We start from the raw sequence: 57,671 nt of genomic DNA on the forward strand, positions 1-57,671 counted from the left end.
CACTATGGAAAAAGAATGAAACATTTATGCCAAAAGGGCCGGAAGCAATAAAAAATACATCTGGAGAAAGAGAGCCGGTGCCTTCTTTCGCTTAGCCCGAAGGGCTAAAGAAGTAGCCCGGCTAAAAGCCAGGCTACACAAGATAGTCATCCGTCGATTGCTCGCCGTATGCCTTCTTTCGCATTACAAATTTAAAAGAAAAATATTATTCAAAACACTTGTTTTTAATGACAGTACCTTGCGGCAGCGGAAAGACCTTGCGGTAGCTGGGGGATTACTTCACCCATCGGCAACATTCAAAAAAATCAAATTTCATGGTGTGTTCCACTATGTGTTCAAAAGGTTTAGGTATCCAACAATATAGTAAACCTATACCGTTCTTGTTAGATTTGCTTTCCAGGTAAAACCATGTATCAATTGGGGGCACATCACTTTCATCGAAAAAACATTGACTTTCAACTATCATGCCTCCATCATGGGTTGTGAAGCCTATTTCAAAACTTAAAATTCTACCTAATTTTGATAAGTCCTCATAGTATGAAAATTGAGTCTCTTCTCTTAGAACTAAAACTTGATCTAACGCTTCCTTATAATGAGAAAATTTATATGGACTTATATTCCAGGTAGCATAATCCAAATCCATTTCATAAAGAAGATGTCCATTTATTATTGGATTAGTTTGACGAAAAACTGTACCGTAAAATCCGTTTTCGTAATCAAAATCCTTCGAAAGTTTATTTGTCCATGAAATAGCCTTATTTAAATTATCATTAAAGTCCTTCTCGTTTGCTGCCATTTTACAAATCTAATTCGATTAATATTAATTGCTCTTATTTTTTAATCCTAATAATGCCTTTTCAACAAGCTGTATTCTGTTGGTTTGGATTTTATAGGCAGATTTTTCAGGCGAATATTCGGATCTTTTTTTAATCGCTTGATCCCTATAGGTTTCCAAAATCTCAATGCTCACTCCTACGGGGATCATTATATAATTGTCTCTATAAATGTCAATTTTACCAGTGATTACTTTTCCATTTTCATTCTTTACGGCAGGAATTGTTTTTGCTTTATTTAAATTGAAAAAATCGTTGAGCACTTCAGCGCTTCCTGGTACCGGCATGTGTATTGCAGGTGGTTCAGGACGCCATGCCGACACTTCAAGACTAGGTGGCTCTATCTTCGTCATTTGGATATCTGGAGTAACGTTAGGCACGCCGTTTCCGTAGCGAGCCATAGTTATACCACCAAGGACTAACCCGAAATTCATATATTTTTCTCCTCCCACGGCATAACCTATTGAAGCCGTAACACTTCCGCTCGTAACTTCTCCAAGGTAATTTCTATGCTGCTGTTCAAGGGCGACGGCTTCTGATTTTGTTACGGGGTATGATAAGCCATATTGATTAGTCATATAGCCCACCATTGGGTCTGCCGCCCTTTTTTGCATCATTGCATTTAATTGTTGAGCATCTGTCAGGGCTAATTTCGGTGTAACTTTGGGCACAGCGGCCCCGCCGCTAAGTCCTCCGTCTCTGGCCCCAACCCTTCTTCCTGATATATCGGTATATGCAGGCTCTAGTCCATCTAAATCAACTGCCTGCATAGGTGTATTGCCAGCAAATTGATAAGGAGTCAAATATGGATACTTTGAGGCAAGAGGATCTACACTTAAAAACCTCCCCACCCTCGGATCATATATCCGCATCCCATAATCCTGCTCACCGCCCGTTCCCTTACCGATGTCATTATCATTCTCCTTCCCATTAAACCCATAACGATAACTACCTGGGGCTGTCGTATATTGCCTCCCCGGCTGCAACATCCCAAACGGATAATAATCCTGCGCCGTTATTACATCTGCGGTGAGATTGCCTGCCGCCCACACCCGCCTGTCACTAATGGTAGCCAACACATTGTCAAGGTGGTTGTTAAGCTCGTAATACTTTTTACCAACCTTATTAAATTCATCATCAGGAGCGGATGTATTGCCTGTCCCTACGTTCAAATTTGGTGTCCACATACCCAGACGGCTACTGCCGTATATATCCTGCTCCTTCCAGGTTGTAGTAGAACCGTCATAGCTGTAAGTAGCCAGCGCATTGCCCTGCTCATCGCGCACGTAATAGGTAGTTGGGCCCGCACCTGTTCTTTTACTTACCCGGTGTCCCGCAGCATCATACGTGAAAACAATATTACCGCTGGCTTTGTAAATGGTGGTCATTTTTCCGTATACGTTCCAGTCGATATTGGTAATACCTACCTGGTTGTCCTTAAGCAGGTTGCCAATTTGGTCGTAAGTGTAGTTGCCGCTGCTTTGGCTTATCAGGTCGCCGGTGTAATTGCTGGTGGCAACGGTATCGTAAATATAGTTTAGCCTGTTGTTGGTTAATTTTCCGGTATTGGCATCGCGGTTGTAATTGTAACGCAGCTCATCTATAGTTTGCGCGGTTGCCGGTGTTGTGGCGAGCGTACCGTTCCTGCGGTAAGTTAAAATATTGCCGTTACCGTCATAAGTGGCAATCTCTTTATAGTTCTCGCTTCTTGATGTGCCATCCCAGCCGGCACCGCTGATGCCAGGATGCTGGATATAGGTTTTCAGGCGGTTCAGCTGGTCGTAATGGTAGCCGTAGCCAACCGGCGCCCCGCCGTTAAACTGCCCGATAGATAGGGTACTGGTACTGATGTTGCCGTTAAACAGGTTTTGGCCGCTGTATTCGTGCGCGGTATGGTTATACGTCATGGCCATAGCGGGCGCGGTGGCGCTTTTAATGGCGGCATAATCCAGGGTATCCAGCGCGCCATGGTAATAGCCTAAAGAATAGGCATAAGCATCCTTAGCTATACCCTGGCGCGGGTTGCCGGCTGCTACAATACCATCGCCCCCTATATCATTGGCCGATGCCGTGCTTTGGCTGTTTACACCTTTTAACCAGCCCTGCAGTGTGTAGGCATAATCAAGCCCCTGTACCTTGCCATACTGATTGCCCAGCTCCATGCGGGCCAGTGGGCCATGCAGGTAATAATAGTAGGTGGCATCCATTCGCTGGTTCTCCCGCAGCAGGTCGCTTCCTTCAAGCGGGGTGCCTATCGCCATGGTGCCTGTCCAGGCTTCGGTAAGGCGGTTTTGGGCGTCGTATTTGTATTTATAGTAAAATTTATCAATCTGCCCGTCCTGGTAGCGCACAAAATTAACTTTGCCGCTTATCAAATCGTACTCATAATCAATCCGTTTGGGAACAGTGTTGAAACCGTTTATCTGCTGCCACAGAGTGCTAACGTTGCCATCCAGGTCATAATTGTAATATGTGGCCTGTTGTACGGCGCCCGCCTGCACATCCCGGTAGGTGCTGGCCACTACCCTTTTGCGCAGGTTATTTTGTGGCAGGTTGGTTTGCAAGCCGCTGATAGCGTTAGTGGGGATAGCATCGTAATAAGTATTGGTGATCTGCTTGTTGGTGCCGCGGTTATTAAAGTCGCTGATGGCATTGTCATCCAGGTAACCGGGGGCGCCCTGGATAGCCGCCGTTGTATCCTTCTGGCCAACTTCTGTTATGCGCCCCAATGCATCATATTTGGTATAGCTGTAATCAATATTGGCCAGCTGTTTATCATTTTGCGATATCACCAGCCTGCTCAGCATATCGTACCAGTACCGGTTGGTACCGCCATCGGGCGAGTTTTGCTGCACCACCTGGTTGGTGGTATTGTATACATAGCTGGTAGGCAGCGTATGGGCAGGGTAACTACCAAATAAAGTGGTTTCATTGGTAGTTCCCGGGCCTGCCGTGGTGAGGCTGCCGGCACCGGGCACGTTAAAACGGTACCAGCCGCCTTCGGGGGTATCTGCCATTACAAAATGCGTATTGGCCGCATTGGCCGCAATAGTTGCTGCCGATAGCTGGTGGTAGTACAGCCGCAGGTGCTTAAGCGTTGTAATAATATCCGGGAAGATTACGCTGCTGGCGGTCGCCTTTACCTCAAAACCTTCGTCGGCCGCGGGGCTGGCGCCGGTGGTTACAGTTACTGCTGTGCCATTGATATACAACTGCGGCTTGGTGGTACCGCTACCCAGCAACGGCCCCTGGATTACCACATGTGTAAACGGGTTAAGCGGCAACCGCGAGCTGATATCGGCCCGGTAATGCCGCGAGTTGGGGTTGAAAGCGATGCTTGATGCCGTGTTTTGCGTTAGCGGATAAATATCAATATTGGCCTTGCCTCCCCAAATACCAAACTGAAACAGCCACTTTCTATCGGGCGTTACCTCAACTATGTGGTAATTGGTGCTGCCATTACTGTTGTACAGCCACATTTCTATAGCCCCCTGCGCCGCAAACAGTGTGGTTGATAATGAATTGAGTGCCTGGGTTTGATCTGCATTGGCTATTGGGCCGGTATAAGTATAACCAGCATCATCATTGCCCCGCGCCTTCTGTACCTGGCTAATCTGCGCAGCGGTGAGCAGGGTAACCCCTTCGGGCGGTACCGTACGGATCAGGTTATCGGCCTGGTCGTAATAATACAATGTAAAATGATAGTATTGCGATGGCGCCGAATTATCTACCGTAGTTTTTGCCGCAGCGCAGGTACTGATATAGTTGCTGCGGAAGGTATTTTTCACCGCTACCATATAGGCGCTGTACTCCTGCTCGCCGTTTGACACGGCCACAGTGATGTGATTTTTTAAATCTGCAAATTTGTCGGGCGTTACCTTGCCAAAGGCGGGCGAATTGGTAAGAATAGATGATGAAGTATGGCTATCCCTGAAATCGGCCCAGGCAGAGTAGCCTAATGAAAAGCCCCAAAGCTGGTTCATATAATTGCCCAAAACCAGGTTGTATTTGTCGCTTGTTTGAATGCCCGGTACTGATGCTTGCAACGTAGTTAACGCCGCATCAAACTGCGTGCCGGTAATAGCCCCGTAAAAGCCCTGTTGTAAAAATACCGGTAGCGTAATATCTTTTTTAAGCAGGAACCCGCATGATTGCGTAGCCATTTCAAGCGTATCAAGGTCGCCAGGCGGAAAGTCAGCCATGGAAACTGCCCCATATTTATGCACCATGTAGTCGTACAATGTTCCTGGATAATTAGCACTTGATTGTTCGTTAAGAAGCGTGCCCAACATCACAACAATAGATGGCTCACTGCGGGAAATAACCTTGGCGGCAACCTGTGGCTTCACATTAAACGGGCCTGGACCATCAAAAAGCCAGGGATTAAGCTGTGGGGTTAATGTGCTGATGCCGAGAGTATTTTTGATAACGCCGGCAAAGTCGGTATTGGGATAATCGGGATTTGTGGTAGCGTCAGTATTAGCCTTAACTGTTGTACTCGCGCCATAAATATGTCCCCTATCGCCATTATCTGCGCAAAACTTTACTAATGCAGTCCGCAAGGCGTCTTTGCTTGCCTGCTTGCCTGCCGTATTAATACCCGTATCCAGCATCATCATCCACCTGTCGGCCTGCGCATCGCAATTACCTTTTATAAGTTTGTTAAGCTGTGCGTCGCTTTGCGAATAGGAAACATTGACATCGGAAGAATATGGGTTGGTTTTTGTTACAAAATCAAAGCGGGACGTCTTGTAAAGGTAGGCTTCCGTGCAGGTTGGTGGCGGCGTCCATCCTTCAGGACATGCGAAAGACGCGCCCGTGATACTTAGGGTTTGACCGGCTTTGTAGGGGATAAAGGCCGTCCCTTTACGTTTCACTGGATCTAAATAAATATAATAAAATACGTGGGTACCATCAGAATATTCTTTATACTGGTAAACATAATTTGTTCTGTTGGGGCAAAACGGCAACTGCGACATTACAAAAAATTCTACATTATTGCCGATAAACGAACTACCGCTATTACCTGTATAAACAGGGGTGCTCAAACCAGATATATCGCTACTGGCAACCGGTGTAAACGGCGTTGCTACACTTACCGGATGCTGCACATAATCTCCGTCAGGAACGGTAACCTGACCAGACGGAACATAGGCCGGTGGCGCGGTACCTGTACAATTTACAGCCTTTATTTGTATCGCACTTAAAGGAACATTTTTAGGAATACAAAACGATTGTTCGGTGGTATTTATCGGAAAGTTTAAACTTGTGGGTACCGATGAAGCATACTCCGGCGATGTAAACAGGTAAACATAAGTAGCCGTGCTTACCGTGCCCCGGTTATATTTAACAGTTACCGATTGTTTGGTACTATCACAATGGGTGGAAGCAAGCCCGGCTGAATCGGTTGTTAACGAAATTGAGAAATCGTCTGTGCCGGCACATGTGGCAGCCGGGGCAGGGGTATAAAGCTGCCCTATAGGGCAAACACCCGGACAGGTAGTTTGGCTGCGTACAATGTCGTAGTATTTTTCCTTCAGCTGAAAGTAAAAGTTTTTATAGGTTTCAAAATCGCGGTACGGGATACGGCAGCTTACTGCCGAACAGTTATCCCAGCAATTATTGGATGCTGTTTGAGTTCCTGTGCAATTTTGGTTGCAGTATAACGTAAAGTCGACAAACTGGGTAAGGCTTTTGGTGCTTTGGGTATAACCTAATACGGCATTGCTGTAATTGTTCAGGTCTGCCTGCATGGCGGAGTAAGAACCTACGCCAGCACCGCTGCCGGTAAAAAACGGATCGATAGCTAACAGCCAGGAAGCATTGTTATAATCATAGGTGGTACTTGTACTGGCGCCCGGCAGATTCTTGACATCGGCGGCCAGTTTAATGGCATAACCTTTTACAATATCATCCCAGCCCTTTGTGCTTTTGGTGGTACAAAAAATGTATTTGCAATATTCGGGGTGATAAGCCAAAAAGCCATCGGCCCAGTCGCGGTTCCAATAGGTAACAATATCTGTTAATTGGGTAACTGCGTCATTGGCCGATGAAACGGATCCATCAGCCTTAGTGAAGGTATGGGCCAGGTAAGCAGCGTCTGTTGCCGGTTTTACAGGGAACACGGTTCGCCAATTCTGGCTCACCACATTGGTGCTGGCTTCCAGGGCTGCACCTGCCTGGTCAAATAAGGCATATTGGCCTCCGGGAGATACATCACGCAGCATGACGCTTTTTACGCCGTCGCAGGGCGCCGGGATACAGGCCTGGCCAAGGCCCCATAACAGGGCATATTTTGCTGAAAGCCAGGTATTGTAATCAGCAGCTTCGGTTGTACTAAGCGAGGCAAGGTTGATGCCCAGGCTGGTAAGCTTGTTATCAAACATCGCCTTAAAATCGGGATAGCTGCCCAATAGTTTGGCAAGCACGGTACAATCCGAAAAAAGACCAAGAAAATCAATTTTGTTAAGGTAAGGCCATACAAAATGCCAGTCCTTAAAAATCACGCCACCCGCCTGTCCCTTGGTAATATACTTTCCCAGGTAATTTTCCATGGCCGTTTTTGACAATACGAGTTCGGCGCTCACATAATACTCGCCTACAATATCAAAATTCAGTGGGATAATCCTGTTAAAACCGCTATTGGCCGTACAGGAAGTGTCGATTTTACCCACAACAAGGGTCGAGGTGTAAACCGGCACCGTTGGGTTACAGGCATTAACCACCTTCAGGTTAAGATCATACAGACAATTGCTGCATACGGTTACCGGGCCCTGCGTAAAGTTATAAATCAGCTGCTCGGCATTAACGGTGAGGGTATCGGGCCCGGTTGCGGTTACGGCATAAGTTGTCGATGCGCTAAGTTTAAGCGAGGCATTGTCGAAAACAAAATCCTTAGGGTCCAGGATCCGGCTGGTGCGGTACCTTATGGGTACTTTAGATACCAGCGAATCCATCCCCGGCGGCGGCGAACCTGCCAACGCCGTGGCAATGGTTTTGCCCGATGCATTCTGATATGTTATACTGATCTGGTTATTAGGATCGATGACCGTATTTTTTGAATAATGCTCGGCATAGCCTACATCGTTGCCAAACAACTGGTCAAGTTCCCACTGATCGGGTTTGCTGTAAAAATATTTGGTGGTATGGCTTGGATAGCCCGTAGTAAGGCCGGGCTGAAAAGCCTTCCCTACCCCACCCTGCAAGCTAATGCGGCCGGTGTTATCGGCCGTGTACTGGGTTACGGCAATAGGATATCCCTGGGCATCGGGTATATATTTGTTTTTCTCGTTAAGATCCAAAGAGTTGATAAAATCGTTATTATTGGAAGAGTAATATTTACTTGTACCAATAGTATTTTTTAAGATGCCCGGTATCACCTCACAGGATAAACTGCCCGAGCCGATAATATCTGTATAGCTATAGGGCTTACTCTGGCTATTCACATTTAAAGCCGGGAAATAATGCAGGTAGGGAACGGTTATGTCTTTCACCGGGGCAGGCAGGATACTGCCCATCGGACGGCCGAAGTTATCATAAACGTTCTCCTGCACTACAGGTACATTATCCGAGTTATTAAGGGTAACCGTCTGTCTGTTACGCAGGGTGCCGTCAAAATAACTGACTACTTCTTTCTTCTTGCCTTCCTCGGCATAAGAGGCCGAATATTGCCAGTTCAATTTATCAGAGTGCCAAAGCTGGTCTATTTTCCAGGCGGCGTTTCCCGAGGCCATATGATAGCTCCAGTCGCCTAACAACCTTACGCCATCAACACTATATTGTACCTGCCTTACCCGGGCTACCAGGTAATCGTCGTTAAAACTCAGCGAAATATTGTACTGGTGCTGGTTTTGGATGGTAATCCTTGTGGCATTATTCTTAAACAATTTATAGGCTTGCAATACCAGCCCGGCGTTGTTGTTATTAACAAGCGCCAGCGCAATGGACTCGTTGGGATCACCGGCGTCAACAGTGGTCCATTCCAGGTCATATTCTTCTGCACCCTGCACAAAGTCCCAGGACAATTGCAACATTGTCGAAGCCGTGTTAGTCGAAGTATTGTTAAATGTACCCACCACCGCAAGAGGGATATCAGCAGTTGGGTTAAACGGGTAAATCTTATCAAAAGTCAGCGTCCCCGACAGTTCAATTATACCGGCGCTTGCAGGGGCACTCTCCCCCAAAACCGGCCCCTGGGCGGTAACCGAAATATCGGCCTTGTAAATATTCTGATCGGTTGGCATGTTGTATGTAGCAACAGCCTGGTATGGAGTGCCGGCAGCGGGGTCATACCTTACAATTAATTGCGGGGTAAGCGTTTTGGTTACCGTATTTGGGTTTAAAGGATCGGTATAGCATTTAATGCTGAGGGTTACATAATAGGAGAACGCCGCTGTAAGCGCCACATCATCATGGATACGTAAAGATACAGCCCCTTTAACTGAGCGGTAGGTTATGCCTGTAAAACCTGCCGTTCCAAACTGCTGATCATTTAAATGAAGTGTGGTGTTGAACGGGCCAAATGCATGATCATGGCTATCTTCAATAGATGCAAATGCTTTTGGAGCCGCAAAAATAAGCAGGGCCAGGTGCAGAATAAAAAATGCTTTAGTGATAGGTTTGATCATAGTTAATCAATGAATGCTGATGACTTGGTATGAGCTGTATTTTTTTTGCAGGGTGATATTGTCCCCGGCCACCTCGATAACATCTTTGACGTTTAAAAAGTGCCCGATATCGGCGCCTGTAAACCATTCAGTAAAATGAATATCGATGATTTGTCCTCTTTTCCTATCTGTTAACGCGTTAGGATCGGTAAGCCTGACATAAATCCTTTTAATCTTCATCTCGGCCGTATCGTAACTTAACGCATACTCGCGGCAGGCAACGTGCCGTTCATTTACAAAACGGATGGTCTTAAACTTCCCGGTAACCGAATGGCTAAGCTGGTAGTGTTCATTTACCATATCCATTTTTAGTTCGGCGATACCGCCAAAACCCAAAACCGCCACTGACTTTTGCGCCCCAACCAGTACTTTCTTACGGTCGCGGTCAATGTACAGGTAATAGCCACCGGCGTTCAATGTTTCTGTATTCCCGTAACGGTAGTAACAATCATTACCCCTACAGCTAAACAGGAACGGCACCAGCGAAACGCTGCGGGTGCTGTCTCCTTTGTCTGTTATATTTAATGTGCCGCTGTAGGTACTTGGCAAGTGCTGCAGGTCCATCAAGGCCGATACTTTGCGGAATGTATCCAGCAAGGCATGGTCATAATTAACTGCTATGGCGGGTTTAATAGCAGCAATTTTTAACGGCTGCTTTGTTGTTTGCTGCTTTACCCGCCATGCTGCGGCAAACCCCGCAACCAGCATTAGCGCTGTACCCGTCAGAATTATCTTATAGGATATTTTCAACTTTTTCATTGTACAAATGGGATTCCTTTTTTCTGTGATGAACGGCTTTCTTTGATAGTCATGATACCGCGTTCTGTTTCCTTTTTCACCCTGGTCAATAAGCCTTCGCTATCATATTCATACAATGTGGCGAAGGCGTTTTCATCCAGTTCTGCCATCAGGCGTAGCGTTGTCGCATCATAACTGTAGGTTTTCATATGCGAATCCATCGGGTGGATGCGCAAATCGTCAAGATAAATGGTGCTGGTTGTTAACGGATAAAATGTAATGTTAACCGGGTTTGGGTTAATAAAACCTTTAAGGCTGAATTTCCCTTCCAGCAATTTCCAGTCTTCCACCACCGCTTTACATACCATTGCTGCCTGCAGGGTGCCATTCAAGTAAAGGCTCAGGTTGGCAGTTTTCTTCGTTGGTTCAGAATCTTTCACCCAAACATCAACCAGGTAATCTTTACCGTTTGTTGGCTCAAAACCGTTGGGATATAAACCTATCCTGGTTGATTTTACAAAATGCCGGGTTAAATCCATGTCAAGATAGTCCTGTGTTTTTTGTTCAACACTAAAAGTATTCGTCTTAATGCCGATGGAGTCAGCGGTAACGGCAATACCCGAATTACCCGTGTGCGAAAAATTATTTTGAACGATAGTATTAATATAACGGAGATTAGAAGAAAGCGCGAACTCATTGGGTTTTTGGTCGGCGTAAATGATAGTGCCCGGCAAAAACTGCGTGTCTTCAAAGCTATTGGCATAAATATCCCTGTTTTTAGCATTGCTGGCCACTGCACCGGGAAACTCTCCGTTGAAATCAAATTTCGCTGCGCTGAAGCGTTTGAGTGCATCTTTATTTTCTGACTCCTGTCCGTATTTGTCGTATAAAGTAACCGTATTGGCCACAATCCACGAGGCTATTGAATTGGTAATAACCCAGTCATTTTGTCCAGAAGGTGTCCAATAGGAATAAATATTATTAATAAAACCTGCCGATTTCACATTAACAACGGAAGAGTTTTGGGTAAGAATACTGGCATAATTTCTTTGTTGCTGAAACACGAGGCTCTGATAAGGCCGCCAATTTCCCACAAAACCAAAAAGGTATGGGTTTATCGCGGTTGGCGCTATGGTACACGGCGAATACACCGTGTGCTGCAAATCATTATACTGGTAATTATAAAAGTATTGGGTATAAGGGGCCGTAGCAATCGCCTGCTTGGTATACACAACAACCGACGGGTTTTGAATCAGGTTTTTGGTACTGAATACGACGTTCAGGCCCTGCCCGTTATTCATGCCTGCGATATACAGCTCAGATGCCGTGTTCTTATAAATCTCGATAGCTGCCCCATTTGGCCGGTTGTCATGGTTGGCGTCGCTATAGGTCAATTCGATACGCATATTATGCCAGCCTTGCAGCAGGTGCTCCTTTTTCATATTCCAGTTACGCTGAGTTGCTGTGCTGTACGAGCCCTGGACATACCAGCTGTTAAAATCGCAATTGCTATCCAAACTGAAATATAATTTTGGTTCCGAGTCATACCCAATGTAATAATCTCCTTCAGTATCGATATAGTAGGGCGCGAATATGCCCATTATGTTATTATCGTTCGGGGTGTACAGGGGCTGACTCGTGCTTCCGCCGATCATATTCATCGACTCCCGGTGGCCATAGAACAGGCTAATAGGACCAGTTGTATAGGCCTGCTGATCGATATAAACGTTTTGGTTCCCGTTGGGGGAGTTCTGCGTCCCAAAATACACGTTTAGATCATAAGGCGTATTATTGGGCACAGGATGGATATCAGGCGGCATTGTCGACCAGTTTTCATCGTATGTTTTGGCAGAGGCATTAATCACCTTATAGGAGGTAAGATCCGGAGTATTACTATCTATGGCAAGGCGGAAGCCCCCACCTGAAGATATAATGGGGTTTTGCAACATGACCATGTTGCTCACATCAGCCTCTAACATATTACGAAAACCGGAACGGACTACTTTTACATTGATATTAGCGTTAGCTAAGAATTCCCCATATTGGTCCATGAGAACGTTCACATAATAGTGTGCTACCAATACCGGCGGCGGCAAAAAATCCGCAATATCCTGCTGAACCACCCAATAGGGCTTTCCAGTGGCAAGATCGAGCACTTCGTCACCTTTTTGCAGGTAGGACGACATATTAGAAGCTAGTACGCCAAAGGCTGCGGTAGTTACACCGGAGATCATCATACCTGCATTTTGACAAGCAGGCCCCATGCCCTTGTAGGCCCAATAAGCCGGAATACTAAGCGAATAGATATCCTGGTTAAATTCGTTTTGTGTCCGTGTTACCACAGGCTGCCCGGTTGCACCGTCAAAGGCCAGGTTTTCCGTACGGATATGTGAGCCGTTCACCACTTTGACAACGCTGTCGATAATTCCAAAAGTTTGGGTAACCTTTACAGCGCAGGCCGAGCGGAACAGTTTATACTCCGAATTATTATTAACCGGAAAATGTGGGATAGGCAATGGGATATTAAACGCAGGAACCACATCAACACCAACATTATAAGTTTGGCCGTCGTTGGTCGATTCCTGTTCCCTGAAATCGGTAAAAAATTCGATATCCCTGCCAATCACTTTATTCTGTTCTACAGATCCGTCTTTTTTGACTATTGTAACTTCATTTTTTAGCTTCATCGGCACGGTTTTGGTTGACGTCCCATAATAATAGCTCGTTTCGGATGCAATCTCCACCCCGGCCTGATTGTAATTATGCGTGGCTTTAGGTTTCCCATGCATATCGTTCAATTCTATGGCATATCCCTGCGAGAGCGTCAGCTCGTCGATCGCGCTGGACTCAATCACGCTACTTTTGGAAGGTGGTTTATACTGAAACTTCTGCATCGGTGACACCGAGACGAAAACGGGATAATCTTTCGCAGTATAAAACTCACTTACCTGGTAACCAGTCGGCCCCGGGATGGCTAACGGATACGGGTTGCCGGATGGATCAAGATCTGTCACTGTTACCTTGCTGTAAACTACCTGCGGTGCCGGGAAAAATGACTCTCCGAAAGGCTCGTCGAGGTTAAATACATTATCAATCCCGGCTCTTATTTGCTGTGTATAAAAAACCGGCTGCTTTAATGGATTTTCGTCGTTACCAACCGAAGGCTCATAGCTTGCTACACCGCTGCTTTTCGTAACGGTACCCTCCTGCATTGTGTAGGTATATCCCTGCCCATAGGAACGTGTCTGGGCATCAGTGGACCCTCCCATCGCATTCCAGGCATCGGTAATCATTATTTTATTGACCCTTGAACCGCCACCCAGTTTAAAACCATCGGGCTTCACAATCCTTGCAAAGTTCATGTTCGGCCTGATGATGTTGCTGTAATATTTTCGGCTGGCTTTCTGATAAAAGTTTTCTTTCAATTCGCTGAGGTTCGCAAAAGTAGACACCATAGCCATCACCGCGCTTTCGGCATTTTGGAGAAGGCCGCCGCCAACCCGCCTGTCAAAACCGGAATATGCATATCTTGGATACTCCTCTTTTATACGTTGCCAGGCCGAAAAGATGATGGGGTTGGCTTTAACCCCGCTTTCGTCATGTTTCTCCAGCTTTATAGTAGCTACCCCATCGGTAGAGATCGTGACCGACTGAATTTTGCTGTAACTGGGCACAAAATCGTATTGTTGGTTAATATCGGTACTTTGAGCGCTGTTATTATTGGCTATTTTGACCGAGAATTTGGTGTAGATGTAGGGCGAACCATTCAGGTATTTATTTTTGAAGTATTCTGTGGCATCGCCGGCCCCCCCCGTTTCATTCGCGAGGTTCATGGTAAAGCCATCGGCATCTACGAGGCCTGGCTTGGCATTGGGTCCTGTGCCATTGACAAGGCCGGCAACCGGCGCCATGATCATGGCCTGTTTATCCTGCACGTAGGCATAGTCATCGGACTCATAAGTTACATTAATAGTACCCCCGGTTGGCAAAGCGATGCTGGAGAGTTGGAAAAGGCCTGCCGCTGAATTGGCACTTACGAGCACTTTGGCGGGATCCCTGAAATAGTTTTGGATGGTATAAGGAAATTCTTCGTTTGTTGTGCCAATGGGTGCAAGATCGCCGGCTTCACGGTGCATGCCCCACCGGTCGGCGCTGCCCGAAATATAATTAACCGGCAATGGTGTACCCGTTGTGATATTCGCATAAGTGCTGTTGTAGGTAAACTTATAGGGGAAATATTTTCCTTTGGTTACACCGCCGTATTCAAAATGAACCGATTTAAGCGTAAGCTTTCCTTGTGTTGCCGGCGCATCTGAATTGGGCAATTGCGGACAGGTAGAGTAATCATAATCAAATACTACGACCTTAATCGGCTTTGACATATCCGCCCTGGAGTATAACCTGATTTCTTTCAACCTTTTTTGGCGCACTGTTTTATTCTGTCCCCCGGCAAAACCATTGACCCCGAGGCCATCAAACCGGTCTTCAGTAATAAAGTACGCTATCTTTGTCTTCGATTCTACGGAATTGGCGTACCACAATTCTTTATCTCCATACACTATACTCGCCTTATCGTCGTCCTTATCTGCCAGCAGGCAACGGTTTATAGTGGCATTGGTGTAAGGAGTCCTCCATTGGTAATGATCGGTAGCTTTTGAATAATTAAATTTAAGCGCCGTTCCCAGGTCATCGGCCGTGATCCCGTCCTGGGTCATATCCACATAATCCGGTGAAAGAATGGCCGTCAGCAAAAAGCTTGACGCGTAGGCCGGGTGCGAATCCAGGTGGTAATAATTATCTATACCCTTATTTTTTCCCAGCGAAGCTTTTGTCGTAGTCAGCGGATCCATTGAAACCTGGTCTAAATTACCACCGGCACGGGTGTATCCCGAACCAATAGCAAAACTGTAGTCCTGCTCAAAATTATTGTAGACGGGGAGGCCGTATACCATCCTTTTCCCCTGGCCATCGGTAACCGTCATTTCTGACAAATGATGGGCTAGCCTCAAACCTGAATTTCTTTGTATTGTGCCTCCTGCCGGGTCAACAACCGGTTTGTGGTTTGCTGGCGGCTGAAAAGGTACCGCGGCGTTATAGATATTGGGCAAGTATGAAATAATTTTCTTGTCCAATCCCTTTTGGCTTGCTTCCAAAGCTGTAAGGTATGATATCGACGTATGCTGCAGCTGTCGCTTTTGTTTTTCGATCGGGGCCCCCAAAGTAGTGGTTTGGGCGGAAAATTTATTAAGCGCATTGGTGCTGCCAATTTCCACCGCAAGCGGGTCCGCGCCGTTCTGTTTATAGGCGGGGGTTGGGTCTTCCAGCGTTTTTTCACCTACCACACGAAATCCGACATGTTGATACTCCGGGTGTGTAGCAGAGACAGCCTGGAAATCCCCTTTGGCGATATATTGGTTATTAGCGGTCCATTTGCGGGTCGTGTTGGTTGTCTTCTGGTGATATTCGGTTACACCTCCATGAAAATACAGGCCATAACCATAATCAAATCCCAGGGTGGTATTGGTATTTTTATCCGAAACTTCGTTGTCAAAATAAGCGCCGGTACCCTCACGGTAAAGCCTGAACTCGCCGCTCCCGGCCTGGCTGGTAAATGTAAAAAGATCGGGCGTACTCACCGGCAAAGCCAGGTTAGGCAATTCCGGGATAATGGGATTCTCCTTTTCCCTGATAAAATCCATAACAGCATCGGGGCGAGCCTTACCCTGATCGGCATATAGAAACCCATAGGCTCCGTTGGTGTTTGATGGACTGGCGACTTCCCGTATAGCCAAAGAACCGGTTCCCCCGATTCCGCTAAAAAAAACATAAGCCGAGGCGCCAACATCCAAACTAAATGATCCGTAAGTGGACTTATAGGGGAAAGAGATTTTTGGCAAAATAGGCTCCGTGTTATACGAAATGGATGACCCTGCCACATTCGAAGAAAATGAGCTAGTAAAATCGTCTATTTGGTTAATCTGTTTTAATGTCATACCGAAAGACGCGCCAAGTGATTTGGATTTCAAACCGGAACGGGAATTATAACCGAGGCTGGCTGAAAGTCCGGCATTTGTAGTGATATTATGATCAGAGCTGGTTTTAACCCCGAGGTTAGCATAAGGTGTCACGTCGACGCCGGTTGCCGTACTGGACAGAATACCAGCACCCAGGCCCGCAGTAAGTGGCCCGTCATTACCTATTGAAACAGAAATACCCGCGTTTACGCCAAGTTCAGCACCAATACCCGTATAATTATCACTGAACATGCCAACAGATAACGTACCGTCCAGGCCAACATAAGAGCCGCCTATCTCGCTTTTAACCCGCCCTTTGGCACTTACCGTAACCTTCGGTTTGGTATAGTGTTCTGTAATAACTGGGTCGCCTTTCATATCATCAGGAAGTCCTCTGACCTGCCTGTTGATGCTTCCCATGTTCAGATTCCATCCAAAACCAACCCAACTGGCCTCATCTTCCATACCCATACCCGACTGATAATTAAGGTTGATCGGGTAGCCATCAATATCCAGTAACGGGATATTATATTTCATATCACCTGTTTTCAAATCAACCATATCCGAAACGCCCGCAGGGCTGAAGCCCTGCACTTCAGGCTGTACCGGACCGGAAGTAAGGGCTTGCACCACCGGCGGGCAAACAACCTGCGCCGTCCAGATCAGGAGTAGAAACAAAGCGATTTTTTTACGTTTGGAGAACCTGTACTTCATGCGTGAACTATATTTATAGCTGAATATTAAATGTATAATGTTGCCTGGTGATATATTTATCATAATACACCAGCCGTACCGAGTCACTTGCCGCCGCCATTTCCGGGTCAAATTGCAGCAGGTATTCGAAGTTGTCTTTAACGCCGTTGGCTATGGGCTGTACCATAGCTACATATGTTTTAACGCCATCCTTCTCTGTATAAAAGCAACTATCCATATGGTACCAGAAATTTTCGGTACGAAGCTGGTGCGCGGCGGCAAAACTTCTTGATGGCAAAAGCCTGAATTTGAAACCGGAGCCGTCATTCTGATTAGCCCCTTTAAGGCGTGTAAGCTGGATGCGGACATCCCCGTTACTTATCTCTTTGAAATCCCTGTCCTTGCATGCGTATAATTGCAGCGATAAAAGGCCCGCCAGTAAACTTAGCTGTCTATTCCTGTTCATATAAAAATCTTAGGTTCTTAACCGCTCCGTCGGGTAACCAAACGGACAGTACATAATATTTACCTGCTTTAAAACGATTATTAGCAGAAAGGTCGATAGTTATAGTATTATCGCCGTTCAACAGCTTTATAGCCGGCAGCCCCTTAATAACTTTTGACGGGTCGTCAAGCGGATTTATTTTGTATTTCAATTGTTGCTGCTGGTAGGGGTTAACCAATGCAAAACGAATTTTTCCCTTGGCTATATAATAATTACCTTTTGAAAGGTCGTCAATGCTACGGTAGCCCCCGATGACAGAATCGGCCTTTACCGTGTCACGGCAGTCAACCACGAACTCCCATATATCCGACCGGTTAAGAATGGTTTGGTCCTTGTATGCAGTTACCTGCCAGGCATATCTTTTTTTGTTAACCAACTCCTGGGCAATAGAAGGATAAGGTAAAATAGGTGATAAGATGTTACTCTGATTAATTAGCGGCAAATTATAATTCATAGCCTCCGTTGCGCTTTGCCCTTTTTGTATTTCGGTAAGCACCAACTGGTAATATGATCCCGGAACACCAGGAATAAGCGGCTCCCAGGTAAGCAGCGGCCGTTTGTCACATATCTTATCTTTGTTATAAGGATCGATCAGATTAAGTTCTGCAAATGGCGCCAACGTATAGGAGAAACATTGTTCTTCGGGAGGATTGTCGCTATGAACGTAATTCAAGGCAAAACAATAGTCATAATCGCCTTCGGGAAACGAGCGGCTTGCTGCCGTAAGCTGGCCGAGCCGGTTTGAGGCAAAATTGACTGAAGCAGCCCTTGTTGCCGATACGGGTATGGGATTGCTGCCGGGTAACACGCTAAATTCCGCTGTGCGCACCTGGCAGATTATCCCTCCTTTACGTTCCGTTACTGTTATGGTTAGATAACCGTTTTGGGTAGCACCGGAATTGATAATACGGCAGTTGAATAAGCCGTCAGGCTTTCTGCCATATACTTCCGGCACAAATAAAAAGCTTACCTGCCCAAATGCGGATGCCGAAAAAAGAAACAGAAGCAGGGTTAAACGTAATCTCATGTTAATGACTTATTCTGTAAAAAATACTTAATTGGGCCCTGTAATTAGCATATAGGTCCGGGTATAGGGGGCGAATGATGTTTTTCCGGATATCCACAAAAGTTTCTATGTTAAAGCGACTACCAGCCATCAGGCTGATACTCTCGCGTATACCTGCCTGCCTCGCGATGCCCGCGTTATCAAGGTAGGTTATACCGGACGAGATATTTAATTTATTCAACAGCAAAAACTGGTATGCGATATCCGAATTCAGCAAATTACCAATCAGTTTATAACCGGTTAATTCTCGGTTTACAAAAACATTAGCTGTAAGCACATTCTGGTGTATGATCAGACTTTGAGTATAATTAAAAATGAGCAGGTTTGCCCCATTTCGTGATGCCTGGTTACCGTTGGTAGTAGCGCCCGAAGCTGCCGGAATATTGATGGCAGACCCGGATTGAGGGGCGAAGCTATTAGTGATCGCCTGATCGCCAATGGTAAAGTGGCTTACTGACCGGTACTTTCCTATCTTGTATGATGCGTTGCCGTCAAATTGAATTTTTTGAAACGAGTATACCGAAGAATTTACCCCATCTATTTGTTTACCTGTGCCATTAGTAATGTATTTAAGGCTCAGGTTTACTTTTTTATTCAGCTGATACCGGCTTTCCAGCTGAAACTGGTAATTTTTCCACCTGTCGCTGGATGTATAACTGATAGGCATATTGGTGATGTCCGAACGCATATTTACAATCAGTTTGTTATTGTCAAATGATTTACGAATGTTGCCGCCGAATTTCATTTTCGCGCCGCCGAAACCATTGGTGGCCGGATTTTGATATCCCATACCGGAATATTTAAAATAAACATTATCTGAAGCGCCGATACTTTCAAAGTCCTGGTGGTGGTCGACACCAAAGGATAGCGACTGAAACAGGTCATTGCTGAGGTTATAATTAAGCCCTCCCTTTTGGTCAAGCACTGCTTCAGCACCCACCTGGTACTTGTTACTATATACGGTACTTGATTTGGAAACATCAAAGCCGAAATCGCCCAGCTTACCTAATGCCAGTTTTTTTGAAAGGGTTATTGCTACGTTATTGGATGATATGGCCGGTGTAGCGTAAAGACTATTACCGCCATTGCGGCTTTGCGCGCTGATAACAGACAAACTCAAATTACCAGCCCCAGCGCGTTTCAGCTCTGCTCCGATATAAGTTATATTGCGCGGCTGATTATATACGGAATTTTGAAACTGATTGTCTTTTGACGAAGACAAATCGTTTACAGATCCGTAACCAAAAGTGATAGGAATTCCGCCGCTTTTTATAGTGACGTTGCCTCCTTTCATAAACAAGTCCTTATCCTGCACGGCGCCCGAGGGCTGATTGCTGAATGCGCCGACCTTTAAAGCGCCGAGGCGCGAAAATACCTGTTGAAATGCTCCCTTTGGCTGCTGAGACAAAAAAACATTCGCAGATTCCGGGGAAAACCCAACACCGCCGGTCTCCATATATTTTTGCATAAGGAGCATTTTCTTTACTTCCATTCCTTTGCTGGTCAGTCCTTCCTTTATTCCGGTTATTGTTTCTGCAACGTTGTCTATATCGTCATTCAATTGAATCTTTTCTGCTTCGGTCATCGCCCTCCTTTTAATATCGACGGGGGCTCCGACTATTTTACTGCCGGGTGCTATAGCCTCTAATTTCCTATCAAGATCATTTTGGGCATCTTTTAAAGCACCGGACCATCCGCTATTATTCTCCTGCCTTACAGAAACCATCACACGCCGGGCAAGCTGCCGGGCGGTTTCAGCACTTATCGAATCCTTCCTGACAGCAGACAGGCTGCTGTCGCTTAAAGCAATAATTTTTTCTGTAATCTGGTCCTCGTTCATCAAACGGAGTTTTGACAAATTCGAAGCATCGCCGAAATAGCCGGATAACTTTGCATTATCAGCGAATAGCTGCAGCTCAGTTTTTTTGGAGCTCAGTTTTTGTAATATACTGTCTTCCAGGCTGTCAGCAGACAACATCCTTATGGAACCGGGCGATAACTTCTGGGGCGTCGTTATCAGAGGTACCTCTCGCGTAAGTTCCTCCCAAAGTTTCGCCTTAATCTGCGCTTTATCCAGCAACAAAAGCGCATTAAGCTTTTCGGCATCGTTTAAATAATTGGATAATAACGAGTTTTCAGCCTCTACTGCCAAATCACCTTTGTGCGCATTTATTTCATACGAAATCTCCTTGCGGGTATAACCAGTCAGGTTCCGCCCGTCAAGGGCTGCCCTTCGCAGATCTACATATTGCTGAAGCTCACTTTGAAAAAGCGCATTGAATTGGTTCGGTTGATAGTCAAACTTAAACAGGTCATTATAGGGATTGGAGGTACCGTAGGCGGAAGCCCTGTCTGTGGAATAGTTAACATTGATGGGAATGCCGTAAAGGTTTATATTACCCTGAACACTCAGTATATTCAAAAAGCTCCGGCTATTGTTTATCGCCGGATAAACAGGGACGGGGTTATATCTCAGTCCCTCGCCAAGAATGAGGTTAAAATCAACAGGTGATTTTTTTAACCCGCTTAGTTTTTTCCCCAGTTTGCTTCTGGCCTGATTCACGGCTCTGGTAACTGGTTGCTTAAGTTGCTTCACATCGGAGACCGGTTTTAAACTTAAGCCGTCGGAGGCTTTCACATTTAAAACACCAGACTTCATATTTTTCAGGGTGTCGGCAGTCTGCGCAAACGATTCGCAGGCAAAAAAGCAACAATATGTAAAAAATACTAGTGAAAGTAAAAGTTTAGTCATACACCATCAATTTCGACATAGCATTACAAACTCTCGTCGACAGGTGTTACCATTCGGGGAAGTAGTATATGATATGATAAGGTTAGTAAGCAAGCCCGATCAACATTGACCAGGCCAATCATAAGAACAAGCTATTCACATTCAATATTTGCAGGTGAATAGCTTGTTCTCTGATTTTCCAACTAAAATACAGCTTCTCAATTAGATATTCAAACATTATCAACTATTTTTTAGAACATTGCCATATTTATAATTTTAATCCTTATTTCAGCTTCAAATTCAGTTAAAACATGGATTATTATCATATTACAACAGGCTTCTTGGAATTTTCCGACGGGTTACCAACCCTCCGGCAAAAACGGAGGATTTGTGCTTTATAAAAAACGGAGCGATCTTGAATCAAGTAGAATAATTTCAGGAGCTTCATAATTAATTTTCAAATAAATCAATCCTAAAATACTTTCGGGTGTTTTTAAGTAAATGGTGATATTTGCCATTGCAAAAGTAACATAGCCATGACCCGTTTATCTGTCAATATCAATAAAATAGCTACCCTGCGTAATTCGAGGGGAGGAAACAATCCCGATTTGGTACAGGTTGCCAAAGATTGCGAACGTTTTGGCGCGCAGGGCATTACTGTACATCCACGGCCCGATGGAAGGCACATCCGCTACCAGGACGTTTTTGACCTTAAAAAAATAGTTACTACCGAGTTTAATATAGAAGGCAACTGCCAGGAACAAAAATTTATTGACCTGGTGCTGGCCAACAAACCGGAGCAGGTTACGCTGGTGCCCGATGTATTAGGACAAATAACATCTAACCATGGTTGGGATACTATCACCAACTATCATTACTTAACAGATATGATAGCCGTTTTTAAAGAGGCGGGCATCCGGGTTTCTATTTTTGTTGACCCGGTTGCCAAAATGGTTGAAGGTGCCGCCAAAACCGGAACCGACCGGATTGAGCTTTATACAGAAGGTTATGCTACCCATTATCACCAGGGTAAAGAACTGGCCACAGCACCATATATAGAAGCCGCAAAGGTAGCACATGAGGCTGGCCTGGGCATTAACGCCGGGCACGATCTTGACCTGCATAATTTGAAATACTTTGCCGAAAATATACCTGCTTTGGATGAAGTGAGCATAGGCCACGCCCTTATTTGCGATGCGTTATATTATGGATTGGAGAATACCATCCAGATGTATTTAAGGCAACTGGTCTAAGATCTGTGGTGTGTGATCTGTGGTCTGAGAATTGAAATGTGCAACGTATTTTCCCTTCAGACCTCCTACCTCTGGCTCCTGACCTCAGACTTACCTCAAAATAGTTAAGCTGCCCGATAACAGGTTACAGTTTTTATTCAGGTTGATGATATAGTAGTAGGTGCCCACAGGCAAAGCTTTACCATTATAGGTACCGTTAAAAGGTGTTGAATATCCTTTTGATTCAAACAGCTTTTGGCCGTTGCGGTTAAATACCTGTACTACCGCTGCAGGGTAGCTTTCGACATTGCTGATCTTCCAGTAATCGTTATGGCCATCGCCGTTTGGGGTAAAGGTGTTGGCGATGCTGAGCGGAGACAAGCCTACCGACACTTTTACTTCTGTTTTTGGGCTTTCGCAAGTGCCGCTTACGCTACTTACAAAAAAGCTTCTGTTTGATGGTACCGATACCGCGAAGCGCCCGCTGGGCTGCTCGTCTAAAGGCAAATCGCTATCAGCCTTATCAAATAATCGGTAGGTTAAATTTGTTGCGGGGGCTGTCACCGCTAACAGGGCATAGCCTGGGGTACAAATCTGGATATCGGAAGCCGAAGGGGCATTAATATCTACAGGCATATCTTCTATACGAAAAACCTGCGCCAGATCTCCGCATCTGCCATCTTTCACATTTAATTGGTAATCGCCCATCGCAAGGTTTTGTATACTGTTTGTACGGCCAATTTCTTCGCCTGCGGCATTTGTCCAACTATAGGTGTAGGGCGGCAACCCTCCCGTTATTATAACGTTTTTTATCTCTCCTACTTTTAACCCACATTTATCGTCCGTTTTTTGTCCATAATCGGCTATTTTAAATTGCGGCAATTCCGTTACCTGGTACGTGTTGTAATAACTTTCGCAGCCGTTTTGGTCGGTTAAGTAAAGCTTATAACTGCCCGCAGGCAAGCTTAAGGCGTTGGCGTTTGTGCCAACGTTTTGCTTTTTATCATTTTCCCATCTATACGATTTTACAAGGGCATCGGCTGTCAACGATAATGATCCGTTGGTATTGGCATAACAAGCCTGTGTGTGTTTTACCGTGTAAGTTGACGGATAAACAGTGCCTGGCTGTTCCAAGACATGGTAAACCTGCGATTGTTTCTGGCAATAATCATTTGAAACCGTGAGCTGGTAAGTTCCGGCAGGTACATTTTTTAAATCGAGGTTACTACCCATCAAATTACCCTGGGCATCGCGCCATTCATATTTAGTTCCGCCGGTTGCCGTAACGCCGGTTGCCGCGCCGTTTGCTTTGCCGCAACTTGCAGGTGATGTGGAATTAAGCGATTCTGTAATGCTTATGCCGTTAACTTCTGCTATTTCGATTTCCTTACTAAAAATTACGCCGCACTGGGTATCGTCAGTTACCTGTAGGGTGTATTTGCCTGCCGGTTGGGTAGCCAAGTCTTGTGTATAGGCAACTTCCTGCTGTTGGGCGTTCTTCCAGGTAAAGTGGCGGGTGCCGCTGCCGCCGGTAACAATAATGTTTTTTATGGAGCCTGTTGATTCGCCGCAGGTTGTATTGGTAATAGCGGGTGTTGAATCATCAATATTTGGCCCGGCGGCGTTTTTAAGAATGACCGGGCCATAAATTACCGGGCAGGTATTTTTATAAGATACCTCAAGTGTATAACTCCCTGATTTAACACCAGTCAAATCCAGGTTATTACTTACGGTTTCGCCCAAAGCATTTGTCCATTTATAGATGTAAGCATCACTTTGCTCCTGCAACACGTCATCGTTCTCAAGATATAAGCCTATAAAGGATCCCGATGCCTGACCGCATGATGGTGGAATTAACTGTTTTTGGCTGTCATTTATTTTTGGAGTTGCATCAAGTATAGTAAACGGATATTTATTTGAACAATAAGTGCCATTTATTGCGTTCATTGTATATGTTCCCGGCGCCAAACCGGTACTCTTTGCCTTATCGTCTATTAATATGCCCTTATCATTAGTTATTTGATATGCCCCGGCATTGGTCCATGCGAAATCGACGGCGCCGTTTTTTAAACCACATGTGCTATGTGTTATCTTCACATCATAAACCATAGCCAAAATGGTATAAATAGATGTAAAACCATTTAATGTAGCGGATGCCACTATACCTGATTTGATTGCGCCATTGTAAACCCATTTGCCATTGGCATCCGCATATACCGTGGCAAAATAAGTTTGGGGTTGGCAATCGTGGCAGTCGTCGTCCCAATATAATTCTACCTTAGATAGAGGAGTGGCTGTTCCGGATACACCCAAAGTTGTAATTTTATCAATATTTATCTTGGGTAATTTATCAAATACTTCACCGCCGGTTGTCCATACCCAATCATAGTAATCCCTTAGTTTTACGCAATATATTCCGGTATGATCTAAAATGGTAGATTTAAGGCCGCCTAAAGCTAATTGGCATCCGTAAATCATGTTTCCTTGTCCCGGTTTGTCACCGCCTATTAAAATTTTTCCTTGGGTGTTTATATTTATTCTTTTCTCACCGCCATCAACAGGTCCAACCCCCATTAATTCTTCGTTGCCCTGTAAAGTCACATCTCCGCCAACCTCATACATTAACAATTGCAAGGGAAACTGAATTTTGTTGTTTATAAAATTGTAAGTGTATGGGTAGCTGTGATAATCATTGTTAGGATTATTTACAAACAAAAATGTATATATGGTGCCTTCAGGATATAAATTTGTGATGGGCTGCCCGTTTACATCGTAATTAAAGTAGTTGTTTTTTATATTGATAGTGCTGGCAAACGCCGTTTCCACCCCATTGCCTTTATGCATAATGTATGAGGTGCCATACCCAAAATAGTTTCTCAGCGATACATCATCGCCGCCAAATTCAATATTTCCTTTGCAGGCCGTTATGTCAAATGCTGATGTGCTTATTGTTTTTGCGCGATATGATTTTCCGTCTGGCTCAAAACCTATAAAGTTTGAAAATACTTTAAGGTTTTCTATTCCGGCCGGAGATGTCTGTCCTGTTTTTGACGAAACCCATGCCGTTAACATTACGTAGGCGTCGTTGGTAAATATATTGCCTTTACCCGGCGCACCTAACTGAATATTTTTACTTGTTTCGACATAAAAAGCGGAGGTAATGCTTGTTTCTTCATTCCCTAAGTAATACCATGTGAAGTAATTAGCAAAATCTCGGATATAAAAACCATATAATTCAAATCCATCCACATCGGTAAGGGTGAGTGCATTAAATTCGTTTTTTACCTTGTCGGGCTGAAGAATAATTTTCGCATTACTTACTCCAAATGCAGCTCCGGGCTGAGTAGTTCCGTCTATAACCATATTTGACGATACGTTCGGCAGTTTACTGGAGATAGTAATTGTGCGGCCGGCATCGCCCGTACCCGGCAAATTAAAATTAACATAATCCTTCTCCGCACTCCCATTGGCTGCAGCTTTAGTCAACGCCTCGCGCAAAGTTCCCGGGCCGCTATCGGCGTTGCTGGTAACTACAAATACCGCCGCTGTTGCCTGCCGGCAAAATAAGGTGAGCAATATGATAAACAGGTACCTGCAACGCATTGTTATTAATCTTTAGGATTTACCGCTTTCATACATCCAACAGTTGTCCTACCTGATAATGGTTAAACTACCCGAGAGCAGGCTACAAGGCGTATTTAAATTGATAATATAATAATACACGCCTGGCGGCAACAACTGATTGTTGAATTTCCCGGCGAAAACGGTTGCATACTCTTTAGATTCGAATACCTTTTGACCATAGCGGTTAAACACCTGTACCAGCGAGCCCGGAAATTTCTCAAGGCCTTGTATGTTCCAGTAATCATTTATGCCATCGCCATTGGGGCTAAATGAGTTTGGTTTTTTAACATCTACATGCACCACCTCAATATGGGTTTGGACGCGGTTGCTTTCGCAGCTGCCAATGCTATAGTTGATGTAAAAATCACTGGTTTCGGTAATAGACAATGTGAATTTACCTGTCGTGTTGGTAAAAAGTGGCGTTGCAGATGTCGAATCTGCATACAATTTATAGGTACCCGCAACCGGGTTTTGTACGCTGATGGTAACTGTTTCCGGATCGCAGATCCGTTGGTTATTAACAACAGGCGGATCGGGCGTAAACGTATTATTGATAACCGCACGCTCAAGCGTGAGCGGGATGGCGCACGCGGTATTATCGGTAACAACTAGCGAGTAGTTTCCTTCGCCTATATTTTTAAGGTCTTTTTCGGTACCAACAACGGCATTATTTGCATTGGTCCAACTGTATTTGTATGGGGGCACACCTCCTGTAACCTCAACACCGGTAATAGTCCCAAATAGCTGATCGCATTCATCGGGATTTGAAACCGGGTTATTCTGCGGCGAAAATTGCAATAGTGGCGTTACCTTTACTTCTAAATTGTTTACAAACACGCTTGGGCAACCATATTTATCGGTCACATTAAGCGTATAAAAGCCCGCGGTTAATCCGCTTATACTGGCCGAACTGCCAATCAAAGTGCCGTCCTGCTTTAACCATTGATAGGATGCGGGAATTATTTTTCCTTCAATCTCCAGGTTAATCGCCCCGTTATCTAATCCGCAAGTGGTGGGGGTGCTTATCAGGCTTTTAATGGTAAACACCTCGGGTGCCAACCTGTTAACAGTAAAATATCCATCGTTACTGCATTTGGTAACTGTATTAACCGCATTGAGGCGATAAGTACCGTCGGCCAGGTCAAAAATATCTAAATTGCTTTGGTTGGTAGCAATCGGGGCGCCTTGTGGGTTGTACCACTGAAACAAATTGGCATTTTGAACATATACCCCTGTTATTGCCCCGTTATTGGCGCCACATTTGGCCGGGGTGATGGATCCTCCATTGATATTTACAGAATTGGTTTCCTCGATAAAAATGGGCGGCGTCGAATACGGGCTGCATTCGCTTTGGTCATACAACGTGAGTGTATAGTAGCCTCCTTTAACTTTGGCCAGGTTTTTTGTAGTAGCTACCACTGTTCCGGTGGCATTTGTCCATTTATAAGTTAATGTGCCAATACCTACTGTAGTGGTTATATTACTGATACCGCCGTCGGCTATTCCGCAACGGGCAGGGGCAACTTGCATGGTCGACAGGTCATAATCGGGGCCAGGTTTGGCTTTAATAGTAATTGCCGGCGATGAGGTAACCGCGCAACCGGCCTCGTCGTAAATGGTAACTGTATAGGTGCCCTCCGGTAAGTTGGCCGCCTTATCTGTCGATTTTACCTGCCCGGTCTTATCTTTCCAGGCAAATGTTACGTTGCCCGTACCGCCGGTAAAATTCACATCAAACGGGAACGATTTTTGGCGGCACTGGGGTGTGGACGCTATTACGTTCTGTATTTTTATCCTCAGGTCTTTTATCTCAAACAGCTGCGTTATTTTTTGACATCCGCCCGGGTATTGAACGGTTAACTGGTAGGTGCCCGGCAACAAATTTTTGACATTTTGCGTGTTGCCAATTGATGTTAAAGACCCATTGGTTTCTTTTTTATCCCAATGAAATAAAAGCCCGGTACGGGGTTGCTGTATAGTTACGCTGCCCTGGTATGCGCAGGTGTAGTTTTTAACTACCAAATCATTATCCTGTATCACCAATGAAGAAAAAGGCGACGTGTTAATATTGGCATCCGTAGCTGTGGCAATAACAGCCTTGCTAAAAGTACCCGAATAACTCCATGCACCACTTCCGTTTGATTTTACAGTGGCTATATACGTTTTACCCTGGCATATATTGCCGCAATCATCCGACAAAAACAGTTCGATATTACAATTTGGCGTGGCAGTGCCTGATACCGCTGTGCCACTAAAATTAAGCACCTGTACAAATGGCACCTGGTAACTATTGCTTAAAACGCTGATACCATAATCGCTGTTACAAAAAATGCTGTTATGCGTAATTAGCGTATGTGTACTGTTTAAAGCTTCTATGCCATAAAAATTATATCCTATATAGTTGGCGTCTGCTGCGGTACCGCCGCCTATGGTGCCAGACGAACCTGTACCGGCATGAATGCCCTCGCCATTGCCAAGGTCTTTAGTTCCGGTAATATCTGTTCCTATTTTATTTGCTGTTATTTTAAACGTGGAGTTTTCGATATAAATACCGCAATAACGCTGGCCCGATATTAAATTGGAGGTGATGTTTACCGTTGTATTTGATGAATTAACGTTAATGCCATAAGCTTTAATGAAAGCGCTTTGCTGCAAAAGCGGGATGTTTTTAAAATCGGCCTTGCCGGCATAATTGGTTCCTATTTTGTTGTTTTGTATGATGACGGTGTTGGGTAAGCCGTAATAATAAGCCCGCGTTATGTTAATGCCGGTGACATTGGCCGCTATTAAATTGCCCATGCCGGCATCTGTGCCGCCTATTAAACCATCTTTATCTAAATTCAGGTTGATACCGGTGTAATTACTGGCAGCGGTAAAACCGTCGTCAAGCAAACCGATTATGTTACTTTGAATTTGGATATCCGACGCGCCTGCTGCATAGTAATAGGAGGTGTTATAAATTCCGTTAATATTGCCGCAAAAAACATTTCCTTTACCAGGTGCGCCTATAATAATCCCACTTACATCGCCCTGCATCATTAAGCCCGATCCCTGGTTAAGATCGGCAGTTGCCAGGCTGTTAATTTTAGCGAAATTGCGGATGTACAGCCCATATATGGCTATTTTTTTTGCGGACGCGCCGCCAGCATTTACTTCGCCGTTAATATTCAAGGCATTGAAATAAGCGGGCGAGGTTTCGGGCTCTATAATAACCCTTGCATTTGAAACGCCAAATACAATTCCTGGCTGGGTAGTACCATCTATAGTTAAATTTGAAGTAATAAACGGCAATTGGCTTTTTAACCTGATAGTACGATCAGATACCAGGTTACCCGGCAAATTAAACTGAATAATGTCGGCAGTTGCTGTACCATTTGCTGCGGCTACTGCAAGTGCTTCCCGTAGGGTGCCGGGCCCCGTATCGGCATTGCTGGTTACTATGATAGTGGCAGCAAAACAACAATTGCTTAATAAAAACAGAGCAGATACTAATAGTAAAAATTTCTTAGCAAACATGATAAAGTATAGTCTGTTAAAGATATAAAATTTCTCTGTAAATGCTTTGTCAATATCATATTACGCAATTGTTACTCATATTGTAAAACCGTACCTTTGCAGTAAATTTAAGGGGACGACTATTTCATGAAGCTTAACGCAGATTACCAGGAACAATTCCAGTCAAGGCATATTGCTCCAAATGAGGCCGACACGGCAAAAATGTTAAAAACCATCGGTGTTAGCTCACTCGATGAACTGATAGCGCAAACCATTCCAGACCAGATCAGGCTAAAAAAACCGCTTGATTTGCCACCTGCGAAAAGCGAGTTTGACTACCTCACTACACTCAAACAAACATCATTAAAAAACAAGGTATTTAAGTCGTTCATCGGCAAGGGTTATTATGATGTAATTGTGCCTGGTGTTATTCAGCGCAACATCCTCGAAAACCCCGGATGGTATACCCAATACACACCATACCAGGCCGAGATTGCGCAGGGCCGCTTACAGGCTTTGTTAAATTTCCAAACCATGGTTATTGACCTTACCGGGATGGAAATTGCCAATGCATCGTTACTGGATGAAGGTACTGCAGCTGCCGAGGCTATGTTTATGCAATACAGCCTGCGTAAAAACAATGCCGCCAATGTGTTCTTCGTATCCGAAGAGCTGTTCCCGCAAACTATAGATATTTTAAAAACCCGCTCGGAGCCTTACGGCATCGAGCTGCAAATAGGCGACCACCGCACGGTTGAATTAACCGACAATATGTTTGGCGCCATTGTACAATACCCTGCCGGTAATGGCGCGGTATACAACTACAAAGATTTTGCTGCCGCCGGTCACGAAAAAGGTATTAAGCTAACCGTTGTTGCCGATATCATGAGCTTGGTGCTGTTAACCCCTCCGGGCGAATGGGGCGCCGATATTGTTGTTGGTACCACACAGCGCTTTGGTGTGCCCATGGGTTTTGGCGGGCCGCATGCCGCATTTTTTGCTACTAAAGAAGAGTATAAACGCTCCATCCCCGGCCGCATCATTGGCGTAACTATTGATAGTGCCGGCAATTATGCATTGCGTATGGCTTTGCAAACCCGCGAGCAGCACATCCGCAGGGATAAAGCCACTTCAAACATTTGTACTGCGCAGGCATTATTAGCCATAATGGCTGGTATGTATGCCGTATATCATGGCCCTAAGGGAGTTAAATTAATTGCCGAAAGAATTCATGGCTTAACGATCCTGTTGGCGAATGCCCTTGGCGAATTAGGTTACAAACAACTGAACGAAAGTTACTTTGATACCCTGAAGTTTGATGTGGCCCATTTAGCCGGCCCTATCCATTCTGAAGCGCTGAACAACGAAATGAACCTGAACTATGAAGGTTCGGTTATTACCATTTCTGTTGATGAAACCACATCGGCCGAAGATATTAAAACCATTGTAAGGTTTTTTGCCAAAGTATTGGGCAAAACCATTAACGATGTTGATTTTGAGGGACTGAAAGCGGATTTGGAAACAGTAATCCCAACCGAATTACAGCGTACATCTGCTTACCTAACCCATGGCTTGTTTAACTCGCACCATTCAGAACATGAAATGCTGCGTTATATTAAATCGTTGGAGGCAAAAGACCTTTCGCTTTGTCATTCCATGATCGCTTTGGGTTCATGTACCATGAAGCTGAACGCCACTACCGAAATGATCCCGGTTACCTGGAACCATTTCAGCAAAATTCACCCCTTTGCACCAACCGACCAGGTTGGCGGTTACATGCAGCTGTTTGACGAGATTAACAACTGGCTGAGTGAGATTACCGGCTTTGCGGCAATGAGCCTGCAGCCAAACGCGGGCGCACAAGGCGAGTACGCAGGCCTGATGGTTATCCGCGCCTACCATCACGACAGGGGCGATATGCATCGTAACATCGCGTTAATTCCATCATCGGCACACGGCACCAACCCGGCATCTGCAGCTATGGCAGGTATGAAGATAGTGGTTGTTAAATGTGATGATAATGGTAACATCGACGTTGCCGATATGCGTGCCAAAGCCGAGCAATATAAAAATGAGCTATCGTGCTTAATGGTTACCTACCCATCTACACACGGTGTATTTGAGGAATCGATCATCGAGATTTGCCAAATCATTCATGAAAATGGCGGCCAGGTTTATATGGATGGCGCCAACATGAACGCCCAGGTAGGCTTAACCAGCCCGGCCAATATTGGAGCCGATGTTTGCCACTTAAACTTGCATAAAACCTTCTGTATCCCTCACGGCGGCGGCGGCCCTGGTATGGGCCCTATTGGTGTGGCTAAGCATTTGGTACCTTACTTACCAGGCCATGCAGTGGTTGATATTGAACGGGGTAAATCTATCCACGCGGTATCTGCAGCACCATGGGGTTCGGCATCTATCCTGATCATCTCACATGCTTACATAGCCATGATGGGCAGCGAAGGATTAACCAATGCCACCCGTTACGCTATCCTGAATGCCAACTACATCAAAACCCGTTTAGAAAATCATTTCCCGGTATTATACACCGGCACTAATGGCCGTTGCGCACACGAAATGATATTGGATTGCCGTTCGTTTAAACCGTTCGGCATCGAGGTTACAGATATTGCCAAACGTTTGATGGACTATGGTTTCCACGCGCCAACTGTATCATTCCCGGTTGCCGGCACGGTAATGGTTGAGCCAACCGAATCGGAGCCTAAACATGAGCTTGACCGTTTTTGCGATGCCATGATCGCCATCCGTCATGAAATTGCCGACGTGGCCAGCGGTATTTTAGATAAAACTGATAATCCGTTAAAAAATGCGCCGCATACCGTAGCCGTAATTACCGGCAATGAGTGGGAGCATCCATACACCCGCCAAAAAGCGGCATTCCCGCTGCCTTACGTGGCGGCATTCAAATTCTGGCCATCGGTTGGCAGGGTTAATGATACTTATGGTGATAGGACGCTCATATGCTCATGCCCGCCGTTAACCGATTACGAGTTTGAAGAAAGCGAAGTAACCACCCCGGAATACGGAACCTGAGACCGGAAGTAAAAACCGGATACTATAAAAGAAAAAGACCGTCATCAAAAGTGGCGGTCTTTTCATTTACTTTAGATTTGTTGAATACGTTACTTCCAAATCGATTTTAAACCTGTAATGGAAAGCGTGTTTAGTTTCAGCTTATTATCCGCACTTATAGCCAGACCCGTGTAATCTTCGTTGGGGAAATAAACAGCCGTCATAGTAGTTAAGCCACCATCGGCAAAAAGCTCAACAGACGCCTTATCAACCACAAGCGTAAGATCTGAACTCTTTGAACTTGTTAGCCTTGGCGCTGTAAACCGGCCCGGAAAATCTTTCTGAAAATCTACTTTGCCTGATTTTGTCCTGTCGATAAAATACTGATCCTTACTATCGTCATAGCCAATGAGCACTTCTTCTCCTTTTTTGTTTGATAGTTTAATGGTGTAGCCCTTCAACTGAGCGAGGGTTAGCTTTAAAACGTATTGGCTTTTTAATTTACTCGCTTTGTCTGTCAGCTTAAGTGTTTTATTAACTGCTACGTTTTTTGATATCGATGTATTGGCACTGATGTTAACTAACTCAGGAACCGGGGCTGATGCGATGACGATACCTTGTTTACTTTGTTTTAAACGCAAATCGCGCGGAATGGTCATGGCATTGCGCCATTTTTGGGTAGGTACCTGGTTGGCATACTCCCAATTGCTCATCCAGCCCAGGAAAATTTTGCGGCTGCCGGTATTGCTCCAGGTAATGCCTGCGTACTCATCGGGGCCATAATCCAGCCAGCGGGTTTGGGTATCCATTGGTGTAAACTGATGCCCGTCAAAACCTCCCACAAAATATTGTGTTGCCGAGCCACCATTGGGGCCGCCGGGATTAAGGTTTACCACAAGGATCCAGTATGTTTTGCCGTTCAGCTTTAAAGGGAACAGGTCGGGGCACTCCCATACCCCGCCGTGCGCTCCCTCTCTTAAACCAAACTCACTCTCCTTTTTCCAGGTTTTTAAATCAGGTGCCGAGTAAAAGGTAATATGATCTTTAGTAGCCAGGGTCATCACCCATTTTTTTTGTTTGGCATACCACATTACTTTAGGATCTCTAAAATCCTTAATCCCCGGATTTTTAAGTACCGGGTTGCCGGCATATTTTGTCCAGGTGCTCCCTTCATCCAGGCTGTAGGCAATGCTTTGGTTCTGAAAAACTTCCGTGCCTGCTTTTTCTCCCTTCGGATCATGGTGAGTAAAGATGGCTACCATCGGAATTTTTCCTTTTTTGCCAAAACCCGATGTATTGTTAGAGTCAATTACAGCACTGCCCGAGAAGATATACCCCAAACTATCCGGATATAAAGCTATCGGCAGTTCTTTCCAATGCACCAGGTCCTTACTTACCGCGTGCCCCCAATGCATTGGCCCCCAGGTGGTGCCATCCGGGTAATATTGAAAAAACAAATGATAAGTATGGTTAAAGTAAACCATCCCGTTAGGGTCATTTACCCAATGCTCCTCCGGCGAAAAATGTACCTGCGGGCGGTGCGGTTCCTGGCGGCTTTTTCCCGCTTTATCCTGCGCTTTACTAACCATGGTAATCATCATAAAGGTCATCAGTAATGCGATGCCGGTTTTCGTTTTCATAATTGAAGTCCTTTTAATTTAGGCAGATGAACTTAAGAGTCTACTTACAAAGGTGCCCCGGCATAATTATAAAACCGGGGCTCCAATATGTTTTAACAAGTTTAATACCCCGGGTTTTGTTTGTACAAACCGTTGGTAAATGTAATTTCTGATTGTGGTATAGGCAGGTACTCGTCCCGGCCTGCTGTAAATTTAGCGGTAGCTAAAAATGTTCTCCTGCCCTTTTCAACATTGATATAATCATTCAAGGTTTTTTCGGCAATGCCCCATCGCACTAAATCAAAGAAACGCGCGCCTTCTGTGGCAAACTCCAGGCGCCTTTCCCATTGCAGCGCCTTGCGGGCATATTCCTGTGTCCAGTTGGCAATGCTATAGGGTTTAACGTTATAATTAGACGGAAAGGTACCATCTATTTTTTTAAGCCTGCCGGTGCTTGCCGCAGCACGGTTGCGTACCTGGTTAATGAGAGGCAAAGCGCTTGCCTGCTGCCCCAGTTCAATATAGGCTTCGGCCTGCATTAATAAAACATCATCATACCTGATGATATCATAATTTTTTGCCGACCCCATAAACGGACCAAGCTTGAAGTATGATGCACTTGTAGCCAATTGCTGGTTGCGCATGGTATGGAAATTTCCATAAACACCAGGATCGCGCACCCAACTGTTGCTGAATGGCTTTGTATTGTCATATTTATACGGGTGGCCGTCGATGCCAACGGTATGGTCCAACCTTGGGTCAACAGTTACTTTTGTTAAATCGGCAATGCTGCTGTTAAATGAATCAAAGTTGGGCAAGCCATTTACATCGGTAGTATGGGCGTTTACCAGATTCTGGCTTGCAGCATGGAAACCGCAGCAGCCATATTGTGCTGCGCCATGCGGATAATTTAAACCATCCTCAAAATTCATACGGCCGGCCGTAGTTCCGTCATTAATAGTAAATTGTATCGCGAATACAGACTCGGGGCCGTTTTCAGTTTCCGGTAAAAAATCATCGGCAATATCGCTGCTTAGCGCATATTTACCCGATGCGATAACAGCCTGTGTAAGATCAACCACCTGTTGCAACCTTGTTTTATTGATATTGGTTACATGATGCTTATCATCCTGCTCATAGGCCTGGTATAACCGCAGTTTTGCTAAATAAGCCTGGGCGTTTAATTTATTGGCCCTTGCCAGCTGGGTTTGGGTAGTTGGCAAATTATCAATGGCGTACTGAAAATCGGCGGCGATCTTATTCCATGCGTCCTCATTTGATAACGTGTTTGAAACTTTCAGGATATCATCTGAAGTAGCGTTTTCGTCAAAAATGGGAATGTTTTTATAAAGCAGTTTCATGGTAAAATAGCTATGGGCGCGTAAGAACTTTAATTCGGCCAAACGTATTTTCTTGTTAGGATAATCGGCCTCCGAAAGTGAACTAACTGCTCTTAGCGCCACATTTGCCCTCGAAATAGATTTGAACAAATTTTTCCAGGTGCGTGAAACAAAGGCGTCCATTGATGGGGTTACCAGGTTGTAATGCTCCAAAGCATCAACTTCGCCAACATCGCCGGTACCGCCGCCGCCTTTATAGGCATCATCCGAACGAACACTGCCATAAGCCCAGTCGCTGTATATGGGGCCTATCATATCGCCGTTGCCAATAGCGGCATAAGCTGCGGTTACCAAACCTTCAACAGCGATTGGTGTTTTTAAATCTGATGCAGACAATACGCCTTTGGGTGAATAGTCTAACGCTTTTTTACAGGAGCTGAAAATGATCAGTCCGGATAAAACAGCTGTGAATAATATTTTTGCTTTCATACTGAATAGTTTTTATCGTTAAAATGATGCGTTGATACCAAAACTGAAAACTTTAGGAATTGGAACCGGGTCCAGGTCAATCCTTTCAGGATCAGGGCTTAAATAGCTTTTGCTTTTCAACGTAAATACGTTTTCGGCCATCGCGAACACCCTCAGCCTGGTAAATACCGCTTTAGGCACAATGGTGTATCCAATTTGAATATTGCGTATTTTGAAGTAAGAGGTGTTCACAATAAAATAGTCGGAAGTACGGCCTTCATTATTGTTATCTTTTAATGTTAATGCCGGCACGCTTGTGTTAGTACGTTGTGGAGTCCAGCTATTAAATACACCCGGACCTACGTTTTCGCGGCTATGCATAAGGTTATTAAACAGGGTGTACACATCAAACCCTTTGCGGCCTGCCACTCCCGATCCAAATAAAGACAGATCGAATTTTTTATAGGTAAGGTCAATTCTTGCACCGTACTCTAATGCGGGCAATGTAGTCCCTATCCAAGTTTGGTCGTCGGCATTAATTTTTCCGTCATTATTGGTATCCACATAACGGATTCTGCCCGGCCCTGCGCCTATTTGTGTTGGCGCGGCATCTACTTCGGCCTGTGATTGGAAAAGGCCATTGGTTTTGTAACCAAAAATATCAAACTGAGAATGGCCCAATATGGTATTTTGCAAATTTCCTGGATAAGCGGGTCTTACTTTTTCCGGTAAATTGGTAATCTTGTCCCTGAAATGTGAAAAATTTAATGTTACATTGTAATTAAAATCGCCCGATTGCTGGCCGTGATAAGTTACTAAAAACTCCCAGCCCCTGTTAGATTTTGAAGCGCCGTTAATTGTTTTAGATTGCCCTTCGCCCAAGGCACCCGCAACTGGTGGTGTAATTAGGATGCCGGTGGTACGACGGGTAAAATAGTCAAATGATCCCGAGATCTTATCGTTCAGGATGGCAAAGTCGAGGCCGGCGTTTATCTCGTCGGTAGTTTCCCATTTAAGGTTGGCATTTGCAGCCTGGGTTTGTACAAAACCCGAAGGTAATGAACCTGTATTAGCACCCGAGAGCGAATACGCGGTTCCGATATTCATGTATTGTTCCCAAAATCCTGATGTTATCTCATTTTGAGTTTTACCATACCTGGTATCGTAAAGGGCAAAACGCGATTCGCCAATTTCCTGGTTACCCACCCGGCCTACGCCTACCCTTAGTTTTAATTCCGAAAAAATAGTATTGTTTTTCATGAAGCCTTCCTGGTCAATTTTCCAGCCGAGGGAAGCAGCGGGGAAAATACCATACTGGTTATTTAAACCAAACCTTGAAGAGCCATCGCGGCGCATAGTTACAGATGCTAAGTATTTACCTGCATAATTATAATCAAATCTTGCAAATTGCGAAAACAAACTATAACCTGTTGATTTACCACCTACAGTGGTATTGCCTGTACCGGCATCTAATGTAAAATAGTCTTCGGTTTGTATAGCGTAACCTTTTTTAAGGGTAGTTTGAAAGTCGGTAAAGGTTTTAATATACTCGGTACCAACCAAAAATTTAAAGTGATTGTTGGTGGTTAAATCGTAGTTATACCTTAGTGTGTTCGAAAAAGTAGTACTCAGGTAATGGTTCTGATCAAAAAACAAGCTATTGGTTGTGTTGCTCAGCGCGCCTTCCTGGAAAGTTGGCGTTATTATCTTATTCAGGTAGTTGGAATTATCGGCACCAAAATTCGATTTGAAATACAGGTTTTTAATGGGCTGAATTTCTAAAAAAACATTCCCAAATGTATTTACCCGGTTGGCATTATTCCATTTGGCCAAATCCTGCATGTGCAGCGGGTTGTTCCTGTCAGAGTATCCTCCGCCCGATTCGCCGGCGTAAGTAACACCGTCTTTTTGGTATACTGGTATAGTAGGCGCCAAGGTTACCGCCAAAAACGTGGTAGACGCGCCACCTAGATCCCTGGTAGTAAGCGTTTCGTTGGAGTTGGTTATTTTTAAATTTACGCCAAATGTAGCTTTGTTATCAAAGGCACGTACCACACCGTTAATGCTACCAGTAGTACGGTTGTATTTGGTAAACCTAACAAGGCCGGTATTTTTGATGTTACCAAAGTTAATTTCGAGCGATGCATTCTTGTTACCAACCGATGCTGTGAAATCATTATTATATACCATGGCTGTTTTATACAGCACACTTTGCCAATCGGTATCACCGGCGGGGGTATTAGGATCGCCACCTACAAATTGCTTGGGTACCACACTGTTTAAAACCGGGTTGTTATAATCACCATTCCAGTTAAAGGTATATATGTCGCGATAGGCATCTGGATCCGCGAGATCGTTTACTGATGCCTGCCATAACGCTTTGCCCCTGTCTACCGAATTCAGCATTTTAAAACGCAATGATTTTTCGGACTGAACAGATGTACTGTTATTAAACTGAAACTGAACTTTGCCCTGTGTATTGCCGCCGTTTTTGGTAGTAACAATGATAACGCCATTTGAAGCCCTTGCTCCGTAAATCGACTCGGACGAAGCATCTTTCAGCACCTGTACCGATGCGATGTTTGAGGGTGATAAATTTTGAAAAACCTCGGGCCTGGTGGTGGGTATCCCATCAATAACATATAAAGGATTGTTGTTGCCCAAAGTGTTTGCACCCCTGATCAGGATCCTGCTGGTTGAGCCATTGGCCGATCCATCTTTTTCGATGTACAAACCGGCAACCCTGCCTTGCAAAGCCTGCATGGTATTGCCCGAACTGTTGTTTTTTACCGGTGCCAAATCAACAACCGCTACCGCGCCCGTCAGGTCTTTCTTCCTTTCGGATGTGTAACCTGTAACTACTACTTCATTCAAGGTGGTTGATGCATCTTTAAATATCACATCAAGCACTTTGGTATCGGCAGCTACTGTTATTAATATCGGCTTGGTGCCTACATATGAAAACCTTATAGATTGCCCGGTTGCTGCCGAGATGCTGAACTTTCCGCTGGCATCTGATAATGCTGATTTTTGGGTTTCAACAACCACTATGGTAACGCCATCCATTGGTTTTGATGCGTTATCCAGCACAGTCCCGGTAATGACGCGGGATTGCGCGTACCCCTTGCTTATGAGCAATATAAGAAGGGAACAAATAAGTAATAATTTTCTCATTGATTTTTATTTAAGTTTATTAGGTTGGTTATTTAAAACAGTTGGTTTTTAAAGTCTTGATACTCTGCAATTTTATAATCGGGGCAACCTCCTTTCTTTGTTGCAATAAAGCCACCCATCGCTATTGCATTTTTTAATAAGGTTTCCGGCGGTTCGCCGTTATAATGATTGGCAATAAACGCGGCCAAAAAAGAATCGCCGCTGCCAATAGTGTCTGTAACTTTTACCTCGCGGCCGGCAACATGATATGTCTTATCCTGCTTGTAGTACGATGCCCCAAACTCGCCCTTGGTAACCACAATCTCGGGGATGTTAAAATGATCCTGTATAAATTTGATCTGTTCCGACTCTTTCCAGAATGATCCGCGGAAAAGGCCCTGCACCATTTCCAGTTCGGCCTGGTTAAATTTTACAATATCCGCTTTGCGCAAAAGCTCTTCCAACAAGTCGCGGCTGAAAAAAGGAGGTCGCAGGTTAATGTCAAATACTTTGATAGCATCGCTCTGCAATAATTCAAACAAAGTGTTACGCGATACGCTGTTACGCGACGCCAGGCTGCCATACACCAGGTAGGTTGATGGCTTTAGCTGCCCTATGATATGCCCGCTGTCGTTAATAAAATCCCAGGCCACCGGGAAAACTATCTCATATGATACCTCGTTGCCATTATTCATTTTAGCAATTACCTGGCTGGTGGGATGCTCCGTATCGGTTTGCAGCAAATGTTTTGGTATGCCCCAGCCGTCCATCAAATTTTCCAACTTCCGGCCGTTAGCATCGTTGCCTATTTTACTTACCAAGCCGGTTGGCACGCCCAGTTTATTCAGGTGATAAGCCACATTGAGCAAAGCGCCGCCTGGTTGCGGGCCATCGGGCAATACGTCCCAAAGGATTTCGCCGTAGCAAATGGCCGGGGTTGTTATGTTTGTTTGCGGGTCCATCATCATTTTAATTATTAATGCATTACCATATTAGTTTCTATCTGCTCCAATGAACGGCCTTTGGTTTCGGGCATAAACTTCCAGACGAAAATGAGCTGGCATACCATCATCACGCAGAAAAAGGAGAATGTAACCGCCCCACCTAATGACTCAGCCAGGTAGGGGAAGCAAAAGGCGATGATTGCAGCCATTATCCAATGGGTTGAACTGCCAAGTGTTTGACCTTTGGCACGTACCTGGTTCGGGAAAATTTCGGATATAAAAACCCAGATAACCGCCCCCTGCGAAAAGGCGAAGAATGCGATAAACAACATCATATAAACAGGGATGGCAAACCCGCTCATGTGGCCAGAGTAAAAGGTGAACGCCACCATGAATAATGAAGCTATAAGCCCGAATGAGCCAACCAGCATTAATGTGCGGCGGCCAACCTTATCAATAATATTGATGCCCAACAGGGTGAATATGAAATTGATTAACCCGATGCCAACTGTAGATAGCAGCGAAGAGTGCGCGCCAAGCCCGGCCATTTCAAATATGCGGGGCGCATAGTATATAATGGCGTTAATACCCGATACCTGGTTAAAAAAGGCGAAGAGTACAGCTAATATTACGGGTGTTTTATATTGGCCCGAGAAAAGATTTCCGCTTGAAACAGTATCATGAAGGGTTGAGTTTTTGATGGCAGCCAGTTCCTGTTCGCAATTGAGTGGGTTTATTACACGCAATATTTCCAATGCCCTGCCGGTTTCGCCTTTTTTGAGGATGAGCCAGCGCGGGCTTTCAGGTATAAAATAAATAAGCCCTAAAAACAACGCTGATGGAAAGGCCTGTACCCCCAGCATCCAGCGCCATGAAGCTTCGCCGCCCTGGCTGATAAGGTAATTGGACAGGTACGAAATCAGGATGCCCAATACCACGTTGAACTGGAACAGGCCCACCAAACGCCCTCTTCTATCTGCAGGCGATACTTCGGATATATAAATGGGGGCTGTTACCGACGATATGCCCACACCCAGGCCGCCTAATAATCTGAACACCAAAAACAGGTACCAGTTATCGGCAAGCGCTGTACCTATTGACGATAGCAGGTAAGCTATAGCTACAAAGTATAAAGTATTTTTACGCCCGAAAATATCAGATGGCCTTGCACCGAACAATGAGCCAATTACGGTACCAATAAGCGCGATGGATATAGTAAGCCCATGCTCCATTACAGACAGGTGCCAGAACTGCTGGATAGATTTTTCGGCGCCCGATATCACAGCAGTATCAAACCCGAAAAGGAAGCCACCAAGGGCCACGACCATGGACCAGGCCAGGACGGAATGTTTTCTCATAATAATTATAAAAGGTGTTAATTGGATTTACGATTGCAAAGTAGGGCGATATGCAAAGTGGCAGTTATTGATTTTATTCCAAAACAGTACAAAAATTAAAACCTACATAAGCAATTGATTATCAGTTGAATAAAATTTATTTCCAATCCTGTTTCATCGCGATGTTTAATTTTGATACCATGTATTTTCAGTTTTGATACATTATGATACTGCGGAAAGCCGGTGGGTGGGGCCTGCTATTTGTATTGTAAAAACTTTTATTGATACTTTTGTATATACCCCTCTGCAAAAAGGATTGTATTAACCAATAAAACCGTACTCAAACATTTATTTAATATTTTTTAATGGCCTTGCTTCATCAACTGCGCAACCTGTTATTGCCAACTATATGCATGCTAATGGTATTTACCGGCTGTAAAAAAGCCGCTAAAACATCACAGTATACAATAGGTTTTTCGCAATGTGTGGGCTCTGACCTGTGGCGGCGTAATATGCTGGATGAAATGAAAATGGAGCTTTCATTACATCCTGATGCCCGTTTTATTTATGCTGATGCCGATAACAACAGCAAAAAACAAATTGAACAGGTAAAGCAAATGCTGAATGAAGGCATCGATTTGCTTATTATATCGCCAAACGAGGCGCAACCCTTAACCGGGATAGTGGAACAAACTTATAATAAAGGCATCCCGGTTATTGTAATTGACCGTAAAACATCATCCGACCTTTACACAGCCTACGTGGGAGCTAATAATTACCAGATTGGTAAAATGGCCGGCGAATACATTGGCAGCAATTTAAAGGGTACCGGTAACATTGTAGAGGTAATGGGCCTCCCTGGTTCTTCGCCGGCAATTGAAAGGCACAGGGGCTTTAGCGACGCACTGGCCAAATTTAATAATATACATGTTAAAGCACAGGTATATGGCGATTGGCTGAAGGACCATGCGCAAAAACAACTTTACCAGGTGCAGTCTGATTTAAAAACAGCCGACGCGCTGTTTGCCCATAACGATGTAATGGCAGGCGCCTCCAGAGAGGTACTAAACAACCTACATTTAAACCACCACGTTAAAGTATTAGGGGTTGATGCCATGCCCGGAGCTGGCGGTGGCCTGCAAATGGTGGCTTCAAAAACCATTGATGCGAGTTTGGTATACCCAACCGGCGGTAAAGAAGCCATTACCACTGCGTTCAGGATTTTAAATAAAGAAGCTTTTGCCAAAGAAAACATCCTGCAATCGCTGGTTATCGATTCAACCAATGTGCAGCTTATGAAAATGCAGTGGAACAAAATCAACAGCCAGCAAAAGGATATTGAACGGCAACAATCGTTACTGGAAGAGCAGCGACAGGTTTACAACAGCCAGGAGTTAGTTTTAAATATTATAGTAATAACCCTGGTGCTGGCTATTATTTTTGGAGGGCTTGCTTTTTACTGGCTGATGGAGAACCGAAAGATTAACAAAAGCCTGGAAGTAAAAAACAACGAAATTTTGCTGCAACGTAACCAGCTGATGGAAATGTCGGCCCGGGCCGAAGTTGCTACCGAAGCCAAGCTGAATTTTTTTACCAATATCTCGCACGAGTTCCGTACGCCATTGACCCTCATCCTGTCGCCTGTTGAGGATATGATGAAGAACGAAAAGCTGAATATTATAGCCGGCAAAAATTTAAAGCTGATATATAAAAATATATTCAGGCTATTAAGGTTGGTTAACCAGCTGATAGACTACCGAAAAATTGAGTACGATAAACAACAGATTAACGCGGCGCCCAACAACCTGGTAACTTTTGTAACAGATATACTGGAGAGCTTTCAGCACAATGCCAGGAAAAGGAACATCAGCCTGAACCTGATATCGGCCGAAAAAAACATTAATATTTGGTATGATGCCAATATGCTGGATAAGGTTTTCTTTAACCTGCTATCAAACGCGCTTAAGTTTACTAAAGATAACGGCCGCATCCAGGTAACTTTTACCCCAAATGCCGAAAACGTTGAAATTTCTATCCAGGACAATGGTATTGGCATGGAGCCGGAAGAGACCGAACATGTTTTCGACCAGTTTTACCAGGCCGATAATGGCAATGCCAAGGGCTCGGGCCTGGGGCTTTCCTTATCTAAAGAGATTATTTCATTACACCACGGCAGTATCAAAGTAAGCAGCAAAAAATGGCAGGGAACTATTTTTACCATCACATTACCAATGGGTAACCCCTACAACTACAGCGCGGGCCAATCCGGCAGGCTTGTGAATACCGTGGCCATTGATGAGCGCTCGCGCATTTATACTACCGACCTTGAACAGGACGAAATAAAACCCGATGCAGCTGCACTTGCCAGCCCCAAAGAGCAATCGATACTTATAATTGAAGACAATGCCGATCTGTTGGGCTACCTTACCGATAAACTGGCCGCCGATTATGAGGTTTTTACAGCAGATAACGGGACACAAGGGTTGGCAGAAGCATTTGAAAAAGTGCCCGATCTTATTATATCAGATGTGGTGCTGCCCGGCATGTCGGGCAAAGCAATCACCCAAAACCTTAAAACAGATATCCGTACATCGCACATCCCGGTTATTTTACTTACCGCGCAGGCCAGTGTTGAACATCAAATTGATGGCATTAGCAGCATGGCCGATGTTTATATGGTGAAGCCTTTTAATTATGACCAGTTACTGGCCACGGTAAAAAACCTCATCAAAAACAGGGTAATACTTAAAGAGCACTTTACCAGCGATGTAAGCCACGGCAAAATGCCGGTATCCAAGTCACTTGATAAAAAGTTCCTTAACGATTTTTCGGGCATCGTGGAACAAAACCTGGCCAATGAAAATTTCAATGTAGATGACATCTGCAAAACCATCGGCATTTCCCGGGTGCAGTTATACCGTAAAGTAAAAGCGCTGTTAGGCTGCAGCATTACCGATTATATTTTAACCCGAAGGCTAAAAAAAGCCAGGTACCTGCTCACCCACGAAGGCTATTCCATTTCCGAGATAACCTACATGGTCGGCTTCGCCAGCCCTAATTATTTTTCAACAGTATTTAAGGCGCAGTACAATTGTACTCCGAGCGAGTTTAAAAGGAAGCAGGCTTTGTAATTGTGAGGAGTTTGGATAATTAATTGCTCTTGTAGCAACATATCATATCGTCAAGCTACTGAATACTACAAATTAAAATAAACCCTTTATCACATTCAAAAATAAACTACTGTCATCCTGAGTAAGTTTTATTTGCGCACAAATAATGGCATTGCAGATGACAAATTTTGACATTGATAATCAGTTAGTTATAAATGTGTCAATGGCAGGTACGAAGGATCTATTGGCGAACTTTTCTATCGGTCATGCACCGCTGATAGATCCTTCGTACCTCAGGATGACAGGAAAATTGGATATGTCATGTAAGTACGAACGATCTATTAACCGACATACTTCGCTATAGAAAAGTCCGCGAATAGATCCTTTACTACGTTCAGGATGACAGCGCCCCAAAATTACACGCCAAACGACAAAACAAGAAATCCCGGCAAGTTTAACTGTCGGGATTTCTTGTTTAAAGCCTTTCTCTCAAAAGTTGTGGCGGGGATTTTATTTCGCGCTAAATATTAAGCCCGTAACACCGGCCGTCAGGGCGCCCGGTTTTACCGGTTTATAAATAAAGAACAGCTTGTGCATTTTACCATCAGTAACCGGGGTAACCGCTACATGGGCCATGCCTCCCTTTTGATCTTTTGCCGGGGTTGGCATGCCGCCTTTGCCAATCAGCTTACCATCCGGTGCATCGGCCCTAAGTTCAAAATTGAAGCCATACGTTGGCGCGGCCTGCCAGAATGTGGTCAGGTTTACTGATTTTACACCGGTAAGGTCAATATCGTCAATCTCAAACCAACCCTCACCTGGCGGAATGATCATCAGGTTAATGCCGTTATATTTAAACTTGGTGAACCCGTTTGTTTTTTCGGCACCTGTGAACAGGTAGTTGCTGCTGTTTAATGTCGCTATGCCGTTCCCGGTTAAGGCTTTAATTGCATCGGTACCATCATCAGTATACTTAGCAGTTAATACCAGCGTAGCCGATGGCGTTTTGCCCGGATCTGGCATAATAGTACCGGTTGGCGGCAAGGATTTCTTTTGACTAACTTTTCCTAACGACATTACCCAGCCGATGATCTGCTCCAGGTCGCCCTTCTTGATAGTTGGATGGGCCGACATCGCAGTTTCGCCCCAGACGCCCGCACCGCCTTTGATAACCTTTTGGCTTAGCTTATTCATAGCATCAGGATCCTTCTGGTATTTGTTGCTTATATCTGTAAACGCAGGGCCTATAGATTTGCCTACCTCCTTATGGCAGCTTTTGCAATCCATACTCAACATAAGCGTTTTACCGTTATTTTCGGGTGCTGTTTGCTCCAGTTTAGATGCCTCGACCGGCTTTTTAAAGCCATCGATATAGTCAACGTTCACGATGATGCGCTTTGGATCAATCTTATTGGTTGCCGCGCCGTCAGTAACGGTAACCGCGTAGCTAAGCGGAGTGCCCGGCAGGTAAAATGATTTATTACCGCCGGTTAGTTTTACCGATACTACAGGCTGTTCGTTACCGGCATAAACTTCAACAGGGCTACCCTTGCTTGCAGCGCCTTCGGCATCTTTGGCCTCAACGCTTATTTTATAATCGCCCGGTTTGGTATAGGTATAGCTGAATTGTGGTACATCGGTTTCTTTGGTGATACCGTCGCCCATTTTCCAGGTATAAGTTATTTTATCGCCTTCGGGATCTTTGGCCTGGGCGGTTAATTGTACGGTGAATGGTAGCAATCCTGAGCTTTTGTCAACCTTTACACTGCTTATTACCGGTGGCCTGTTCCCTTGAATATAATCTATGCGGAATAAACCGGCATCGGGGTTGTGGGTAAACCAGCCGCTACCGTATTCCAGGCCATACAGCCTGCCATCGGGGCCAACTTCCATATCAATCATCGAGTTTGATTTAAGGCCCGGAAAAAATGGCTCCATTTTATCAAAATCACCTTCGGGGGTAAGGCTAACAGCTTTTATCCAGCCCCGCATCCATTCGTAAGCTAAAAATTTACCATTATAATAATCGGGCAAACGGGTCTCGGCCGGGAACATATCAGTATAATAAACCGGGCCGGCCATAGCGTTACGTCCGCCCGCGCCTACCTGCGGGAAATCGGCCGACGGCCCGTAAGGGTACCAGATAAAGGCCGGTTGCGCGGGCGGCAAATCCGTTAAACCTGTGTTGTTGCGCGAGTTATTCACCGGGTGCTTAGGATCAAACGCCGGGCCCGATTTGCCTGTGGCATAATCATAAATATGATAAGGCTTGTTATCACCAACAAAATACGGCCAGCCAAAGTTACCGGCATGGCGTGCCTGGTTCACTTCATCATAACCCATCGGGCCACGGGTGTCCAGGCTATCGTTACGGGCATCCGGACCAACCTCGCCCCAGTATAAATTACCATTTTTCTGGTCTACAGAGATGCGGTAAGGGTTCCTATCGCCCATTACATAAATCTCGGGGCGGGTTTTTGGCGTACCTTTAGGGAAAAGGTTTCCTTCAGGAATATCATAGGTGCCATCATCCTTAATTTTGATCCGCATAATTTTACCACGCAAATCATTGGTGTTACCTGCCGACCGGCGGGCATCAAATTGCTGATGGCCTGGCCGGTCATCCAAAGGTGCATAGCCACTGGTTGCATATTTTTGCCCCTTTTCATCAAATGGGGTGGAGTTATCTCCTGCCGAGAAAAACAGGATTTTATCAGGCCCCGGCCCAAAGGCTATAGAACCGCCCGTATGGCAGCAAATTTCGCGCTGGGCTTTTACTTCAAGTATTACTTTCTCGGTCTTTTTATCCAGCGTATCATTCTTAAACGTAAAGCGCGACAGCCGGTTAACCGAACTATCGGCAGGGCTGTAGTAAATGTACACCCAGTTGTTGTTGGCAAAATCAGGATCTTTAGTAAGGCCAAGCATACCTTCTTCGGCATTTGTACCCGGTGTGTGCAATGTTTTCCAGTATACATCAAAAAAGCCTACCTGCTTTACTTTTTGGGTAGCATGGTCGTAACGCATAATCTCGCCCCGGCGCTGTATCACCAGGATATCCAGGTTGGGCAGTACGGTCATTTCAGTCGGTTCAAAAAATTCACCGGTTGAAAGCTGGGTTTTAGCAAACCTGTCCTCTTCGGGCGGTGTTTGGGTTTTGGCTTTGGAGTAATCCAGCTCTTTGTTTTCGCCAATGGCGTATTTAATGCCGGCGGTTAGCATTTTAAGGTAACCATCTTCTTTATAAGTTTCATCGGTATGGCCCATCGCAGTGTAAAAGGCGCGGCCGCCGTCAAAATCATGGTACCAGGTGGCAGGGTGCAATCCCATCCGTTTGCCGCCTTTATAGGTGTTTTCGTCAAGGGTGATAAGCACATGAACATCAGGCGCCAGGGCTTTTTTAAAGCTGTAAAACTCGTCGGTACGCTTCCATACTTTAGGCAGGTGCCTGGTTGCATCGTTGTCGGCGTCAACTACGTTGTACGTACCCGGTTGTACATTGGGGTTTTTATCGTGAATGCCGGGGTGGTCATAAAACCAATCGCCCACGAGGCGGCCATACCAACCCCAGTCATATTCGGTATCAGCCGCTGCATGAATGCCTACATAACCGCCGCCAGCCTGAATATAGCGTTCAAAAGCTGCTTCCTGGCGATAATCAAGCACATCGCCGGTGGTGCTCAGGAAAATAACGGTTGAATATTTTTTAAGCGTGGTATCATTAAACATGGCGGAGTTTTTTGTGGTATCCACATCAAATCCATTTTCCTGTCCTAATTTTTGAATGGCGGCTATCCCGGCATCTATAGATGCATGGTGAAAGCCCATGGTTTTTGAAAATACAAGCACCCGCGGTTTGCCGGGCCTGGCTTTGTTACATGAAAAGTAGGTGCAGCTAAGCGCTACAAAGACCAACAGGGCGATTTTTTTCATATCGACTATTATGAATGTGGGTTAAACTGGTGTTTAGAACTTGGTTTTAGGAGCTATTGTGACAAAATGATACAATCTATTGGCACTTATCAAATTTATAATTAAATATTGAAGTGTCAATACCTTATTGTGTAACAATGACACAATATTTTTGAAGGGCGGTGAATAAAAAAATGCAGGATAAGGTCGGGGCAAAAATCAACAATAAAAAACCTATAAAAACAGCAAAGCCCCTGATGGGCAGGGGCCTTTACTAACCAATTATAAACCTAAATTATGAGAAGAGCTGTAGGAGAAGGGGTCGAACCTCCACGGAGTGGTTATTTTTATTGCTAAAAGTTTCCCAATTTCTCCGCCACCGCGACAAGGAGGTGTGTCTGCCAAAAATTTCACCATCCTACAGTATATAAATCCCGTCTTTCATGGATTTGCTGTTGGGGAAGGATTCGAACCTCCACAGAGTAGTTAGCCCGCTTCGGGTTTTCTATGATCTCCGCCACCGGGACAAGGAGGTGTGTCTGCCAAAAATTTCACCACCCAACATTGTTTTTTGTTTAAAGAACGATCGGCAATTGTCATTTGCTTGATACAAATTTAAGAGACCTGTCAATTCCTTGCAAATATTTCAACAAAAATATTTTATTTTTATTCAAATTTTAATTAAACTTGTATTTCAATATAGATATTCAAATTTATGTCCCACAGAAAAGCTCAAAATTTAGAAATTGATAATCTGGATATCCAGATTTTATCAATATTAATGAAAAATGCTACCACGCCATACACCGAGATAGCTAAAGAGTTAATAGTTTCTGGCGGAACCATACACGTGCGGATGAAAAAGCTGGAGGAGATGGGTGTAATTAAGGGTGCCAGTTTAGAGGTCGATCCGCAAAAATTAGGGTATGATATTACCGCTTTTTTGGGCATTTACCTGGAAAAGGGGTCGCAATATAACGAAGCTGTAAAACAGTTAAAAACTATAAAAGAGATAGTTGAGCTGCATTATACCACCGGCGAATGGAGCATTTTTGCTAAAATTGTATGCCACGATACCACCCACCTGCGCGAGGTTTTGAACGAGCAGATACAGGGTGTAAAAGGCATTCAACGTACCGAAACCTTCATTTCGCTTGAAGAAAGTATAAGGAGGCAGATCACCTTAGAATAACCATTACCAAACGATTCGCGATTTTTTAAGAGAGGCTGTTATCCTGGGTTTAGGCTTGGGATAACGGTCTTTTTTGTGGAGCTAATCATCATATCCCCTGTCATGCTGAGGTACGAAGCATCTATTCGCGAACTTTGCAGCTATACTATGTATGGCTTAAAATAGATTCTTCGCACCTCAGAATAACAAGACTGTTGGACAATTAATCCCTACGCCGCATTCGATATATACTTCACCAAGCTCCTTTTAGCCACCGGTAACAGCGTTTGCTCCAATGGAAAAGTAATATCGCTGTGCACATAATATACCGCCGGATTAGGCATAAACTTATTGCGGTTGATAAGCTTCAGCTTCATGGCCTCGGGAGTGTTTACGATGCTGTATTCATAATTTTCAAGAAAATTTATGTTGATGCCCCGGTATTTATCATCCTTACCCTCAAAAATGGTGATCTGGTACTCGTAAATAAAGCCGGTATGTTCCTTGCCGTTACGTAGCGAAAAATAGCCGTGGTAAGGCATTAATGGCACAATGCCTATGGGGTTGATATTGAGCCGGCTTTCTACAAAATCATAAATCTCCTTACCAATTTGTATGGCGGGGTTCATCTGGGCAATGGCATAGGCGATGATCTGCTCTATCTCCTGCATGCTTTGATCGTCCTGGATAATTTTTTGGTAGGTGAGCTTAACGGCATCAATATCGGCCTGGGTAAGGCGTTGCGGAAAGGCTTGCTGCATGAGCGATTTGTTTTTCTTAAAATCTACCAGGTTATTGTAATGGAAAATCAAATCGGCCAGGTTGGGATATAGCCGGCTTTTATCAAAGTGCCGGTTAATTTCCTGCAGATAGCTTAGTAATACGTACTTTTTGTGTTCAAAATCAATGTATCCTTCAATAAACCAGTTAACGCTAAGTGGTTTCATATTTTTCGGGCTCCTTTCAATAGCTTAAATTAAACAAAAAACACCAACTTTGCAATATGCCCTATGGAACCCTTTATTTAATACCCGTGCCCCTTGCCGAAGAAGCGGCCGCAAAATCATTTACCCCCTACCTGGTTGATACTATTAATAGTATTAAGGAATATATTGTAGAGAATGAAAAAACCGCCCGCAAGTTTTTAAAAGAAGCCGGCTTAAAAACTCCGCAAAGCGAGCTTATCATACACGATTACAGTAAGCATAACCGCGATATGGGCAAGGCCGATTTTTTTAAAGGCTTACAGGCCGGCAACGATGTTGGCCTGATGAGCGAGGCCGGTTGCCCCGGCATTGCCGACCCTGGTGCCGAGATTGTAGATAAAGCCCACCGCATGGGTATTAAAGTTGTACCCCTGGTTGGCCCAAGCTCTATTTTATTAGCGCTAATGGCATCTGGCTTCAACGGCCAAAGCTTTACCTTTAACGGCTACCTGCCCATTGATAAGCTGATGCGCAGTAAAAAAATAAAAGAGTTGGAAGGCCTGGCGACCCGGCTTGACCAAACACAGATTTTTATTGAAACGCCTTTCCGTAATAATCCTTTGTTAGAGGAGATCCTGAAAACGGCATCGCCAAAAACAAAATTGTGCATAGCTACAGATCTTACAGCATCAACCGAGTTTGTGCAAACCAAAACCATTATGGAATGGCAAAAAAAAGTACCCGAGCTGCATAAACGGCCAACGATATTTTTATTGTTCCACGGATAAAGCATGCAGATTACACAGCAACATACCCAGGTGTTGATAGTAGGCGCCGGTCCATCGGGATTAATGATGGCCGCCCAGCTATTGCGCTATGGGGTGCAGCCCGTGATTATTGATAGCAAACAAGGGCCTACTGATAAATCAAAAGCATTGGCTGTACAGGCCCGCTCGATGGAGATTTTCAGGCAGATGGGCGTTATTGACCGGGTGCTTGTCGGCAGCAAAGCAGTCGCCGGGGCAGTTATTAACCAGGAGGGACTTGAAGTGGCGTCCTTAGCCCTTGATGGCATTGGCGAAGGGCAAACAGCTTTCCCCTACATTTATATGTATCAGCAAAGCAAAACCGAGCGCCTGCTGCTTGATTATTTAACGCTTAACTGCTGTCCGGTTTACTGGAATACTACGTTAATAAGTGCGAAGCAGGATGCCTCAAAGGCGACCGTGATACTGCAAACCGGCACGGATACGCAAACCCTTACCTGCGATTGGTTGATAGCCGCAGATGGTGCACGCAGCCCCATCCGCAAACACTTACAATTAACTTTTAATGGCGATACCTACCAGCACCAGTTTTATGTAGCCGATGTTAAAATAGAGGCTGTTTTGGGCGATAAAGTGAGCCTGTATTTATCAAAAAAAGGATTCGCTGGTTTTTTCCTGATGCCCGAAGAGCATTATTGCCGTATTGTTGGCAACCTGCCCAATGAGTTTGACAACCGCGAAGGGTTGCAAATGGACGATGTAATACCTTACCTGGATACCATAACCGGGGCCGGCATCAAAATAGCGCATACCAACTGGTTTGCTACCTATAAACTACATCACCGCATGGCAGGTAAATTCAGGGAGCAGCGTTGTTTTTTAATAGGGGATGCTGCCCATATCCATTCGCCGGTTGGCGGGCAGGGTATGAATACGGGTTTGCAGGATGCCTACAACCTAGCCTGGAAATTAGCAGGCGTTGTTAATAACCAATTAAAAGAATCCATTTTAGATAGTTATGCCGCCGAACGCATGCCAGTGGCGCGGGAATTGTTAAACACTACCGACCGGATTTTTAAAATGATCCTGTCGCGCAACTGGTTTGTTGGGCTATTTAAAAAATGGCTGCTGCCAATATTGCTAAAAAGGGCATGGGGGAAGCCCGCATCGCGGCAAACGTTTTTTAAGCGGGTATCGCAAACCGGCATCAGCTATCGTGATAGCCAGATTAGCCTGAACCTGAGCCATGCTACTCAAATAAAAGCAGGCGACAGATTACCCTACCTCAAAGTTTTCGACGAGAAAAAACAACAGGAAACCGACCTGCATGAATGGTGCAGTAAACCAGGCTTCACGATGATAGCCCTTGGCAAACTACAGGAAATTGACCTTTTTACCCTTGCTAAATGGATAACCCAAAAGTATCCGGCCAACCTTAACTTTTTTTACTTGCCCCTATCGGCCAAAAACCAACATGTGTTTGATGCTTTCGAGATCAAAGAAAATCAAAAAAAAGCCCTCATTGTACGCCCGGACATGCACATCGGCTTTTTGAATGATGTGGTGGATATAGATATGATGGATAATTATTTGCAGAATGTGGTAGGGTTTTTCAGTGGGCACTAGCTGGTTTGTAGCAAAAAGCATAGTGCTGGAATAAACAAACTAAAGGCACGTAATAATAATCTTAACGCAAATCTGCTACAATCCATCCCCTGGGGATTAGCACCTTAACACTACCTTACCACCATTACCCATCCCGTTAATATCGTTCCGTTTTTAAGGTCGATGGTGTAATAATAGGTACTTGTGGGCATTGGCTTCCCATTAAAATGCCCATCCCAGGGATTGGGATAACCGGTGCTTTTATACACTACACTACCATAGCGGTTAAAAATCATCGTAACTGATTTCGGGTAACTATCTAATCCCTTAATATTCCATGTATCATTTTGCCCATCGCCATTAGGGCTAAAAGTATTTGGCGGCGTAATAGTATTGATAACAGTCACGGTTACAAAGCTGGAGGCAGCGCAACCATCTGTTGAGATAACATTTAGTTTATAGGTTGTGGTTTTTTGCGGGCTTGCAACCGCATATTGGGAATTTGGATTGCTCAAACCATAGGCGGGTGTCCAGTTGTAAGCGGCAATACTGCCAAAAACAACAGGCTTAAACGTAATATTTTTACCCGCTATGATTTGCTCGGCCGGGTTAAGATTGATTGTTGGATACGGGTTAATAGTAACAGCGGCATCAAGCCCCAGATTTGGAATACCGCAGCCACCACCAGTAGTTACCGCGCAATTAACGAGATCGCCGGTTTTTAAATTATCAGCTACAAATTGCGGTGTGTTTGTTCCCGCGTTTATCCCGTTTACCAGCCATTGGTACCGGGTGCCTGCATCGGGATTTTTTACTGTTGCCGTAAAAGTAATAGGATCGCCCTGGCAGCCCGATGCCGTGGCGGGGCTTACAGATACTGAACGACCAGGGGGCTCTATATCGCTTTTGGCTGTAACATTAAAAGTAATACTGCTGCTGCCGCCAGAGTTATCAATAGCTGTAAGCGTAACTTTAACGGGCACCCGGTTTTGCAGTGCGGTATTTGCCTCGGGCGATTGCGTGAACCTTATAGTACTGCCAGGGCAGTTATCAGTAGCAGTAGCCTTAATTGTATAATTGGCCAGGTTTGAACAGTCGGTAACATCTATATCGCCAAAGGCCGACGTGATGGCTGGCCGGCTTTGTACAAAAACCGGCACATTGGTTGTAGAAAAGGTACAAGTACTTGGGCCAACATTACCGGTATAAACAAAATATGGCCCGTTGCCCGCTATTGTGGATATGATATTATCGTGCGTCATTTTTCTGATAAGCTGATTATTAAAATCAGCAATATAAAGATTTCCGCAGGGATCAATTGCCATGCCTTCACAAAGCGAAAACCGGGCACCGGAGCCTTTACCATCTACAGGATTTGAGCTGCCGTTATCGCCAGCAACAGTTATTACTTTACCATCCGGTGTTATTTTTCTGATGGTAAATAAATCTGCCACGCACAGGTTGCTATCAGCGTCAAATACTAATGCAAAAGGCGCTACAAACGATGCACTCAATCTATCGCCATCATCGCTTCCCTGAATACCCCTCCCCGCATACACAGAAACTGTGCCATCGGGAGTTATCTTTTTAATTTGAAAATAAGTATTATCAGCAACATAAACATTATTGGCAGCATCAACTGCTAATCCCCAGATTGCTCCAAACCGCGCAATTTTGCCATTACCGTTAATATTGCCTTGCCTGCCGTCGCCTGCAAGTGTGCTTACAACGCCTTCCGGATTTATTTTGCGAACTTTAAAATTACCCCTGTCGGCAACATAAATATTCTGATCCTTGTCCATAGCCATTTTACCTGGGTATGTAAATATTGCCTTTTCGCCCTGGTCATCGGCGTCGCCGGCTATTCCTTTGCCTGCAAATGTTGAAACCATGCCGCCGGGTGTAATCTTTCTGATCCGGTTATGACTATCGCTTACATAAATATTATCGGCCGAATCAATAACAATATCCTGCATAGCATCAAACATTGCAGTTGTTTTGTGCCCATTAGCATACCCTTGTACCCCAGTACCTGCAAAAACAGATACATCGCCTCGGGGCGTTATTTTTTGAATAGTAAAACCGCTATTTTGGGAAATGAACAAATTGCCGGCCCTATCAAAAGCTACCCCATTTGGATATTGCAATTGTACGGCATTTGGTTTTAAGCTTCCTATAAAACCATTATTAACAGCCTTAACTTTAATGTACTGGTTGCCGATATCGCTGCAATTGAAACTAAGGGGCTGTAACAGGGCCCTGTTTACCGAATCATTTGTGCTTTTATTGATTAAAGCAAGGTCTTCAATTTTATTTTTATAATAGCCAGTTGCATCAAGCTGAAGTAATATAACCGGTGGCTTGGGCGTAATGATTGGGGCCTGCTGCGCAAACACTGGCTTATTGGTGTATAATAAAAAAAATAGCAGCAGGGCTATAATTGGCTTATACCTAATCATTTCAACTTTAGGTTAAACAATTATAGCAAAAATGTTCGGATTTAGCAGGCAGGCATGCTGGCCATTTTGAGGCAATTAATTGGGGGGACGCATTTGAGCGGTAGTAATCTGCCAAAGTCGTGCATTTATAAAATTCTATAAATCAGACCAATTGCAAAACCATGAAAAAGAAAGCGCCTGTGTATCTTAAACACAGACGCCTTATCGAAACTATTATGAAAAAAGGGTATGTTACCCAACTTTGCCCTGCAACGCCGTTGAGATAACGATGTAAAGATGCGGTTGAATACTTATCGAACCAATCGTGTATCGGCGAACAGGCATTTTGTATAGATGAATAAATAAAAACAGGTTTATTTAAGCGACAAAACAGGTTATATACGCCAATTAGTACGCTTTTTAGCTTGATTTCATCCAGTTTCTGACAAAATCAAGATAACTCTCGCTTACAGGCAGTTCAATATCGGTGAGTTTAACCTTACGGTTCTGGATAGACCGGATCTTATTCACCGGTATAATATAACTCCGGTGAATACGCTGAAATTTATCTGTCGGCAATTTTTCCAGCACTTTTTTTAACGGCATCAGCGTAAGCACCGTTTTGGCGTTGGTAACATGAATTTTAATGTAATCCTCCATGCTTTCAATATACTCAATGGTGCTTAAATCAACCTTTACCATCCGGTATTCCGAGTATACATAAAGGCTTTCGTCGGCCTGTTCCGTGGCGGGTTTGGTTTTGTACTGGTGATAATCAACCGCTTTTTCAACGGCTTTTTCAAAACGTTTAAAGTCGATAGGTTTCAGTATATAGTCAAGCGCCTCCAGTTCAAAACCTTCAAACGCAAAGTTTTTATAGGCGGTGGTAAATATTACCATGGGTTTAACTTTGAGCGAACGAACGAGATCAATTCCAGTAATATCCGGCATATTGATATCAATAAAAAGCAAGTCGATAGGGGTGTTTTTTAAAAATTCAGCACCCGAAATGGCATCCTCAAAAGTATTTACCAACTGCAAAAACGGAAAACGTGCAACATAGCCCGCAATAAGTTTTAATGCCAGGGGTTCGTCGTCAATTGCGATACATTTAAGCAGCATAGTTTTAATTTATAAAGATGGATTAACCGTGTATTGTCTCGCTTTTTCCGTAGTTCTGGATCACTTTAGCTTCGTAAGCCAAAAATTCCTTCCAGCGCATTTCCACATCTATCTCCACCGCATATTTTTTGGCAAGGCGTATAAACATCGAATAGTGTGTAGCCTCGCTTATCATCAGTTCATGGTAAAACCCGGAAAGCTCGGTGTCGTTAATGTTTTCAGATAGCACCTTAAAGCGCTCGCAGCTGCGCGCCTCTATCATCGCCGAAAACAATAACCTGTCTATCAGCTGCGCTTCGCGACCGCCGCCTATGATAATAAACTTGCGTAGTTCGTTTACATAATTGTCTTTACGCTCGCGGCCCAATAAAAAACCACGTGCTACTATAATATCATGTACCCGTTTAAAGTGGTCCATTTCTTCCTGTACCAACAGAGCCATTTCCTGCACCAGGTCGGATAAGTTGGGATTTTGTACAATGAGAGTAATAGCATTACTGGCGGCCTTCTGTTCGCAAAAAGCATGATCGGTCAGCAATTCTTCAATATTGCTTTCCACCACATTTTTAACCCAAAGCGGATCGGTAGGTAACTGTAATTTAAGTATGGTTTTCTCGCTCACAAAAGCAAATATAGTGGAAGTAGGCGAAAGGTTAAAGGTTATTCTTCTGGCCCGAATGCCGGATTGTTAGCTATTGATCGGGAATGATGGTGGATGGAAAGAATATAAATTTTTTCGGAAGATGCTACCTTATAAATTATCCTGTAATTTTGAAAAATCAGCTCTCTGTAATTCGGATCTTCCAATTCAGGAACAACCCGGCCAATTAATGGGTGTAAAATTAATCTGTTTATGGTGCCTTCAATTTTATTCTTTCCAGTCGCGCATATCTTATAGAATCGCGTTTTATGTAATCTATAATGTCTTTTAAGTCTAATCTGGCTGTTTTGGATAGTATTATTTTAACCACAAGTCCATCTCTTTTTTCATGTCCTCCCAGTCTATCCCCTCACCATCTTCAATTTCTTTCTCGCCATTTTCAATTTTCTGCAGTAAGATCACTTTATCCACCAGATCATCAACCGAAAAGGTTTCTGGCATGTGATCTATCAATTCCTTTACTTT

The 57,671-nt window shown here is 44.6% G+C and carries 27 protein-coding genes and 1 tRNA gene (1 of these 28 running past the window's edge); 6 read left to right on the forward strand and 22 right to left on the reverse strand.

All coding sequences use genetic code 11. The annotated features are described in order from the left end of the window. Positions 1-274: 274 nt before the first annotated feature. Genes AC1DXF_RS22240 through AC1DXF_RS22270 form a run of 7 tightly spaced genes read right to left on the reverse strand, consistent with a single transcriptional unit; the run spans position 275 to position 21,078 of the window. Positions 275-796, reverse strand: a complete 522-nt coding sequence (locus AC1DXF_RS22240; protein ID WP_477450902.1) for a hypothetical protein — start codon at positions 794-796, stop codon at positions 275-277. Between the two features lie 24 nt (positions 797-820). Beyond that, positions 821-9,460 carry an RHS repeat domain-containing protein gene (locus AC1DXF_RS22245; RefSeq protein ID WP_477450903.1) on the reverse strand — a complete coding sequence of 2,880 codons (8,640 nt, stop codon included), beginning with the start codon at positions 9,458-9,460 and terminating at the stop codon, positions 821-823. Between the two features lie 6 nt (positions 9,461-9,466). Then, the gene (locus tag AC1DXF_RS22250; RefSeq protein WP_477450904.1) at positions 9,467-10,258 is read right to left on the reverse strand and encodes a hypothetical protein; all 792 of its coding nucleotides are present in this window, start codon (positions 10,256-10,258) and stop codon (positions 9,467-9,469) included. After that, positions 10,255-16,965 (reverse strand): hypothetical protein, encoded by a 6,711-nt coding sequence (locus AC1DXF_RS22255; RefSeq protein WP_477450905.1) that lies wholly within the window; start codon positions 16,963-16,965, stop codon positions 10,255-10,257. The genes AC1DXF_RS22250 and AC1DXF_RS22255 overlap by 4 nt, the downstream gene beginning before the upstream one ends. Positions 16,966-16,978: 13 nt before the next feature. Further along, positions 16,979-17,410, reverse strand: coding sequence for a hypothetical protein (locus AC1DXF_RS22260; RefSeq protein WP_477450906.1), 432 nt, complete (start codon positions 17,408-17,410; stop codon positions 16,979-16,981). Beyond that, positions 17,397-18,476 (reverse strand): DUF928 domain-containing protein, encoded by a 1,080-nt coding sequence (locus AC1DXF_RS22265; protein ID WP_477450907.1) that lies wholly within the window; start codon positions 18,474-18,476, stop codon positions 17,397-17,399. The genes AC1DXF_RS22260 and AC1DXF_RS22265 overlap by 14 nt, the downstream gene beginning before the upstream one ends. Position 18,477: 1 nt before the next feature. Further along, complete coding sequence (locus tag AC1DXF_RS22270; RefSeq protein ID WP_477450908.1) at positions 18,478-21,078, reverse strand: hypothetical protein; 2,601 nt, start codon at positions 21,076-21,078, stop codon at positions 18,478-18,480. Between the two features lie 704 nt (positions 21,079-21,782). On the opposite strand from AC1DXF_RS22270, the gene AC1DXF_RS22275 reads away from it, so the two are divergent. After that, complete coding sequence (locus AC1DXF_RS22275; protein WP_477450909.1) at positions 21,783-22,499, forward strand: pyridoxine 5'-phosphate synthase; 717 nt, start codon at positions 21,783-21,785, stop codon at positions 22,497-22,499. A gap of 90 nt (positions 22,500-22,589) precedes the next feature. Here the strand turns inward: AC1DXF_RS22275 and AC1DXF_RS22280 are convergent, their stop codons facing one another. Both AC1DXF_RS22280 and AC1DXF_RS22285 read right to left on the reverse strand, forming a co-directional pair. Continuing rightward, on the reverse strand, positions 22,590-26,081 hold the full coding sequence (locus AC1DXF_RS22280) for a T9SS type B sorting domain-containing protein (protein WP_477450910.1): 3,492 nt from the start codon (positions 26,079-26,081) through the stop codon (positions 22,590-22,592). A gap of 48 nt (positions 26,082-26,129) precedes the next feature. Then, a complete protein-coding gene (locus tag AC1DXF_RS22285) occupies positions 26,130-29,618 on the reverse strand; it encodes a T9SS type B sorting domain-containing protein (protein WP_477450911.1) in 3,489 nt (1,162 codons plus the stop codon). Between the two features lie 126 nt (positions 29,619-29,744). Between AC1DXF_RS22285 and gcvP the strand changes: the two genes are divergently transcribed. Continuing rightward, a complete protein-coding gene (gcvP, locus tag AC1DXF_RS22290; protein WP_477450912.1) occupies positions 29,745-32,654 on the forward strand; it encodes an aminomethyl-transferring glycine dehydrogenase in 2,910 nt (969 codons plus the stop codon). An 89-nt stretch (positions 32,655-32,743) separates the two neighbouring features. On the opposite strand, the gene AC1DXF_RS22295 is transcribed toward gcvP, so the two are convergent. The 5 genes from AC1DXF_RS22295 to AC1DXF_RS22315 form a co-directional block, all read right to left on the reverse strand. Further along, on the reverse strand, positions 32,744-34,273 hold the full coding sequence (locus AC1DXF_RS22295) for a glycoside hydrolase family 32 protein (RefSeq protein ID WP_477450913.1): 1,530 nt from the start codon (positions 34,271-34,273) through the stop codon (positions 32,744-32,746). A 101-nt stretch (positions 34,274-34,374) separates the two neighbouring features. Continuing rightward, positions 34,375-36,081, reverse strand: a complete 1,707-nt coding sequence (locus AC1DXF_RS22300; protein ID WP_477450914.1) for a RagB/SusD family nutrient uptake outer membrane protein — start codon at positions 36,079-36,081, stop codon at positions 34,375-34,377. Positions 36,082-36,099: 18 nt separating this feature from the next. Continuing rightward, on the reverse strand, positions 36,100-39,234 hold the full coding sequence (locus tag AC1DXF_RS22305) for a SusC/RagA family TonB-linked outer membrane protein (RefSeq protein WP_477450915.1): 3,135 nt from the start codon (positions 39,232-39,234) through the stop codon (positions 36,100-36,102). 32 nt (positions 39,235-39,266) lie between these two features. Continuing rightward, complete coding sequence (locus AC1DXF_RS22310; protein WP_477450916.1) at positions 39,267-40,181, reverse strand: carbohydrate kinase family protein; 915 nt, start codon at positions 40,179-40,181, stop codon at positions 39,267-39,269. Positions 40,182-40,189: 8 nt separating this feature from the next. Then, on the reverse strand, positions 40,190-41,515 hold the full coding sequence (locus tag AC1DXF_RS22315; RefSeq protein WP_477450917.1) for a sugar porter family MFS transporter: 1,326 nt from the start codon (positions 41,513-41,515) through the stop codon (positions 40,190-40,192). A gap of 344 nt (positions 41,516-41,859) precedes the next feature. On the opposite strand from AC1DXF_RS22315, the gene AC1DXF_RS22320 reads away from it, so the two are divergent. Beyond that, positions 41,860-44,625 carry a substrate-binding domain-containing protein gene (locus tag AC1DXF_RS22320; RefSeq protein WP_477450918.1) on the forward strand — a complete coding sequence of 922 codons (2,766 nt, stop codon included), beginning with the start codon at positions 41,860-41,862 and terminating at the stop codon, positions 44,623-44,625. Between the two features lie 489 nt (positions 44,626-45,114). Here the strand turns inward: AC1DXF_RS22320 and AC1DXF_RS22325 are convergent, their stop codons facing one another. Continuing rightward, positions 45,115-48,537, reverse strand: coding sequence for a ThuA domain-containing protein (locus AC1DXF_RS22325; RefSeq protein ID WP_477450919.1), 3,423 nt, complete (start codon positions 48,535-48,537; stop codon positions 45,115-45,117). Positions 48,538-48,968: 431 nt separating this feature from the next. Then, positions 48,969-49,080: transfer RNA gene (locus AC1DXF_RS22330), tRNA-Asp, on the reverse strand. 151 nt (positions 49,081-49,231) lie between these two features. On the opposite strand from AC1DXF_RS22330, the gene AC1DXF_RS22335 reads away from it, so the two are divergent. Next, entirely contained in the window at positions 49,232-49,708 is a 477-nt protein-coding gene (locus AC1DXF_RS22335) for an Lrp/AsnC ligand binding domain-containing protein (protein ID WP_076373882.1), read from the forward strand. 209 nt (positions 49,709-49,917) lie between these two features. On the opposite strand, the gene AC1DXF_RS22340 is transcribed toward AC1DXF_RS22335, so the two are convergent. Beyond that, positions 49,918-50,634 carry a hypothetical protein gene (locus tag AC1DXF_RS22340; RefSeq protein ID WP_477450920.1) on the reverse strand — a complete coding sequence of 239 codons (717 nt, stop codon included), beginning with the start codon at positions 50,632-50,634 and terminating at the stop codon, positions 49,918-49,920. A gap of 56 nt (positions 50,635-50,690) precedes the next feature. Here AC1DXF_RS22340 and AC1DXF_RS22345 point away from each other — a divergent pair, with 56 nt between their 5' ends. Both AC1DXF_RS22345 and AC1DXF_RS22350 read left to right on the forward strand, forming a co-directional pair. After that, positions 50,691-51,401: an SAM-dependent methyltransferase gene (locus AC1DXF_RS22345; RefSeq protein ID WP_477450921.1), complete on the forward strand. Its 711-nt coding sequence runs from the start codon at positions 50,691-50,693 to the stop codon at positions 51,399-51,401. 3 nt (positions 51,402-51,404) lie between these two features. Further along, positions 51,405-53,006 (forward strand): FAD-dependent monooxygenase, encoded by a 1,602-nt coding sequence (locus tag AC1DXF_RS22350; protein WP_477450922.1) that lies wholly within the window; start codon positions 51,405-51,407, stop codon positions 53,004-53,006. A gap of 110 nt (positions 53,007-53,116) precedes the next feature. On the opposite strand, the gene AC1DXF_RS22355 is transcribed toward AC1DXF_RS22350, so the two are convergent. The 5 genes from AC1DXF_RS22355 to AC1DXF_RS22375 form a co-directional block, all read right to left on the reverse strand. Then, positions 53,117-55,444 carry a T9SS type B sorting domain-containing protein gene (locus tag AC1DXF_RS22355; protein ID WP_477450923.1) on the reverse strand — a complete coding sequence of 776 codons (2,328 nt, stop codon included), beginning with the start codon at positions 55,442-55,444 and terminating at the stop codon, positions 53,117-53,119. A gap of 399 nt (positions 55,445-55,843) precedes the next feature. Then, the gene (locus AC1DXF_RS22360) at positions 55,844-56,545 is read right to left on the reverse strand and encodes a LytR/AlgR family response regulator transcription factor (RefSeq protein ID WP_477450925.1); all 702 of its coding nucleotides are present in this window, start codon (positions 56,543-56,545) and stop codon (positions 55,844-55,846) included. A 22-nt stretch (positions 56,546-56,567) separates the two neighbouring features. Beyond that, positions 56,568-57,167, reverse strand: coding sequence for a MiaE family protein (locus tag AC1DXF_RS22365; RefSeq protein ID WP_477450926.1), 600 nt, complete (start codon positions 57,165-57,167; stop codon positions 56,568-56,570). Positions 57,168-57,205: 38 nt separating this feature from the next. Next, positions 57,206-57,499 carry a type II toxin-antitoxin system RelE/ParE family toxin gene (locus tag AC1DXF_RS22370; protein WP_477450957.1) on the reverse strand — a complete coding sequence of 98 codons (294 nt, stop codon included), beginning with the start codon at positions 57,497-57,499 and terminating at the stop codon, positions 57,206-57,208. 4 nt (positions 57,500-57,503) lie between these two features. Continuing rightward, a protein-coding gene (locus AC1DXF_RS22375; protein WP_090638363.1) for a hypothetical protein crosses the window boundary here: on the reverse strand, positions 57,504-57,671 show its 3' portion. 15 nt of this gene lie beyond the right edge of the window; the window shows 168 of its 183 coding nt (coding positions 16-183); its start codon lies off the right edge, out of view; the stop codon is at positions 57,504-57,506.

The sequence above is a fragment of the Mucilaginibacter sp. P2_A5 genome (assembly GCF_056404995.1).

Coding starts and splice junctions, on each gene's coding strand:
- AC1DXF_RS22240 (WP_477450902.1), bottom strand. CDS start 796: ATGGCAGCAAACGAGAAGGACTTTAATGATAATTTAAATAAGGCTATT.
- AC1DXF_RS22245 (WP_477450903.1), bottom strand. CDS start 9,460: ATGATCAAACCTATCACTAAAGCATTTTTTATTCTGCACCTGGCCCTG.
- AC1DXF_RS22250 (WP_477450904.1), bottom strand. CDS start 10,258: ATGAAAAAGTTGAAAATATCCTATAAGATAATTCTGACGGGTACAGCG.
- AC1DXF_RS22255 (WP_477450905.1), bottom strand. CDS start 16,965: ATGAAGTACAGGTTCTCCAAACGTAAAAAAATCGCTTTGTTTCTACTC.
- AC1DXF_RS22260 (WP_477450906.1), bottom strand. CDS start 17,410: ATGAACAGGAATAGACAGCTAAGTTTACTGGCGGGCCTTTTATCGCTG.
- AC1DXF_RS22265 (WP_477450907.1), bottom strand. CDS start 18,476: ATGAGATTACGTTTAACCCTGCTTCTGTTTCTTTTTTCGGCATCCGCA.
- AC1DXF_RS22275 (WP_477450909.1), top strand. CDS start 21,783: ATGACCCGTTTATCTGTCAATATCAATAAAATAGCTACCCTGCGTAAT.
- AC1DXF_RS22280 (WP_477450910.1), bottom strand. CDS start 26,081: ATGCGTTGCAGGTACCTGTTTATCATATTGCTCACCTTATTTTGCCGG.
- AC1DXF_RS22285 (WP_477450911.1), bottom strand. CDS start 29,618: ATGTTTGCTAAGAAATTTTTACTATTAGTATCTGCTCTGTTTTTATTA.
- gcvP (WP_477450912.1), top strand. CDS start 29,745: ATGAAGCTTAACGCAGATTACCAGGAACAATTCCAGTCAAGGCATATT.
- AC1DXF_RS22295 (WP_477450913.1), bottom strand. CDS start 34,273: ATGAAAACGAAAACCGGCATCGCATTACTGATGACCTTTATGATGATT.
- AC1DXF_RS22300 (WP_477450914.1), bottom strand. CDS start 36,081: ATGAAAGCAAAAATATTATTCACAGCTGTTTTATCCGGACTGATCATT.
- AC1DXF_RS22305 (WP_477450915.1), bottom strand. CDS start 39,234: ATGAGAAAATTATTACTTATTTGTTCCCTTCTTATATTGCTCATAAGC.
- AC1DXF_RS22310 (WP_477450916.1), bottom strand. CDS start 40,181: ATGATGATGGACCCGCAAACAAACATAACAACCCCGGCCATTTGCTAC.
- AC1DXF_RS22315 (WP_477450917.1), bottom strand. CDS start 41,515: ATGAGAAAACATTCCGTCCTGGCCTGGTCCATGGTCGTGGCCCTTGGT.
- AC1DXF_RS22320 (WP_477450918.1), top strand. CDS start 41,860: ATGGCCTTGCTTCATCAACTGCGCAACCTGTTATTGCCAACTATATGC.
- AC1DXF_RS22325 (WP_477450919.1), bottom strand. CDS start 48,537: ATGAAAAAAATCGCCCTGTTGGTCTTTGTAGCGCTTAGCTGCACCTAC.
- AC1DXF_RS22335 (WP_076373882.1), top strand. CDS start 49,232: ATGTCCCACAGAAAAGCTCAAAATTTAGAAATTGATAATCTGGATATC.
- AC1DXF_RS22340 (WP_477450920.1), bottom strand. CDS start 50,634: ATGAAACCACTTAGCGTTAACTGGTTTATTGAAGGATACATTGATTTT.
- AC1DXF_RS22345 (WP_477450921.1), top strand. CDS start 50,691: ATGCCCTATGGAACCCTTTATTTAATACCCGTGCCCCTTGCCGAAGAA.
- AC1DXF_RS22350 (WP_477450922.1), top strand. CDS start 51,405: ATGCAGATTACACAGCAACATACCCAGGTGTTGATAGTAGGCGCCGGT.
- AC1DXF_RS22355 (WP_477450923.1), bottom strand. CDS start 55,444: ATGATTAGGTATAAGCCAATTATAGCCCTGCTGCTATTTTTTTTATTA.
- AC1DXF_RS22360 (WP_477450925.1), bottom strand. CDS start 56,545: ATGCTGCTTAAATGTATCGCAATTGACGACGAACCCCTGGCATTAAAA.